Raw genomic sequence first — 57039 nt, forward strand, 5'->3', positions numbered from 1 at the left:
ACCTTCCGACCACCCCCGCCCCCGATGCCTGATTGTGTTTCAGTCGCCGAGCAGGGTTGTCAAGGCGGGAAAGCGTGCCTTGACAACCCTGGTCGGCGACTAACGATCGGCTGTGGATCGGGGGCGGGGGAGGTCTGATTGGGGTAGTCGGCTGCTTTGCGTTGCCGGGCGGCGGTTTGTGTTGTGGGGCCGCGAAAAGAACAACTACCGGCGCGGTAGCTTGTCCAGCAGGCGGAGTCCGATCGTCATGCCCCGAGCCCACACCTTCCCCGGCACCACGCGAGGCGGCCGAAGCCGAACGCCCCTCTGCACGGCGATCGACTGTGCTTCGGTGTACTTCAGCAGTCCCTCGGCGCCGTTCCGCCTTCCGAAGCCGCTGTCCTTCATGCCTCCCATGGGCAGGCCGACGCTGCCGAAGGTCGCCGCGTAGCCTTCGTTCACGTTGACCGTTCCGGCCTTCAACCGGGTGGCCACCGCCCATCCCGCGGCCGCGCTGCCGGACCACACGCTCGCGTTCAAGCCGTATTCGGTGTCGTTCGCGCGCTCGATGGCCTCATCCAGGTCCGTGTAGCCGTAGATCGCGACCACCGGGCCGAACGTCTCCTCCCGGAACAGCGCCACGTCCTCCGTCACGTCCGTGAGCACCGTCGGCTCGTAGAACAACGGGCCCAGGTCGGGACGGGCCCGGCCGCCCGTGAGCACAGTCGCTCCCTTGGCCCGCGCGTCCTCCACGTGGGCGCTCACCGCCGCCAGCTGGTCGGCGCTCGTCAGGGACCCCATGTCCGCGCCGAAGCCGAGTTCGGCGCCCAGCTTCAGCGCCTTGGTCTTCGCCACGAACGCCTTCGTGAACTCGTCCCGGATGTTCTCGTGCACGTAGATCCGCTCGACCGACACGCACAACTGCCCGGCGGAGGAGAAGCACGCCGTCACCGCACCGGCCGTCGCCTTCGCCACGTCGGCATCCGGCAGGACGATCATCGGGTTCTTGCCGCCCAGCTCCAGCGAATAGCCGGTGAGCCGCTTCGCGACCTTCTCCGCCAGCGCCTTCCCGGTCGGCGTCGAACCGGTGAAGCACAGGTAGTCCGACTCCTCGACGATCGCGTCGCCGATGCGCGAACCCCGGCCCAGCACGATCCGCCACACCCCCGCGGGCAGACCGGCCTCCTCGGCCAGCTCGTGCAGCCACAACGCCGACAACGCGGTCTGGTTGTCCGGCTTCTGCACCACCGCGTTGCCCGCCGCGAGCGCCGGCAGCACGTCCATCGCGGTCAGCGCCAGCGGGTAGTTCCACGGCGAGATGACCCCGACGACACCCTTGGGGTGACGCACCTCGCCCGCCTTCGTCGCGACCGGGATGACCCCCGCGGCCCGCCTGGCGCCGAGGATCTTCGCGCTGTGCTTGCCGTAGTAGCCCGCCACCAGGGCTGTCGCGCTGACCTCGTCGAACGCGTCGATCCGCGCCTTGCCAGCCTCCAGCTGCACCAGGTTCAGGATCTCCTCCTGACGGCCCAGGATGAGCTCCCCGAGCCGCTTCAGCACCCGCTGCCGCTCGGCCACCGGACGCGCCGCCCACGCCCGCTGCGAAGAGCGCGCCGCGGCAAACACCGCACGCACGTCTGCGTCGGTGGCCTGCGGCAGCGTCACGGTCGGCAGCCCGGTGAACGGCGCGGTGATCTCCACCGGAGCGGAATCCTGCCCGCCTTCGGCCCGCCGGGCGAGCTGCGCGGCGCGGGCCGCGGTGGGCGCGCCGGGGATCCCGCCGACGGTGTTCGGTCCCGTCGAAGCCTCACCCGTGTTCGCGGCGGTGCTGGTCATCGGCCCTCCTGGCGCTGGTCGGCGGCGTTACCGGCGAGTACAGCATACCGTCGGTATGGCGAGGATCCCTTTTCGTTCGGGAACGTCACAGTCGGAGATCCACACGTCTCAGGAGTGGGCGGCCGGACCGGGCGAGGGCCGGGCCGGCCGCCTGTCACGCCACGTACCGCGCGAGGTGCTCGCCGGTCAGCGTCGAGCGGGCGGCCGCGAGCTCGGCCGGACTGCCCTCGAACACGATGCTCCCGCCGTCGCTGCCCGCGCCCGGCCCGAGGTCGATGACGTGGTCGGCGTGCGCGATGACCGCCAGGTGGTGCTCGACGACCACCACCGAGCGCCCGGAGTCCACCAGCCGGTCGAGCAGCTCCAGCAGCTGGGCGACGTCGGCCAGGTGGAGCCCGGTCGTCGGCTCGTCGAGGACGAGCACCGGGGCGTCGGCGGCCATGTGCACGGCGAGCTTGAGCCGCTGCCGCTCCCCGCCGGACAGGGTGGTCAAGGGCTGGCCGAGCGTGAGGTACCCGAGGCCGACGTCGCGCAGCCGCACCAGGATCCGGTGCGCGGCAGGCAACCCGGTGGCGAAGAACACCGCGGCCTCGGCGACCGTCATCGCCAGCACCTCGGCGATGTTGCGCCCGCCGAGCCGGTGTTTCAGCACGTGGGCCTGGAAGCGGCGGCCCTCGCACTCCTCGCACACGGTGGTCACCCCGGCCATGAGCGCCAGGTCGGTGTAGACGACGCCGGCGCCCTTGCAGGCCGGGCACGCGCCTTCGGAGTTGGAGCTGAACAACGCCGGCTTGACCCCGCCGGCCTTGGCGAACGCGGCGCGCACCGGGTCGAGCAGCCCGGTGTAGGTCGCCGGGTTGGAGCGGCGCGAGCCCCGGATCGCGCTCTGGTCGACGACGACCACGCCCTCGTGCCGGGCCACGGCCCCGTGGACCAGCGAGCTCTTGCCGGACCCGGCCACCCCGGTGACCACCGTGAGCACGCCCAGTGGCACGTCCACGTCGACCTTCCGCAGGTTGTTCTCGGCGGCGCCGCGGACGGGCAGGGCCCCGGTGGGGACGCGCACGCTCTCCTTGACCGCGGCGCGGTAGCCCAGGTGCCGCCCGGTGAGCGTGCCGGAGGCACGCAACCCGTCGACGTCGCCTTCGTAGCAGACCTGCCCGCCCGCGGTGCCCGCACCGGGACCGAGGTCGACGACGTGGTCGGCGATCCGGATCGTCTCCGGCTTGTGCTCGACCACCAGCACCGTGTTGCCCTTGTCCCGCAGGCGCAGCAGCAGCTCGTGCATGCGGTGGATGTCGTGCGGGTGCAGCCCGACGGTCGGCTCGTCGAACACGTAGGTGACGTCCGTCAGGCTGGAGCCGAGGTGGCGGACCATCTTCACGCGCTGCGCCTCGCCGCCCGACAGCGTCCCGGCGGGCCGGTCAAGTGACAGGTAGCCGAGGCCGATCTCGACGAACGAGTCCAGGGTGCGGCCCAGGTTCGCCAGCAGCGGAGCCACCGAGGGGGCGCTCAGCCCGCGCACCCACCGGGCCAGGTCGCTGATCTGCATGGCGCAGGCGTCGGCGATGTTGATCCCGTCGATGCGGGAGGCCAGCGCCGCCGCGTTCAGTCTCGCCCCACCGCACTCCGGGCACGCGGCGAAGGTGACCGCCCGCTCCACGAAGGCGCGCACGTGTGGCTGCAGTGCGTCCTTGTCCTTGGACAGCAACGACTTCCGCACCCGGTGGAGCAGGCCCTCGTAGGAGATGCTCGAGCCGCCGAGCCGGATCTTGGTCTGGTCGCGGTGCAGCAGGTCGTGCAGCTCGGTGTCGCTGTAGTCGCGGATCTTCTTGTCCGGGTCGAGGAACCCGGAGCCGGTGTAGGTGCGCACGAGCCAGCCGTCCGGGGTGAAGCCGGGCACTTGGATGGCGCCCTCGGACAGGCTCCGGTCCCGGTCGACGACGGCGCCGAGGTCGATCTCGGACACCTGGCCGGTGCCCTCGCAGCGCGGACAGGCCCCGGCGGGCAGGTTGAAGCTGTAGTGGAACCCGGGGCCGGCGCTGGGCTCGCCGAGGCGGGAGAACACGATCCGCAGCATGGCGTGCACGTCGGTGGCGGTGCCGACGGTGGAGCGGGAGTTCGGGGTCATCCGCTCCTGGTCGACCACGATCGCCGTGGTCAGGCCCTCCAGGACGTCGACGTCGGGGCGGGCGGCCCGTGGCAGGAAGCCCTGGACGAAGGCGGAGTAGGTCTCGTTGATCAGCCGCTGCGACTCCGCGGCGATCGTGCCGAACACCAGCGAGCTCTTGCCGGAGCCGGAGACTCCGGTGAACACGGTGAGGCGGCGTTTGGGGATGGTGACGTCGACGTCGCGCAGGTTGTTGACGCGAGCGCCCAGGACGCGGATCAGGGCATGGCTGTCGGCGGGGTGTCCCATACCCCTACTCTATACACCGTACGGAGTACCCGTTCGGTCGCCGCGATAGGCGCTCACCGCGAGCCGCTTCCACTCCTCCAGCAGCTGCTTCCGCCGCGCGGGCGCGCCACCCAGCTCGGCGTCCAGCGCCAGACCGCGGGTGAAGTTCACCGTCAGCCAGAACAGCGTCTCCAGGCGCTCGCGGGGCAGGTCGGGCGCGAAGATCCGGATCAGCGTCAGCGTTTCGCGGCCCAGGGCCCGGTCGACCGGCCGGATCGCCGCCCGCAGGGCCGGGTCGGTGCGCGCCGCGATCCACAGTTCGGTCGCGGCGGTGGCGAGTGTGCCGGAATAACCGGCCCACAGCAGGTCGATCGCCGCGGGAATGGCCTCCTCGCCGCTCGGCAGGTCCGTGAACGACTCCGCCAGCGCCGCTGTCCGCCGGCTCGTGAGATGCGCCACAGCGGCTGCCATCAGGTCGGCCTTGTCCGCGAAGTGGTGCTGCGCCGCCCCTTTCGACACCCCCGCCCTGGCGCAGATCTCCTGCATCGACGTGCGGGCGTAGCCGAGCTCGACCAGGCACTCGATGGTCGCGTCGAGCAGGGCGGTCCGGGTCTGCTCCCGGCGCTCGGCCTGTGTGCGGTGCCCCCGCGCGGTCACGTCGCCTCCTTTACCGGCGCTCTCACCGGATGTACATTCCAGTCGGAACTTACATTCCATCCGTAATGTTTTCCACCGCTGGAGGTCACCGATGCCGTTGCCCGCACCGAAGAGTTCCTGGGCGCAGGACCTGGGCGAGTTCCGCGAACTGGCCCGCGCGTTCTGCCAGAAGGAGCTCGTGCCGCACCAGGAGCGGTGGAGCGAGCAGAAGTCCGTCGATCGCGAGCTGTGGACCAAGGCGGGCGAGGTCGGGCTGCTCGCCATCTCGATCCCCGAGGAGTACGGCGGCGGTGGCGGCACCTTCGCGCACGAAGCCGTGCTGTACGAGGAGCAGGCCCGCAGCGGCGACGGCTCCTGGGGCGTGTCCGTGCACAACGGGATCGTGGCGCACTACCTGCTGCACTACGCCACCGAAGAGAAGAAGAAGGAGTGGCTGCCCAAGCTCGCCAGCGGCGAGTGGGTCGGCGCGATCGGCATGACCGAGCCCGGCACCGGCTCCGACCTGCAGGGCATCAAGACCCGCGCGGTGCGCGAGGGCGACGAGTACGTCATCAACGGCGCCAAGACCTTCATCAGCAACGGCGGCATGGCCGACCTGGTGGTGCTGGCCTGCAAGACCGACCCGGACGCCGGCGCGGCCGGGGTGTCGCTGATCGTCGTCGAGACCAACCGCGAGGGCTTCCGCCGTGGCCGCGTGCTCGACAAGGTCGGCCTCAAGGGCCAGGACACCGCCGAGCTGTTCTTCGACGACGTGCGGGTGCCCGCGGCGAACCTGCTCGGCGAGGAGGGCCAGGGCTTCATCCAGATGATGCAGCAGCTCCCGCAGGAGCGGCTGATCATCGCGGTCACCGCGGTGGCGGGCATGGAGGCTGCGATCGACCTCACCATCGAGTACACGAAGGGCCGCACCGCGTTCGGCCGCCCGGTCTACAACTTCCAGAACAGCAAGTTCAAGCTCGCCGACGCCGCCACCGAGGCGGCCGTGGCCCGCGCGTTCCTCGACCAGTGCATCGAGCGGCACCTGAAGGGCGAGCTGGACGTGCAGGGCGCGGCCATGGTCAAGCTGTGGACCACCGAGCGGGCCAACAAGGTCGTCGACGACTGCGTCCAGCTGCACGGCGGGTACGGCTACATGACCGAGTACCCGATCGCGCGCGCGTGGACGGATCTGCGCATCTCCCGCATCTTCGGCGGGACCAGCGAGATCATGCGCGAAGTCATCTCGCGGACGCTCTGATGGCGGGACCACTCGCCGGGCTGAAGGTCGTCGAGCTGGCCGGTCTCGCCCCGGCGCCGTTCGCGGGCACGCTGCTGGCCGACCTCGGCGCCGACGTGGTGCGGGTCGACCGGGCGAAGCCGGGGGCGGACGTCCTCGGCGTGCCCAACGACCCGCTCACCCGCGGCCGCCGGACCATCGGCGTGGACACCAAGAGCGCCGAGGGCGTGGAGGTCGTGCTGCGGCTCGCCGACCGGGCCGACGTGTTCATCGAGGGGTTCCGCCCCGGCGTCGCCGAGCGCATGGGGCTGGGCCCGGAAGACGTGCAGGGGCGAAACCCGCGGATCGTCTACGGCCGGGTCACCGGCTGGGGCCAGGACGGGCCGCTCGCTTCGGCGGCCGGGCACGACATCAACTACCTCAGCGTCGCCGGCGCGCTCGAACCCATCGGGCGCGCCGGGGAACGGCCGGTGCCGCCGCTCAACCTCGTGGGTGACTTCGCCGGCGGCGGGATGCTGCTGGCGTTCGGCATCCTCGCCGCGCTGCACGAGCGGACCTCCTCGGGTCGCGGGCAGGTGGTGGACGCGGCGATGGTCGACGGCGCGGCGCTGCTGATGACGCAGCTGTTCGGGATGCGGTCGGCCGGGATGTGGCCGAACGAGCGGGGCGGCAACGTCCTCGACGGCGGCGCCCCGTTCTACGACACGTACGAGACCGCGGACGGCAAGTACGTCGCGGTCGGGGCCATCGAGATGCGGTTCTGGGGCGACCTGGTGCGGGTGCTCGAACTGGACCCGGCGGAGCTGCCGGTGCACCTGGACTGGAACCAGTGGCCGCGGCTGCGGGAAATCCTGGCGTCGGCGATCGGCAAGTTCACGCGGGACGAGCTGGTCGCACGGGCGGAGGGCACGGACGCGTGCCTGACGCCGGTGCTGAGCCCGTGGGAGGCGGCGGCGCACCCGCACAACGCGGCGCGCGGGACGTTCGTGGAGATCGGCGGCGTGGTCCAGCCCGCCCCGGCGCCGCGGTTCGACCGCACGCCGCCCGCGACGCCCGAGGCGCCCCACGAGAAGGGGGCGGACACCGAGGACGTCCTCGCCGAACTCGGGTACGACGCCGAGCGGGTCGCGGCGCTGCGAGCGGCGGGGGTGGTCGCTTCCTGACGCGGGTTCCACGCGGCCCCACGGCCGCGATTCCTTTCCCCGCAACGGGGTACCGGCAAGGTGGGCGGCGCGCAGGTGATCGCCTCCTGACGCGCGTGCGACAGATCGTTTAGAGTGGTCACAAGTCCCGGCTGGGCACGCAGCGTCACAGCGTCCAGCCATCCGTGTGAAGGGGTGTCGAAAACGTCCCGGTGACGGCAGGATTGCCGTTGATCGGGGGAACCAGGCCCGCGGCGCGCCGCGGGCCCAGTGCAGCGAGGGGAACACGGCCATGTCGGCGAACACCAAGAAGATCGTCATCGTGGCTGTCGTCGCGCTCGTGCTGTTCTTCCTGATCACGCGTCCGACCGAGTCCGCAGAGGTGGTGCGCAGCGCGCTGGGCTGGCTCCGGGACGGCGCCGAAGCCATCGTGACGTTCGTCCGCAGCCTCTTCTCCTGACCCCATTCCGGCCACGGCCGGCACCGCCTCCCGCGGTGCCGGCCGTGGCCGTGCGCGTCTCGCCGTCAGCTACGGAAAGTCACCAATCTCGGCATCTGAGGGGCGCTGTTCGACCATCCGGGTGGATTGGGGTGATTAACGCGCTGGTCGCTGAATTCCTTGCCCGGAACCTCTGGCGCGACGGCCCGAATTCCCCCTACGGTGCTCACATTGCGTGACCAGCCGGTTCTCGCCGGCGAAACGGTCAATCGCTTCGATCATCGCCGTTCGATGGTGGCTTTCAGTGGGGCACGAGGAGGCAGGGATGACCGGAGATCCCGGGGTGGATGCGGTGATTGCCCAGTGGGCGTCCGAGCTCGAGCGCACGCCGGAGGAGATGGAGGCCGACCGGATCGCCTCCGCCTGGCTCGCCGAACTGCCGCAGCAACCACCAGGGATTCCCGGCCAGCGGGCCCGCACCGGCACCCGCACGTGGAAGCCGGTGGAGTCGGCCGACCCGGACTACCTGGACGCGATGCAGGAACGCCTGCCCGAGGTGCCGGTCGACCTGCTGGTCGCCGCGGCCGGCTGGTGGCAGATGGTCGGCGACATCGAAGAGGCCAAGGCCTGGTGGGACGCCGGCATCAGCCCGCTCGACCAGCGCGCGCTGGACTACCGGTCCGCCGGCCTCAGGCCGTCCGACCTGTCCCGCCGTCTCGGCCCGATGACGGTCCTGCAGCACCTGCGCCGCGGCAGCGCCCCGGCCTGGTGCGTCGCCCGCCTCGCCCGCCAGCAGCGCGCCAGCTGACCGTCGAGGTCGCGTAACGTCAGGAAACGCGGCCTCGTTGGTCAGGTGAGGCTTTAGCGCTCGCTTGACACCGGCGCACCTATCGTCGGCGCGCGGGAGCGTGCGGACGTCGGTGGGAGGCAAGGTTCTTGGACACGGAGCAGATCGAGCACGACCCTGCGGACGTGTCCACCGAGGAGGAAGCCGTGGCACAGCCCGCCGGCAGGCGGGCCGCGCCGGCGGTGCTCGGCAGGCTCGCGGTCGTGGTGGTGGTGCTGGCCGCGGCGGTCGGCGGGGTCTGGGCGACCAGCGCGGTCACCCGGCCCGACCGCACCGAGACCACCACCGAGATCCCGGACCTGGACAACGCGGCGGCACAGGTCGCGCCCGGTTCGGCGGCCCCGGTCAACGCGACCGTCGAGGGCACCCCCGCGGCGCAGACCCAGCCGCAGCAGCAACCCCAGCAGCAACAGCAGTCCGGCGGCGGCGACCTGCTTTCCCAGTGGGCGGCCAAGGTCTCCGACGTCACCGGCATCCCGGCCCGCGCGCTCGTCGCCTACGGCAACGCCGAGCTGGAGATGCGGGCCGCGCAGCCGAAGTGCCGGCTGTCCTGGGCCACGCTCGCCGGCATCGGCCGGGTCGAGTCCAACCACGGCCAGTACGGCGGCGCGGTGCTGCAGGCCAACGGGCTGCCGTCGAAGGCGATCATCGGCGTCCCGCTGGACGGGTCGCCCGGCATCAGGGCGATCGGCGACAGCGACGGCGGCCGCTTCGACGGTGACCCGGTGTACGACCGGGCGGTCGGGCCGATGCAGTTCCTGCCCAGCACCTGGGCCCGCTACGGCGGCGGCTACAACCCGCAGCAGATCGACGCCGCCGCGCTCGCCGCGGCCAAGTACCTGTGCGTCGGCGGCCGCGACATGGCCAGCGCGAACGGCTGGTGGGCGGGAATCCTGTCGTACAACAACTCGGTCGACTACGGGCAGAAGGTGTTCGGCCTCGCCGACGCCTACGCCAAGGCCGCCCAGGTCGTCAAGGTCTCCTGACCCGCGGGTGCTAGCGTCGTGGGGTGCCCACGGGTCTGTTCACGCCGCGCCGGATCGCGATCGGCGTCCTGTGCGTCGCCGCGTTCGCGGTCTGCTGCGGGCTGGCCTGGTGGCAGTGGAACCGGTTCGAATCGGCGAGCGGCTCGTTCCAGAACCTCGGTTACGTGCTGCAGTGGCCGCTGTTCGGCGTGTTCCCGGCGTTCATGGTGTGGCGGATCTGGAAGCTGCGCCGCGAGGCGGCCGCGGAGGACGCCGCGCCGGAGGAGTCGCGTGCCGAGTGGGGCCGCAAGCCGGTGAGCGAGGTGCCCGCGCCGCGGGTGCGCCGGGCTCCGGCCGACGACGAGGACCCCGAGCTCGCCGCGTACAACCGCTACCTGGCCGAGCTGCACGCTCGTGACCAGCGCGAGAGCTAGAAAGGCAGACTGCGATGGTGGACACCGACGAACGTGAAGGCGCCCCGGCCGCGAAGGCCGCGCCGGCCCTGCGGGGGCCGCTGCTGCGCTACCGCGTGCTGGCCTACGTCACCGGTGTCGCGCTGCTGCTGCTGACGGCGGCGTTCATCCTGAAGTACGCGTTCGACTCGCCCGGCATGATGAGCTGGGCCGGCGTCAGCCACGGCGTCTTCTACATGGTCTACCTGGTGTTCGCGGTCGACCTGGCGCTCAAGGCGCGGTGGTCGATCAAGGGCACCATCCTGGTGCTGCTCGCGGGCACCATCCCGTTCCTGTCGTTCGTCGCGGAGCGCTCGGTCACGCACCGCGTCCAGGCGGGTCGCAAGCTCTGAGCGAGTAGGGCACGACGGTCGACCCGCGCAGGGTGTCCGCGTCCAGGGTCGCCGGCCGGAAGCCGTCCAGCCGGGCGACCATCTCGCCCACCGGGTCGGCCACCTCGTCGGTCCGGCCGGACAGGAACGCCCACTCGTGCTCGTCCGAGCCGAAGTACACCGGCGTGGCGAAGACCTCCCGGAACCGCGCCCACGCCACCCGCAGCGTGTCGTTGCGCCACAGCGTCGGGCAGCCGCCCTGGCAGCACACCACGCCGCCGGGCGCGAGCAGCTTGGCGCACTGCCGCAGGAAGTCCGCGCCGTAGAGCCGGTTGTGCTGCGCCGCCGGGTCGGTGTTCTCGTCCGGCAGGTCGATCACCACCAGGTCGTACCCGCCCGGCGACGACTCGGCGAACGAGAACCCGTCCTGGTAGTGCACCCGGATCGGTCCGTCGCCACGCTCGGCGGCTGCCAGTTCGTCGAGCGTGTAGCCGTAGGGGAGCAGCTCCGCGCACGTCCGGACCGCGACCCGGTCGATGTCGACGTGGTCGACCTGCTCAGCGCCGAACGCCACCGCCAGCTGGCTCGCCACGCCCTCGCTCGACCCGATGATCAGCACCCGGCGCAGCTCGGCGGCCAGCAGCATCGCGGGCACCATCAGCGCCTCGTGGTAGACGAGCTGGCTCTCCTCGGTGCTCTGCCGCTCGTCGTCGCAGAACAGGGACACGCCCTGCGCGGTGCGGCCGATCAGCAGCCGCTGGAAGCCGGTGTGCTCGTCGAACAGCACCTCGGACACGTCCCACACCCGCGACAACCCGGGGCCGAGGGGCTCAACGATCTGCCGTGACATGCTTCTCCCCGCGCTCGACGACCGACATCTCCACGTCCGCGGCGCCCAGCGCGGCGGACAGCAACCGCACCGCGAGCACCGGGTCCGCCTGGTCCCCGCAGGTGAACACGTCCGCGAACACCGCGCCGATCTCCGGATAGGTGTGCACCGAGGCGTGCGACTCGGCCAGCAGCGCCAGCACCGTCACGCCCTGCGGCTCGAACCGGTGGCCGACCACCTCGCGGACCGTCGCCCCGGCCTCGGTCACCGCGGACCGCAACGCCTCACGCAGGAACGCCGGATCGTCCAGCAGGCCGGGGGCGATGCCCCGCAGCTCGGCGAGGACGTGCCGTCCGGCGAACGCGCCGATCTCACGCGCCATCGGCGAGCACGCCTCCTTCCAGGCAGTAGGTGCGCAGGGGCGGGATCCCGTTGAACGCCACCGACGAGTAGCTCGCCGTGTACGCGCCGGCGTCGAGGATGTCGATCCGGTCACCGGCGCGCAGCGACAGCGGCAGCTCGTACGGGGTCCGTTGGTACAGCACGTCGTCACCGTCGCACGTCGGCCCGGCGAGCACGACGGGACCCCGCTCACCGCCGCGGTCCACCGGTTCCAGCCGGTAGGGGATGGCCTCGTTCTCGGTCTCGGCGAGCCCGTTGTACCGGCCGACGTCGAGGTAGACCCAGCGCCGTCCGAACCGGGTGGCCACCAGCACCACCTCGGTGCGGATCAGCCCGGCCTCGGCGACCACGGCCCGGCCGGGTTCGAGCAGCACCTCCGGCTCGTCCGGGAAGTACGCGGCCACCGCGGACCGGATCGCCCCGGCGTACCCGGCGAGCGACGGCACTGCTTCGCGGTAGGTGATGCCGAACCCGCCGCCGATGTTCAGCCGCCGCGGCCGCACCCCGCGGGCCGCGCAGTCGGCGAAGATCTTCGCGGCCGCGGCGACACCGGCCTCCCACGCACCCGGGTCCGGCTGCTGCGATCCGACGTGGAACGCGATCCCGGCCGCGTCCAGGCCCAGCCGGTCCGCCTCGGCGAGCAGGTCGGCGGCCCGGTCCGGCTCGCAGCCGAACTTCTGCCCGAACGGCGTGGCCGAAGCCGGGCCGTCCACCAGTACCCGCACCGACACCGACGCGCCCGGCGCGTGCTCGGCCAGCGCGGCCAGGTCACCGGGGGCGTCGGTGGTGAAGTCACGCACCCCGCGCGCCCACGCGAACGCGATGTCGGCCGGTTTCTTGATCGTGTTCCCGTAGGACAGCGCCGCCGGCTCCGCGCCGGCCGCCAGGCACGCCTCGATCTCCGCCGGGCTCGCGACGTCGAACCCGCCGCCCGCGCCGAGCACGGCCCGCAGCACCGCGGGCTCGGGGTTGGCCTTGACCGCGTAACGCAGACGCGCGCGCGGGAACTCGCGGACGAACTCCCGCACGCGCTCGGCGACCGTGTCCGTGTCCACGACCAGGCACGGCGTGGCGGGGCCTGCTTCGCTCAGGAACCGCCTGATCCGCTCAACGCTCACCCGTGAAGCGTCTCAGGAGCCGATCCCGGTCAGCGAACGGACCTCCATCTCGGCGTGCTTGCGCGGGTCGGCCTTGTCCTTGGCCAGGATCGTGCCGAGGAAGCCGCACAGGAACGAGAACGGGATCGACACCAGGCCCGGGTTCTTCAGCGGGAACCAGTGGAAGTCCACGCCCTTGATGATCGAGTCCGGCGAACCGGACACCACCGGCGAGAAGATCACCAGCACCAGGCACGCGCCGAGGCCGCCGTAGATGGCCCACAGCGTGCCGGTGGTGTTGAACCGCTTCCAGAACAGGGAGTACAGCAGCGTCGACAGGTTCGCCGAGGCCGCGACCGCGAACGCCAGCGCGACCAGGAACGCGATGTTCTGCCCGTTGGCGAGGATGCCGCCGATGATCGCCAGCACCCCGATCCCGATCGCGGTGAAACGCGCCACCCGCACCTCGTCGACCGGGTCGGCGTGGCCGCGCTTGAAGATGTTGGCGTACACGTCGTGGGCGAAGGACGCCGACGCGGTCAGCGTCAGGCCGGCCACCACCGCCAGGATCGTGGCGAACGCGACCGCCGCGATGATGCCCAGCAGCAGCGTGCCGCCGATGTGCAGCGCCAGCAGCGGCGCCGCGGAGTTCTCGCCACCGGGCGCGGCCTTGATCTGGTCGGTGCCGACCAGCGCGGCCGCGCCGAAGCCGATGACCAGGGTGCACAGGTAGAACACGAACATGCAGGCGGTGGCCCACACGACCGAGCGGCGCGCTTCGTGCGAGTTCGGCACCGTGTAGAAGCGCATCAGCACGTGCGGCAGCGCGGCCGCGCCCAGGATCAGCGCGACGGCCAGCGACACGAAGTCCAGCTTCGTGGTGCCGTTCGCGCCGTACTGGCCGCCCGGCTCGAGCAGCTTCCCGCCCATCGGGCTGTGGTAGGCCGCCTGCGAGAGCAGGTTCGACAGGCTGAAGCCGAACTTGCCGAACAGGAACACGGTCATCAGCACCGCGGACAGGATCAGGATGGTGGCCTTGATGATCTGGACGTACGTCGTGCCCTTCATGCCGCCGACCAGCACGTACAGCACCATGACGATGCCGACCACGGCGATGATCAGGGCCTGGCCGAGCCCGCCGTGGATGTTCAGCAGCAGCGCGATCAGACCGCCGGCGCCCGCCATCTGGGCCAGCATGTAGAACAGCGAGATGACCAGCGTCGACGTCGCGGCGGCGGCGCGCACCGGGCGCTGCTTCATCCGGAAGCTCAGCACGTCGCCCATGGTGAAGCGGCCGGTGTTGCGCAGCAGCTCCGCGATGAGCAGCAGGTCGACCAGCCAGGCGACCAGGAAGCCGATCGAGTAGAGGAACCCGTCGTAGCCGTGCACGGCGATCGCGCCCGCGATGCCGAGGAACGACGCGGCCGACAGGAAGTCACCGGACAACGCGATGCCGTTCTGCCGCCCGGTGAACGCGCTGCCCGCGGCGTAGTAGTCGGAGCGCGAGGAGTTCCGGCTGCTCACGCGGTACACGACGAACAGCGTGATGGCGACGAAGAGCGCGAAGACGGCGATGTTCACGACCGGGTTGCTGGCCGCGGTCGCACCGCCTGCGGCGAGAAGGTGGTTCATCGGGGTCACTGCACTCCTGCCTGGCGGCGGACCTCGTCCACCTCGGGGTCGATCCGGCGCCGCGCGAACCGCAGGTAGGCGGCCGTGATCGCGGCGGTCGAGACGAACTGGAGGATCCCGAGGACGATCCCGACGTTGACCTCGCCGAACACCTTGATGCTCATGAAGTCGTGCGCGTACGCGGCGAGCAGCACGTAGAGGAGGTACCAGAGCACGAACGCCAGGCTCATCGGGAACACGAAGCGGCGGAACCGGCTGCGCAGCGCGGTGAACTCCTCGCTGCGCTGGATCGCGACGAAGTCCGGGCCCGTCCGGCGGCGCGGGCCGGGCGGCTCGGGAGTGGTCGGGCTGCTGCTGCCGAACAGCGGCCGCATCTGTCCCGTGTCCTCCACGGGGTTGCGCGCAGCGGTGCGGGCGACGTTCTGCATCTCTGCCTCCCGGCGAGCGAGCGAAGTCGGCGAAAATCCTTCGGGAGCGCACATGCTAGCCACGGCGACCTGCGCCTCCGACAGCGGAGGACCTCTTCAGAGTGAAGCGGGTCTGCGCCACCCGGACGGGTTAATCCGCTGATCGGGCGAAAGGCGGGCGGGATTCCGCCGAAGCACGTAACCGGCTGTGAAGTGGCGCGGGGTGCCGTCCCTGGAAGGGGTGAGGGGCGTCAAGACGCGCAACACCGCGGCGGTGGTGGGAAAACGCTGGCCAACGGCGGTGACCGGGCAGAAATCCACGTCACAGCGAAAGCCACAAGATCGGGCGGTATTAGGCCGCGCCGCCACAGCGCGTTCGCACGGTCGGTGCGGATTTTCCGATTCATCCCAGTAAACTCTGGGCTAAGTGGGTGACAGGTCCACGGTGTGGGGGTGCCCTGCCGTAACCACGCACCCCGCTTGTGCTGCCCTGACAAGGCATTTCGCGTAAACCCCTTGTCACCAGCGGTATTTCCGCAGGTCAGCACCCCCGGATTCGGCGGGCTTCGGCTGAGCCCGTTTGGTGTACGCTTCCGGGGCCACGCTGACTCGCTGTGACCGAGCGTAAACCGGTGTTGTGCGCGGCATCGTGCACACCGCATGATGCACCGGCAACGGCGCCGGGCCGGTCCGGCGGGACGGCGGGCGGCCGGGACAGCGCCGTCGGCTGGGGCTGCAGGAGAAGCGACGAAGTTCCACCCGTGATGAGGAGAGCCATGCGGTTGAGGCCACGCGGTGCCGTCGCCGTGCGCTCCGGCACGGGTCCGGCCCACCACGCACAGCAGACGCCGGACAGGGAGTCACCTTCGTGACCGTTGCAGGACAGGGCCAAGTGCCTGTGGGACAGCTCCTCGGCCAGCAACCGAAGGAGCCGTCGAAGTGGGCCACGCTCACGCGCTGGCGGGACTGGCGGCTCTCCGCCAAGCTCGCCGCCGTGTCGCTGGTGCCCATCGTGGTCGCCCTGGTGCTGGGCGGGATCACGATCGGCAACCAGGTCGAACGCTCCGGCAACTACGAGCGGATGAACCGGCTGGTCGAGCTCAACGGCACGGTCCGCACGCTCGTCGACGCGCTGCAGCAGGAGCGCACCGAGACCGCGGCGCTGCTCACGCAGGGCACGGTCGGCAGCTCCCCGCAGCTGGACGCCGCCCGCAGGCTGGTGGACGAGGCGACCGGGCCGGTCAGCAGCGCCACCGGGCACGCCGCCGACGCCGACGACGGTGTCCGCGCGCCCGGCGAAGCCGCGCAGGCCGCCGTCGGACGGCTCCCCGAGGTTCGCCGCCAGGTCGCGGAGGGCCGCCTCGACGCGGTGCAGGCGCTGGCCGCCTACAGCGAGATGACCGAGTCGCTGATCGGGCTGGACACCGCGCTGGTCGCCGGCATCGGCGACGACGCCATCGGCGGCACGCCGAGCGCGTTGCACGACGTGCTGGTGGTGAAGGAGGAGGCGTCCACCGCGCAGTCGCTGCTCGGCTACGGCATCGCGCGCGGCAACCTCACCCCGAGCCAGCTCAACGACCTGCGCACGGCGGAGCTGCGGCTGACCGACCGGCTCGCCGACTTCCGGGCCGCGGCCAGCTCCGCCCAGGAGGCCCAGTTCGACCGCTCCGTGATGGGGCAGGACTTCAACACCCGCAGCCGCCTGGTGAACGGCGTGCTCGCGGCGGAGGGCGCGTCGGTGCCCAGCGCGCTGCGCGGCATCTCGGCCCAGCAGTGGACCGCTGTGTCGGCGTCGGTGATCGCCGCGTTGAACACCGTGAGCGACAGCCTGGGCGACGAGCTCACGACCACCTCCGCGGACCTCGCGGACAGCGCGGGCACCGACGCGGGTCTGCTCGCGGTGCTGCTGTTCCTCGCGCTCGTGGTCACCGCCGCGGTCGTCATCCTCATCACCCGCCAGCTGCTGCAGTCGCTGCGGATGCTGCGCGCGGGCGCACTGGACGTCGCCGACCGGCAGCTGCCCGCCGCGGTGCAGAACATCCAGGAAGGCCGCGAGCAGAGCACCGACGTGCAGCCGTTGTCGGTCGGCACCACCGACGAGATCGGCGAGGTGGCCAAGGCCTTCGACGCGGTGCACAGCCAGGCGCTGCGCCTCGCGGTCGAGCAGGCCAACATGCGCACCGGCTACAGCAGCGTGTTCGTCAACCTCTCGCGCCGCAGCCAGAGCCTCGTGCAGCGGCAGCTGCAGCTGATCGAGCGGCTGGAGCGGGACGAGGAGGACGCCGACCAGCTGGCGACCCTGTTCCAGCTCGACCACCTCGCGACCCGCATGCGGCGCAACAACGAGAACCTGATGGTGCTCTCCGGCGCCGAGCCGGGCCGCCGCTCCGGCCAGCCGGTCACCACCTCCGACGTGCTGCGCGCCGCGGTGTCGGAGATCGAGCAGTACCAGCGCGTCGTCGTGCAGACGCCGCCGGAGGCCCGCATCGTGGGCTTCGCGGCGAGCGACCTGATGCGCCTGGTCGCGGAGCTGCTGGACAACGCGACCGCGTTCTCCGCGCCGGAGACCCAGGTGACGGTGACGACCCGCGCCGCCGACCACGGCGGCCTGGTCATCGACATCATCGACCAGGGCATCGGCATGAACGAGGCCGAGGTCGCCGAGGCCAACGCCCGGCTGACCGAGGCCGGCACGGTCGACCTCGCGACCTCGCGCCGCATGGGCCTGTTCGTGGTCGGCCGCCTCGCCGGGCGTCACGACATCGGCGTGGTCCTGCACGGCGGCAAGGACATCGTGGGTGTGCGGGCCACCGTCACGGTGCCCGCGGACCTGGTGATGGACCTGCCCGCGCCTGCCCCGGCCCGGCCGGACCCGTCGACCGCGCTGCCGCGGCGGCGCACGGTCAACGGCGCCGGGCGGCCGGAGGCGCTGGCGAACTTCGGCCAGACGCCGGGTGACGGGGCCAGCAGCCCGTCCTGGACGCAGAACGGGCACTCCGGTGTGCTGCCGCCGCGGCCGCCGTCGGACCTGGAGATCTCGGGTACCGCGTTGTTCACGCCGATTCCGGCGGAGGGGGAGGAGCCTGCGGCGCCGCCCGCACCCGCGCCCGCCCCGGCCGCCGAGGCGCCCGCCGAGCCGGAGCCGGAGCCCGCGCCGGGTGAGCTGCCCAGCGGCAAGGCGTTGTTCACGGCGAACAGCAGCCCGCTGTCGGAGTGGTGGAGCTCGGCGGCGAACGAGCCGAAGCCCGCGACGCCGCCGCCGTCGCGCCGCGAGACGACGCCGATCTTCGACGAGACCCTGTCGGCCTGGTTCCGCAGCGACGACCCGCCCGCCGCCTCCTCGAAGACGGCCGAGTCCACTTCGGACAAGGCGGGCGCTTCGGGCGACAAGGCGGCCAGCGGCTGGGACTTCGCGGTCGACGAGAACTGGCGCGCGGTCCAGGCGGCGTCCCAGGTGGAGCCGAAGACCTTCACCGATGCGGGCCTGCCGAAGCGCCGCCGTGGCGAGCAGTTGCTGCCCGGCAGCGCCGCGGCGGAGACCCCGGCGCCGAACCCGCAGCGCGAGATCCCGGTCCGCGACCCGGCGGACGTGCGGGGCAGGCTGAGCAGCTTCCAGCGCGGCGTGAACAGGGCCCGCCACGCGAAGCGCGACCAGCCCGAAGGCGCTGGGGTGCCGGAAAGCGCTGCCAGCGCGCAGAGCACCGCACCGACTACCGGGAGCGAGGCCTCGTCGGGGGCCGAGGCGTCGCCGGGTGGGCTGCCGCGCCGGCAGCCGCGCCCGGGGGCGGCTGCCCCGGATGCGGCGAAGGACCCGCGCCCCGGCGCTGCTGCTCCGGATTCGGCGGCGGAGCGGAAGCCGCGCCCGTCGGCGGAGGCTCCCCAGCTGGACAGCGGCCTGCCCCAGCGCCGCCCGAAGCCCGGCGCCGCGGACAGCGCCCAGCCCGCGGCCGCCACGCCGGAGACCGGCCTGCCCCGCCGCGAGCCGAAGGCTGCGGAGCCCACGGACGCGGGCCTGCCTCAGCGGGAGTCGAAGGCGGCCGGTTCGACGGAGGCCGGCTTGCCGCGCCGCGAGTCGAAGGCGGCCGGGCCGACGGACGCCGGCCTGCCCCAGCGGGAGCCGAAGGCCGCCGGCGGCTCGGCCACGGAAGGCACGAAGCCCAGCCAGCCCGAAACAGCGGACAACGGCCTGCCGCGCCGCCAGCCGAAGGCCGCGGAGCCGCAGTCGGCCGGCGACTCGCCCCAGCGCGAGCCGAAGCCCGCGGGTTCGACCGAGGCTGGCCTGCCCCAGCGCGAGCCGAAGGCGGCGGGTTCGACGGAGGCTGGCCTGCCCCAGCGCGAGCCGAAGGCGGCGGGAGCGACCGACAGCGGCTTGCCGCGGCGCCAGCCGAAGGAAGCCTCGCAGGCCTCGGAGACCGAGCGCGCTCAGTCGAAGGAGCCCGCAGCCCAGGCCGAGTCCCAGCCGAAGACTGCGGAAGGGACCGAGCCGGGCCTGCCCCAGCGGCAGCCCAAGGACGCCGGCTCCCGCAGCGAGGCGCAGCCGGCAAGCGGCCTGCCGCAGCGGCAGCCCAAGCCGTCCGACAGTGGCCTTCCGCAGCGGCAGCCCAAGGACGAGGCCCCCTCGCGGGGCGAGGCGCAGCCGGGAAGCGGCCTGCCGCAGCGGCAGCCCAAGCCCGCCGAAACCGGCCTCCCGCAGCGGCAGCCGGCTTCGGCTCAAGCGGAAACCGGCACTGGTCTGCCGCAGCGGCAGCCCAAGTCCGCCGACACTGGCCTGCCCCAGCGGCAGCCCCGCACGGACAGTGGCACCGGGCTCTTCCAGAGCGAGGGCACGGGCCTCTTCCAGCGGCCCGGCGGCACCGGCGAGAGCACCGGCCTCTTCCAGCGGCCGGGATCCGCGCCGGACACCCCGGCCGAGCCGCAGCCGCAAAGCCAGCAGCCGCACAGCCGGCAGCCACAGGGCCAGCAGGCGCAGGGCCAGCAGGCGCAAAGCGGCGACGCCGTGGCGGGCGGGGACGGCGCCTGGTCGTTCGCGTCGGACGAGAGCTGGGCCGCGGTGCAGACCGTCTCCTCGTCGCCGCCCTCGAACTTCACCGCGGCCGGGCTGCCCAAGCGGCGCCGCGGTGAGCAGTTGCTGCCCGGCAGCGCACTGGCCCCGGGGGCCCCCGCCCCGGCGCCGCGGACACGTCGTGACCCGCAGGATGTGCGTGGCAGGCTGAGCAGTTTCCAGCAAGGTGTTCAGCGTGGAAGGCACCGGACCGCTCAGTCCGCCGACCCCGATCAAGGAACCATGGAGGGTGAATGACCACGCCGCAGCCACAGAACCAGTTCGGATGGCTGGTCAATGATTTCGCCGAGCGTGTGCCTGGCGTGGCGCACGCGGTGGTCGTTTCGGCCGACGGCCTGCTGCTGACCGCTTCGAACCGGTTGCCGCTCGACCGCGCCGACCAGCTCGCCGCGGTGGCCTCCGGGCTCGTCAGCCTGACCCAGGGCGCGGCGCGGTGCTTCGAAGCCGGTGCGGTCAACGAGACCGTCGTGGAGATGGAGCTCGGGATCATGATCCTGATGTCCATCAGCGACGGCTCCTGCCTGGCGGTCCTGGCCGCCCCGAACTGCGACATCGGCCAGGTCGCCTACGAGATGACCATGCTGGTCGACCGGGTGGGCCAGATCCTCACCCCCGAACTGCGGGCTCAGCTGCAGGGGGCCGCGGGTCCCCTGATCGGTGAACCGGTGGGATGATGCCGACATGACAACGGGATCCGAGAGTGGCTCCCCGACGTCCGGCGGTGAACCGGAGCCGACGTTCGCCGACGTGATGAACAGCTTCAGCCTGGACTCCGGGCGCGGCCGCCGGAAGCGCAAGAAGCAGCGCGACCAGCAGCCCGGGAACGACACGGCCGAAGCCCCCGAAACACCACAGGCCGAGCAGGCGCCCCCCGCGCCACCGCCGACGCCACAGCCGCAGCCGGCACCCGCTCCGCCGCCCCAGCCGGAGCCCCCGGCCCGGCCGGCGAGCCTGTTCGACCCCTCGCCGGGCAGCGGGTTCTTCGAACCCGTGCAGCCCGCCCAGCCGTCGCGGCCCGTGCCGTTCCGGCGCGAGGAGCCCGAGATCCACCCCGCCGAGGAGACCGCCGTGGTGCGCCCGTACGCGCTCACCGGCGGCCGCACCAAGGCCCGGGTCGCCCTGGAACTGGAGACGCTGATCTCCGTCCAGGACGCCGTCCTCGCCCGGCTCGACGCCGGAGCGCTGACGGTGCAGTTCGAGCACCGCTCGATCATGGAAGAATGTCGGACACCGCGGTCGGTTGCGGAGATCGCAGCGCTGCTGCGGGTCCCGATCGGCGTGGCCAGAGTCCTCATCAGCGATGCCGCCGATGCCGGGCTGGTCACCGTGCACCGCACTATGTCGACCAACGACGACGCCGAGGCGCATCTCATGTTGATGGAAAGGGTGTTGAGTGGACTCCGTCGGCTTTAAGGCACCGCGGCAGACCGCGCCGCAGACCATGACCTCGGCCAAGATCGTGGTGGCCGGTGGCTTCGGTGCCGGCAAGACCACCTTCGTCGGCTCGGTCTCGGAGATCGTGCCGCTCACCACCGAGGCCATGATGACCGACGCGAGCCGCGGCATCGACAACCTCGACCAGACACCCAACAAGGCCACCACCACCGTGGCCATGGACTTCGGCCGCGTGTCCCTGGACAGCGACCTGATCCTGTACCTGTTCGGGACGCCGGGTCAGCAGCGGTTCTGGTTCATGTGGGACGACCTGGTGAAGGGCGCGATCGGCGCCGTGGTGCTCGCGGACACGCGGCGGCTGGCGGACTCGTTCGCGCCCGTCGACTTCTTCGAGGACCGCAGGCTGCCCTACATCATCGGCGTCAACACCTTCGACGGTCAGCTCCACCACGAGCTGAGCGACGTGCGCGAGGCCCTGGCGATCGACGAGAGCATCCCGATCGTGCGTTGCGACGCCCGCGACCGCGAGTCGACCAAGCAGACGCTGATCACGCTGGTCGAGTACGCGATGCGGCAGTGGATCGCGATGCGCGCCGCCGGCACGCGCTGACGCCGGCGCGGTAGCCAGGGGAAGTGCCGGGGCGGGGGCCCGGCACCCGTCCGGTCGACGCTGCCTTCGTGCTGCCCGCCTACTGAATCGTTACGGTCCCGCGGTGGATGTCGCCGCGGTCACGCTTGGGTTTGCGATAGTAGGAAGTCCAAGTATTTTTGAGGCATGAACGCCTCCCTTCACCGGCCCGTGCACCCGGTGCGGTTCGTCACCGCCTCGAGTCTGTTCGACGGGCACGACGCTTCGATCAACATCATGCGGCGCATCCTGCAGTCGCAGGGTGCGGAGGTCATCCACCTCGGCCACAACCGGTCGGTGGACGAGGTCGTCACGGCCGCGATCAGCGAGGACGCCCACGGCATCGCGATCAGCGCCTACCAGGGCGGCCACGTGGAGTACTTCAGCTACCTCGTCGAGCTGCTGAACGAGCGCGGCGCCGGGCACATCAAGGTGTACGGCGGCGGTGGCGGCGTCATCGTGCGCGAGGAGATCGAGCTGCTGCACTCCCGCGGGGTCGCGCGCATCTTCTCCCCGGACGACGGCCTCCAGCTGGGCCTGCCGGGCATGGTCAACCTGATGATCAAGGAGTGCGACTACGACCTGGCGGAGGTGCCCGCCGGGTCGGACGACGACCTGCTGGCCGGTGACGTGCCGTCGCTCGCGCGGTTCATCACGCAGCTGCAGGCCGGCAGCGTCGCCGAGGACCGGCTGGTCCGCGTCACGGAGGCGGCGCGCGCCCGGACGGTCCCGGTTCTGGGCATCACCGGCACCGGCGGCTCGGGCAAGTCGTCGCTGACCGACGAGCTGCTCCGGCGCTTCCGGCTGGACCAGGAGGACAAGCTGCGCATCGCGGTGCTGGCGGTCGACCCGACCCGGCGCCGCGGCGGCGGTGCGTTGCTGGGCGACCGGATCCGGATGAACGGCCTGGACGGCTCGCAGGTCTACTTCCGCTCGCTGGCGACCCGTCAGGCAGGTGGGGAGGTGCCGGAGGGCCTGGACGAGGCCGTGCTGGCGTGCAAGGCCGCGGGCTACGACCTGGTGATCGTCGAGACGCCCGGCATCGGGCAGGGTGACGCCGGCATCGTGGACCACGTCGACTACTCGCTGTACGTGATGACGCCGGAGTTCGGCGCCGCGTCGCAGCTGGAGAAGATCGACATGCTCGACTTCGCCGACGTGGTGGCGATCAACAAGTTCGAGCGCCGCGGCGCCGAGGACGCGCGCCGCGACGTGGCGCGTCAGATGGTGCGCAACCGGGAGGCGTTCGGCGTCGCTCCCGAGGACATGCCGGTGTTCGGCACCAGCGCCGCGCGCTTCAACGACGACGGCGTGACCGCGCTGTACCAGTACCTGCGCGACGCGCTGGCCGAGCGTGGCCTGTCGGTGTCGGCCGGTCAGCTGCCGAAGGTGGAGACCAAGGTGTCCACCGGGGCGACGGTGATCATCCCGGCGGCGAAGGAGCGCTACCTCGCCGACATCGCCGCCACCGTGCGCGGCTACCACGAGAAGACCCGGGACCAGGTCGCCGCCGTGCGCAAGGTCGACCAGCTGCGGGCCGCGAAGGAGGCGCTGGCCGCCGACGGCGCGGACACCGGCCCGATCGAGGCGCTGCTGGCCAAGGCGGAGTCCGAAGTGGACCCCTCGGTGGCCGGGCTGCTGGAGCGCTGGGAGGAGCTGTCCGAGTCCTACCGGCAGGAGGAGCTGGTCGTCCGCATCCGGGACAAGGAGCTGCGCACCCAGCTGTGGCGGGAAACCCTGTCCGGCAACCGGATCCCGCGCGTGGCGCTGCCGCGCTACACCGACCGCGGCGAGCTGCTGTCGTTCCTGCGCCGCGAGCACCTGCCCGGGTACTTCCCGTACACCGCGGGTGTCTTCCCGTTCAAGCGGGAGGGCGAGGACCCGGCGCGCATGTTCGCCGGCGAGGGCGACGCGTTCCGCACCAACCGCCGCTTCAAGTACCTCTCGGCCGACTCCGAGGCCAAGCGCCTGTCCACGGCGTTCGACTCGGTGACGCTGTACGGGCACGACCCGGACACGCGACCGGACATCTACGGCAAGATCGGCACCTCCGGCGTGTCCATCGCGACGCTGGACGACATGAAGGCGCTCTACGACGGCTTCGACCTGACCGCGCCGAACACGTCGGTGTCGATGACCATCAACGGTCCCGCGCCGACGATCCTGGCGTTCTTCCTGAACACCGCGATCGACCAGCGGATGGACGCCTTCCGCGCCGAGCACGGGCGCGAGCCGACGCCGTCGGAGGCCGAGGACCTGCGCGAGTGGACGCTGCGCCAGGTGCGCGGCACGGTGCAGGCCGACATCCTCAAGGAGGACCAGGGCCAGAACACCTGCATCTTCTCCACCGAGTTCAGCCTGCGCATGATGGCCGACATCCAGGAGTGGTTCATCGAGCACGGGGTGCGCAACTTCTACTCGGTGTCGATCTCCGGCTACCACATCGCCGAGGCCGGGGCGAACCCGATCTCGCAGCTGGCGTTCACGCTGGCCAACGGGTTCACCTACGTCGAGTCCTACCTTGCCCGCGGAATGCACATCGACGACTTCGCGCCGAACCTGTCGTTCTTCTTCTCCAACGGCATGGACGCCGAGTACTCGGTGCTCGGCCGGGTCGCGCGCCGCATCTGGGCGGTCGCGATGAAGGAGCGCTACGGCGCCAACGAGCGCTCGCAGAAGCTCAAGTACCACGTGCAGACCTCCGGCCGGTCGCTGCACGCGCAGGAGATGAGCTTCAACGACATCCGCACCACCCTGCAGGCGCTGTGCGCGCTGTACGACAACGCGAACTCGTTGCACACCAACGCCTACGACGAGGCGATCACCACCCCGACCGAGAACTCGGTGCGCCGTGCGATGGCCATCCAGATGATCATCAACAAGGAGTGGGGCCTGTCGAAGAACGAGAACCCGTTGCAGGGCTCGTTCATCATCGACGAGCTGACCGACCTGGTCGAGGAGGCCGTGCTCACCGAGTTCGACCGGATTGCCGAGCGCGGCGGCGTGCTGGGCGCGATGGAGACCGGCTACCAGCGCGGCCGCATCCAGGACGAGTCGATGTTGTACGAGCGGCTCAAGCACGAGGGCACGCTGCCGATCGTCGGGGTGAACACGTTCCGCAACCCCCATCCGGAGGAGGACGAGGTCGAGGTCGAGCTGGCGCGCGCGACGGAGGAGGAGAAGCAGTCGCAGCTGACGCGGCTGGCCGACTTCCAGCAGCGGCACAGCCACGACGCCGAGCAGGCCCTCAAGGCGCTCCGCGAAGCCGCCACCCGCGGCGAGAACCTGTTCGGGGTGCTGATGGACGCCGCGCGGGTGTGCTCGCTCGGCCAGATCACGGAGGCGTTCTTCGAGGTCGGCGGCCAGTACCGGCGCAACATCTAGTCAGCTGGGCAGAACTCCCCGCCGCGGTGCCCCCGCGGCGGGGAATTTTTTCATGCCTTGACAACCCCACTCGAAACCACATATAACCAAACAAAGCAACACGGCGACGGCAAGGAAGCCACATGTACGCAGAGGAGCGTCAGCAGCAGATCGTCGAGCGGGCCCGCAGCCTGGGCCGCGTCGACGTGTCGTGGCTCGCCGCGAACTTCGCGGTCACCACGGAGACCGTGCGGCGTGATCTGACGGTGCTGGAGCGCCAGGGGGTGCTGCGCCGGGTGCACGGCGGGGCCATCCCGGTCGAGCGGCTCGGGTTCGAGCCCGGCCTGGCCGACCGCGACGCGGTGATGACGGCCGAGAAGGAGCGCATCGCCAAGGCCGCTCTCGCCGAGGTGCCCGAGGAGGGCGCGATCCTGCTCGACGCGGGCACCACCACGGCCCGGCTCGCCGAGATCCTGCCTGCCGACCGGGAGCTGACGGTGGTGACCAACGCCGTGTCGGTCGTCCCGCAGCTGGCCCTCCGCCCGCAGCTCACCGTGCTGTTGCTGGGCGGCCGGGTCCGCGGCCGCACGCTCGCCGCGGTGGAGGACTGGACGCTGCGCGCGCTCGCCGACACCTTCGTCGACGTCGCGTTCGTCGGCACCAACGGCATCTCCGCCGAGCGCGGGCTCACCACGCCCGACATCGGGGAGGCGGCGGTCAAGCGGGCGATGATCCGCGCCGCCCGCCGCACGGTCGTGCTCGCCGACCACACCAAGGTCGGCAACGACTGCCTCGCCCGCTTCGGCGAGCTGTCCGAAGTGGACAAGTTCGTGACCGACACCGGGCTGGACGACGGCCTTGCGGAGGAGCTGCGCGCGGCGGGGCCGGAGGTGGTGCTGGCGTGATCGTCACCGTGATTCCCAGCCCCGACCTCGAGCACGCAGTCGACGCGGATGCGCTGCGGCGCGGGGAAGTCCTGCGCGCCGCTCCGGCCGGCCTCGGGATGGTGGCGGCGTGATCGTCACCGTCACCCCCAACCCCAGCCTCGACCACACCGTCGAGGTGGATGCCCTGCGGCGCGGGGAAGTCCTGCGCGCCGGACCGTCCAGGTTGGACCCCGGCGGCAAGGGCGTCAACGTCGCGCGGGCGCTGGCCGCGCACGGCCGCAAGACCGCCGTCGGGATGGATTCCCCCTGGCGGGCTGAAGTCCTGCGCGCCGCTCCGTCCCGCCGTCTCGCCGGGTCAGTGGAGGAGTTGCGCCCGGCCGGCCTCGGGATGGTGGCGGCGTGATCGTCACTGTCACCCCCAATCCCAGCCTCGACCACACCGTCGAGGTGGATGCCCTGCGGCGCGGGGAAGTCCTGCGCGCCGGACCGTCCAGGTTGGATCCCGGCGGCAAGGGCGTCAACGTCGCGCGGGCGCTGGCCGCGCACGGGCGCAAGACCGCGGCTGTGCTGTTCGCCGGCGGCGCCGACGGTCGGCGGCTCACCGAACTGCTCGACGAGCAGGGTGTCGCGGTCCGGCAGGTGCCCATCGGCGGCGACACCCGCACGAACATCACCCTCGCCGAGCCGGACGGCGTGGTCACCAAGCTCAACCTGCCCGGCCCGCTGTGCTCCGACGGTGACGCGGAAGCGTTGCTGCACGCGGCCCTCGGCGCGTGCGAGGACGGCACGGTCTGGCTCGCCGGTTGCGGCAGCCTGCCGCCGGGCGCGCCGCGGGACACCTACGCCCGGTTGGTCCGGCGCGGTCACGAGGCCGGGTTGCGCGTCGCGGTCGACTCGTCCGGCTCGGCGCTCGACCGGTCCCTCGCCGAGGGGCCGGACCTGGTCAAACCCAACCGGGAGGAGCTGGCCGCGTGCGCCGGGATGCCGGTGCGCACGCTCGGCGACGCCGTCGTGGCGGCCGGGGTGCTGCGGTCGCGCGGCGCCCGGACCGTCCTGGCCAGCCTCGGGCCCGACGGCGCGGTGCTCGTCGACGACGGTGCCGCCCTGCACGGGGAGGCGCCCGTGCCGGTCGCGCGCAGCACCGTCGGCGCCGGTGACGCGCTGCTCGCGGGGTTCCTCGCCGCGGGCGGCGCCGGCCGGGACGCCCTCGCCAGGGCACTGGCCTGGGGCGCCGCCGCCGCGGCGCTGCCCGGCAGCCGGATGCCCGCACCCGCCGATGTCGCCCGCATCGGCGTCACGATCCACCCTTCGGTCGACGCCGACCGAGAACTCAAGGAGTGATACCGATGGCCGAACTCATCACCGCCGATCTGGTCGACCTCGACGTCCCCGGCGCCGACCGCGCCGAGGTCACCGCCGGGCTCGCGCGACGGCTCGTCGCCGCGGGCCGGGTCACCGACCTGGACGGCTTCCTCGCCGACATCCGCAAGCGCGAGGAGCAGATGCCGACCGGCATCGAAGGCGGCATCGGCATCCCGCACGCCCGCTCGGCGTTCGTCACCGAACCGACGCTGGCCTTCGGCCGGTCCGCCGCCGGCGTCGACTTCGGCGCCTCCGACGGCCCGGCCCGCCTGATCTTCCTCATCGCCGCGCCCGAAGGCGGCGGCGAGGAGCACATGACCATCCTCGCCCAGCTCGCCCGGCGCCTCGTGCACCAGTCGTTCCGCCAGTCGCTGCTCGACGCGCCCGACGCGGACGCCGTCGTCCAGCTCGTCCGCCAGGAGGTGCTCGGACGATGAAGTTCGTGGCAGTCACGTCGTGCCCGACCGGGATCGCGCACACCTACATGGCCGCCGAGGCCCTGGAGCAGGCCGCGAAGGCCGCCGGGCACGAGATGCTCGTCGAAACCCAGGGCGCGGCCGGGTCCGCGCCGCTCGACCCCGCCCGGATCGCCGAGGCCGACGCCGTGGTCTTCGCCGCCGACGTCGACGTCCGGGACCGGGAACGGTTCGCCGGCAAGCCCACGGTCACGGCCGGGGTCAAGGCCGCCATCAACGACGGGGCCGGCTTGATCGCGCAGGCCGTCAAGGCCGCCGAGGAGGGCACGGCCCCAGCCGCGCCGTCCGCGCCCGAGCTGGCGTCCAAGGTGGACGCTTCCGCGGGGTTCGGCACCCGGTTGCGCCAGTGGCTGATGACCGGCGTGTCCTACATGATCCCCTTCGTCGCCGCGGGCGGGATCCTCATCGCACTGTCGTTCCTGATCGGCGGCCCGGAGGTCGCGGCCAAGGTCGGCGGCGGCGACTTCCAGGGCGTCACCTACCCGGGCATCGAGAACGTGTCCGACCTGATGAGCCAGGCCGGGATCGCCGGGGTGCTGTTCAAGATCGGGTCGCTGGCGTTCGAGATGCTCGTGCCGATCCTGTCCGGGTTCATCGCGTTCGGCATGGCCGACCGGCCGGGCATCGCGCCCGGCATCGTGGGCGGCCTGCTCGCCACCGCGACCGGCGCCGGGTTCCTCGGCGGTCTCGTGTCCGGTCTGCTGGCCGGCGCGGTCACGCTGGGCCTGAAGAAGCTGAAGGTGCCGCGCGGGGTGGCCGGGGTGATGCCCGTCGTGGTGATCCCGCTGGTGTCCACGCTGGTCGTCGGGTTCCTCATGGTCGTCGTGGTGGGCGAGCCGATCGCGGCCGCGCAGACCGGCCTGAGCGACTGGCTGTCCGGCCTGTCCGGCGGCAGCGCGTGGGTGCTCGGCGCCCTGCTCGGGCTGATGATGGCCTTCGACATGGGCGGCCCGGTGAACAAGGTGGCCTACACCTTCGGCCTGGCCGCGCTCGCCAGCGGCAACTACGTGATCATGGCCGCGGTGATGGCGGCAGGCATGACGCCGCCGCTGGGGCTGGCGCTGGCCACCCTGGTGCGCCGCAACCGGTTCACCCCGGCGGAGCGGCAGGCGGGCCAGGCCGGCTGGCTGCTCGGGCTGTCGTTCATCACCGAGGGCGCGATCCCGTTCGCCGCGGGCGACCCGTTCCGGATCATCCCGTCGCTGATGCTCGGCAGCGCCACCACCGGCGCGCTGGTCGCGGCCTTCGGCGCCACCTCGCCTGCCCCGCACGGCGGCATCTGGGTGGTCGGGCTCATCGGCAACCCGCTGCTGTTCCTGCTCGCCGTCGCGATCGGCACGCTCGTCACCTGCGGCTGCGTGCTGCTCGCCAAGAGCATCGGCCGCGACCGCGCGCCGGCCGCGGCCACCCCCGAAACGTCCACCCAGGCCGTCGCGGCCTGACGCCCGAGGAGAACTGCCATGCCGGAACGCCGTGTCGTCGTCGGGTCCACCGTTGGCCTGCACGCCCGTCCCGCCGCACTGTTCGTCAAGGCCGCCGCCGCGCAGCCGGTGCCGGTGAGCATCGGCAAGGACGGCGCCGACCCCGTCGACGCCCGCAGCATCCTGTCCGTGCTCGGCCTCGGCGCCCGGGGCGGGGACGAGGTCGTGCTCAGCGCCGACGGTCCGCAGGCCGAGCAGGCGCTCGACGAGCTGGCCGCGATCGTGGCGGCGAACCACGATGGGTGAGGTCGTCCTCCGCCCGGTGACCGGGATCGGCGTCAGCCCGGGCGTCGCGCACGGCCCGGTCGCCCGGCTCGCCGAACCACCGCGGCTGCCGGAGGCGGACGCGCCGGAAGCCGACGTGCCCGCCGCCGTGGAGCGGGCGCGTGCGGCGCTGGCCGAGGTGGCCGCGTTCCTCGACGAACGCTCGGCCCAGGCCGGTGGTGCGGCCGCGGACGTCCTGCTGGCGCAGTCGATGATGGTCGCCGATCCCGCGCTGGTGGACCGGATCCGGGCGCGTCTGGAGGACGGACGCGGCTTGGCGCACGCGGTCGCCGACGCGTTCGCCGGGTTCCGCGACGCGCTCACCGCGGCCGGCGGTTACCTCGCCGAGCGGGCCGCCGACGTCGACGACCTGCGGGACCGCACCGTGGCGCGGATCCTCGGCGTCCCGATGCCCGGCGTGCCCGACCCCGGTCATCCGTTCGTCCTGGTCGCACGGGACCTCGCGCCGGCCGACACCGCGGTGCTCGACGCGGACCAGGTGCGCGCGATCGTCACCGAGCTGGGCGGGCCCACCAGCCACACGGCGATCCTGGCGAAATCGCTGGGCATCCCGGCGGTCGTGGCTTGTGCCGGTGCGGCATCGCTGACCGACGGGACGCCGGTGCTCGTCCGCGGCGCGACGGGGGAGGTGGTCGTCGACCCGCCGGACTCGCTCGTCGAGGCGGCGGAGGCCGAGGCGGCCGAGCACGCTGCCGCGCTGGCGGCCTCCAGCGGCCCGGGCCGGACCGCGGACGGCGTTCCGGTGGCGTTGCTGGTGAACGTCGGGGCGGCCCGTGACCTCGCGGCCGCGGCAGCCGCCGACTCGGAGGGCGTGGGCCTGCTGCGCACCGAGTTCCTGTACCTGGACCGGGCCGACGAGCCGTCGGTCGAGGAGCAGCGCCGGAGCTACGCCGAGGTGTTCCAGGCGTTCGGCGGCCGCAAGGTCGTGGTGCGCACGCTCGACGCGGGGGCGGACAAGCCGCTCGCGTTCGTCGACCACGGCGACGAGCCCAACCCGGCGCTCGGTGTGCGCGGCCTGCGCCTGGCCCGGCGCCACCCGCGGATGCTGGCGGACCAGCTGACCGCGATCGCCGCCGCCCGCGACGCCAGCACGGCCGACGTGTGGGTGATGGCGCCGATGGTGTCCACACAGGCCGAGGCTGCGGAGTTCGCCGCCGCCGCCCGAGCGCACGGGCTCCCGGTCGCCGGGACGATGGTCGAGGTGCCCGCGGCCGCGCTGCGGACAGACGCGATCCTGGGCGCCTGCGACTTCGTCAGCATCGGCACCAACGACCTCGGCCAGCACACGTTCGCCGCCGACCGGATGGCCGGTGAACTGGCCGGCCTGCTCGACCCGTGGCAGCCCGCGCTCCTGGAGCTGGTCCGGCTGACGGGTGCGGCGGGCACCGCGGCGGGCAAACCGGTCGGTGTCTGCGGTGAGGCGGCGAGCGATCCGTTGCTGGCGCTGGTGCTGGTGGGTCTCGGGGTGACGAGCCTGTCGATGGCGCCGTCCGCGCTGCCCGCCGTCCGCCTCGCGCTCGCGGCCCACACCGCCGCCGAATGCGCGGAGCTCGCGCAGCTCGCCCTGTCCGCCCCGGACGCGGCGAGCGCCCGGGAGCGGGTCGCCGCCGCGGCCGGGGCCGGGTGAGGCCCGCGGCACACGACGCGAGCGGGAATAGCGCGCCCCGGTCCGGGAGTTACGTCGGAGCATGAAGTTCGGGATCTCGACGTTCGTCACCGACGAAGGCATCCGGCCGGGCGCGCTCGGCCGCGCGCTGGAGGAGCGCGGGTTCGATTCACTGCTGCTCGCCGAGCATTCGCACATCCCGGTCAGCCGGGAAAGCCCCTATCCGGGCGGCGGTGAGCTGCCCCGCGTCTACTACCGCACGCTGGACCCGTTCGTGGCGCTGACCGCGGCCGCGGCGGAGACCCGCGACCTGCTGCTCTTCACCGGTGTCGCCCTGCTGGTGCAGCGCGACGTCATCCACACCGCCAAGGAGGTCGCGAGCCTCGACCTGCTCTCCGGCGGCCGCGTCGCCTTCGGTGTCGGCGTGGGCTGGAACCGCGAGGAGATGCGCAACCACGGCACCGAGCCGCGCACCCGCGGCGCCCTGATCGACGAGCAGATCCAGGCGCTCAAGGCGATCTGGACGCAGGACGAGGCCGAGTTCCACGGCAAGCACGTCGACTTCGACCCGATCTGGCAGTGGCCCAAGCCGGTGCAGCGCCCGCACCCGCCGATCTACGTGGGCGGTGAGAGCGAGGCCGCGCTCACCCGGCTCCTCAACCACGCCGACGGCTGGATGCCGCGGTCGCACACGCCACCGGAGGAGATCAAGCGCGTCCGCGCCTGGCTGGCCGAGCAGGGCCGCCCCGACGTCCCGTTCACCGTCTTCGGCGCCGGCCGCAGCGAGGAGGCGCTGGCCGGGTACGCCGAGGCCGGGGTGGAGCGCGTGACGTTCATGCTCGGCACCCGCCCCGAATCGGAGACGCTCACCAAGCTGGACGAGCTCGCCGCCCTCGCGGAGGGCTACCGGTGAAACTGGGGATTTCGACGTTCGTCACCGACGAGACCGCCCGGCCGGACGTCCTGGCGAAGGCGGTCGAGGACCGCGGGTTCGACGCCCTGTTCGTCGCGGAGCACTCGCACATCCCGGTCAGCCGGGAGACCGCGTACCCGGCCGGCGGCGAGATGGCGCGGGCCTACTACCGCGCGCTCGACCCGTTCGTCGCGCTGACCGCGGCGGCCGCCGCGACCACGACGCTCAAGCTGGGCACCGGCATCACCCTGCTGATCCAGCGGGACGTCCTGCACACCGCGAAGTCCGTGGCGAGCCTCGACCTGTTGTCCGGCGGGCGTTTCCTGTTCGGCGTGGGCGTCGGCTGGAACCGCGAGGAGATGCGCAACCACGGCACGGACCCGCGCACCCGCGGCGCGCTGCTGGACGAGCAGATCCAGGCACTCCGGACATTGTGGACGAACGACGAGGCCGAGTTCCACGGCGTGCACGTGGATTTCGACCCGGTGTTCCAGTGGCCCAAGCCCGCGCGTGAGGTGCCGGTCTACATCGGCGGCAACAGCACCGCGGCGCTGGACCGCGCGAAGCGGCTGGAAGCGGGCTGGCTGCCCAACGCCCTGCGCGATCCGGAAGCGGCCGCGGCGCAGGTGGCGCAGGCCGGATCGGTTCCGGTGACCGCGACGTCCGCGCCGCCGGACCCGGCGCTGCTCGACGCCTACGCCGAGGCCGGAGCCGAGCGCGTCACGCTGGGCCTGCCCGCCGCGTCGGAGGGCGACACCCTGCGCAGGCTGGACGCGCTGGCCGCGCTCGTGCCGCGCGTCAGCTGACCAGCGGCAGCAGGGCTGCGGTGCCGGCGGTGAGCGCCATCGGCAGGGTGCGGTAGTAGCGGGACGGCGCCGCGATCAGGACGACCACGACGTACCTGGCGTCGGCGCCGAGCAGGCCCGTCGTGTTGTACACCGCCTCCGAACCGCTGGTGCCCCAGCCCTGCTTGATCGCCCACGTCGTGCCGGGAAGCCCGTCCGGGATCCCGAAGTACTGGTCCGTGCCGTCCGAGCCGTGTTCGGAGGCGTGGTACATCGCGTCGTAGAGCAGGTCGCGGCTGGCCTGCGGCAGCTCGTCCTCGATGTAGTTGTAGACCTTGACCACGTCCGCGGCGGTGATCTTCGTCGATCCCCACTGGCCTGCCGACGACGGCGGCTCGGTGCCGGTCAGCCCGATCAGCTTGGCCATGCGGGTCACGATGCCGGTGCCGCCGTGGGCGACCCACAGGCTGCTGGCGATGCCGTCGTCGCTGGCGGTGATCATCCTGGTCAGCTGGGTCTGCGTGCTGCCCGACGGCAGGGCCCAGCCGCTCGCCCGCAGCACGTCCAGCGCGATCAACAGCTTGACCACGGACATCGAGTAGAACTGCCGGTCGGCGTTGAGCTGCGTCAGGACGACGCCGGTCTGCCGGTCGTACACCTCGACCCCGACCTCGGCGCTCGCCACTCTCGCCTGCGCGAGGTCCTGGACCCGCCTGGCGACGGTGTCGTCCTCCGCCGGCTCCGACTCCGGCGGGATGTCCCCGGCGGGCGCCGGGTCGGCCTGGGTGGCCGGCGGCGTCGACGGCTCCGGGGTGGTCGTCGACGTCACCGGGGCGCTCACCTGCACGACCGGGCTCGCCGAGGACGCCCGCGGCTGGTGCTGGACCGTGAAGATCAGCATGGTCACGGCGCCGAACACCGCGGCCGGGAGCACGACCTTGCCGGCCGTCCTGCTTCTCATGACCACACAAACGCGGCCATGATCGCGACTTGTTGCAGCCGGATCCCGGATTCCGGTGTTCTACAGGGAATTCACAGCGGGCTGCCAGGGAGTTCCCAACTACCGCGACGGATCGCGACCGATCGGTGTCAGCGCGTGTTGTTGTCCAGCAGCAGGTGCACCGACAGCTCCAGCCGGTTGGCGACGTCGGCGGCGGACGCGCGGCGGGTGACCCACGCGACCAGGTTCGCCATCCACACGTCGGCGATGAGGTGGAAGACCGCGCGGTCGTGCTCGGTCGGCTCCTCGATGCCCATGGCGCGCGCGAACATGCTCTCCAGCAGCCTGCCGACCTGCTCGACCTCGGCGGCGGCCGTGGTGTCGGCGAACATGAACGCCCGGACCATCGCCTCGGTCAGGTGCGGGTCGCGCTGCATCAGCCGGGTGTTGCGGCTGAGCACGAAGATGAGCCGCTCGCTCGGCGTGTCGCCCGGGATGCTCGTCCGCTGCAGCTTCTCGTGCGCGCGCTCGAACTCCCTGGCCAGGCCGGAGACCAGCAGGTGGATCTTCGACGGGAAGTAGCGGTAGAGGGTGCCCAGCGCGACGTCGGCCTTCTCGGCCACGGCCCGCATCTGGACGGCGTCGTACCCGCCCTTGGACGCCAGCGCCAGGGTCGCGTCGATGATGCGCCGTCGCCGGTCCCGCTGCGCGGCGGAACCGAGCTCGTCGCTGGACAACGCGCTCATCCCGTTCTTCGGTTGGGTGGACGTCTTCGCTTTGGCGGCCATCGGCACCTGCTCCGGAACTTGTTTCAGTTTCACCTCACAGCTTACCGGCCCGCCTCCTGATCTCGCGCATCGAGTGGATCTCGCCACAAAACTGAAACACGTTCTATAGTGAGCCGCATGTCAGTCCTCACCGCGGAGCAGCGCGAGCTCGCCGGGACGATCCGCTCCGGCGCCAGGAGCCGGGACGACCTGACCGCCATCGGCGTGTTCGGCATCGGGGTGCCGGAGGACCTGGGCGGCGCGGGCGGGACGGTCGCCGACGCCGCCGTGGCCGTCGAGGAGGCCGCGGCCGCGCTCGTGCCGGGGCCGGTGCTCGGGACCGTGCTGGCGGCGCTGGTGCTGGGGCGACGCGGCGGGTCTCCGGCGGCGAAGGAGCTGCTCCCGGCGTTCGCGGACGGCTCCGCGAGCGCGGGCGTGGCGTTGTCGCCGGACGGGCCGGTGCTCGACGCGGACGCCACCCACCTGCTGGTGGCCGACGGCGACACGTGGAGCGTGCGGGAGCGGGGCGCGGAAGCCGTCGAGTCGTTCGACCTGTCCCGCTCGTTCGGGCGGGTGCCAGACGGTGACGGCACCGTGTTCGAGGGCGCCGAGCTGGGGGTTTTCGCGGCGACGCTGGCCGCGGCGGAGGCGGCCGGGATCGCGCGCTGGTGCGTGGCGACGGCGTCGGAGCACGCGAAGGTGCGGGAGCAGTTCGGCCGGCCGATCGGGTCGTTCCAGGCGGTCAAGCACCTGTGCGCGGAGATGCTGTGCCGGGCCGAGCTGGCCGGGGCGCTGGCGTGGGACGCGGCCCGGGCTGCCGGCGAGTCGCCGGAGCAGCACGAGTTCGCCGCGTCGGTGGCGGCCGCCGGGGCGCTGGACGCGGCGGTGGACACCGCGAAGGACTGCATCCAGGTCCTCGGCGGGATCGGGTTCACCTGGGAGCACGACGCGCACCGGTACCTGCGCCGCGCGGTGGCGTTGCGGCAGTGGCTGGGCGGTTCGGCCGCGTGGCGCCGTTCGGCGGCTTCGCTCGCCCTGGCCGGGGTGCGGCGGGAGCTGGGGGTCGACCTGTCGGAGCACTTCGACCCGACCGTGCGTGCGACGGTGGCGGAGATCGCCGCGCTGCCCGAGGGGGAACGTCGCGAGCGGCTGGCGACGAGTGGCTACCTGATGCCGCACTGGCCCGCGCCCTACGGGCTGGACGCGACGCCGGCGCGGCAACTGGTCATCGATGCCGAACTGGCGCGCGCGGGGGTGACGCGGCCCGATCTGGTGATCGGCGCCTGGGCGGTGCCGACCATCCTGGAGCACGGCACGGACGAGCAGCGGCAGCGGTTCGTGATGCCGACACTGCGTGGTGAGCTGACCTGGTGCCAGTTGTTCAGCGAGCCAGGGGCCGGCTCCGACCTGGCTTCGCTGCGGACGCGGGCGACCGAAGTGGACGGTGGGTTCGTGTTGTCCGGGCAGAAGGTCTGGACGTCGCTCGCGCAGGAGGCGGACTGGGCCATCTGCCTCGCGCGCACCGATCCGGACGCGCCCAAGCACCAGGGCATCACGTACTTCCTGGTCGACATGTCGTCACCCGGGATCGACGTCCGCCCGCTGCGCGAGATCACCGGGGTGGAGCGGTTCAACGAGGTCTTCCTCGACGACGTGTTCGTGCCGTCGGCGAACGTGGTCGGCGAGGTGAACGGCGGCTGGCGCCTGGCACGGACGACGCTGGCGAACGAACGCGTGGCGATGAGCGGCGGCTCGTCGGTGGGGGAGGCGGTGGAGTCGCTGCTGGCGGCGGTGCGTGAGCCGGATCCGGCGGTGCTGGAACGGCTCGGTGCGCTGGTGGCCGAGGGTTCGGCGTGCGCTCTGCTCGACCTGCGGTCGACGCTGCGGCGCCTGGCCGGGCAGGACCCGGGGGCGGAGGCGAGCGTGCGGAAGCTGATCGGCGTGCGGCACCGGCAGGCCGCGGCGGAGGCGGCGCTGGAGCTGCTCGGGCCGCCGGGTGTCCTGGTGACCGACGAGACGGCGGCGGCGCAACACGAGTTCCTGCTGACGCGCTGCCTGAGCATCGCCGGCGGCACGACGCAGATCCTGCTGTCGGTGGCGGCGGAACGCCTGCTGGGGCTGCCGCGCTCCTGAAACTGTCGGTGGTCCCGCCTAGGGTGATCACCGTGGAGTGGACCGAGACGACCAGGGCGATCTTCGTGCCCTCGGACCCGCCCCGGGACGGCGTGCTCGCCGTCTGGGGCGACGAGCCGGGGCCGACGCCGGTCGAGCTCGTGCTGCCCGCCGGTGCCGGGAAGTCCTTCCGCCGCGCCAAGGTGGACGCGCACGTCCTCCCGCTGGCCGACGCCATCCCGCGCCTGCTCGCCGTCACCGATGCCGGCCCGTCGCTGGCCGCCTGGTCCGCCGCCGTCTCCGCGGGGGTGGACCTCGTCGAGCGCGGCCGGTTCCGATCCGCCGGGGCACCGTCCGAAGTGGACTCCTGGCGCGCCGGGCCGCTCGACGCCGCCGACGAGGACCTCCTGCGCGACCTGGCCGCCGCGCTGCCGCCTGAGGCGCACGCCCTCCCGCTGTCCGGCCTCAAACGCATCCGGCTGCACTCGCCGGAAACGCTCGTCCGCGCGCTGTGGGACGCCACCGCCGACGTGCTCGTCCGCGGTCCCGCCGACGGGCTCGGCGCGCAGCTCCAGCTCCGCGTCGAGGTGCGCGAGACCGACGACGGCTTCGCGTTCGCCGGAGTCGTCGCCCTGCGCAGTTCCGCCGACCCCAGCCTGGTCGTCGACGTGGCGTCGTTGTGGAACGCGCCGAGCGCTGTCCGGTCCCGTTTCGGCGAGCAGGTCGAGGCCCAGCTGCTCGTCGGTCTCCGGCGCGGCGCCCGCGCCTGGGCCCCGCTCGGCCGCGTGCTCGGGGCCTCCGGCGAGCTGCTCCTGGACGATGACGAAGTCGTCGAACTGCTCGACGGCGGGTCCGCGGCGCTCGCCGCCGCCGGGGTCGAGGTGCTGTGGCCGCGCGGCATGGCAGGCGAACCGGTGCGGGCCAAGGCGAGCGTCACGCCGTCCCCGGGTAGCGAGGGCGGCGGCGTGTTCCGGCTGACCGACCTGCTGCGGTTCCGCTGGCAGCTCAGCCTGGGCGGCGAAACCCTCACCGAGGCCGAGGTCGCCGCGCTGGCCGAGGCCAAGCGGCCGCTGGTGCGGCTGCGCGGGCAGTGGGTGCGCGCCGACCCGTTCCTGTCCGCCCGCCTGCGCCGGGCGGGCCGCAGCGTGACGGGCGCGCAGGCACTGGCCGCGGCCCTCACCGGCGAGCTGGAGGTCGACGACGAGCAGCTGGCCTTCGCCGCCCCGCCCGCGCTCGACGGTCTCGTGGAGCGGCTGCGTGCCCCCGCCGGTCCGGTCGATCCGGCCACCGACCTGCAGGCCACGCTGCGGCCCTACCAGCGCGCGGGGTTGTCCTGGCTGGCCCGGATGACCGAGCTGGGGCTCGGCGGGATCCTCGCCGACGACATGGGCCTCGGCAAGACGATCCAGCTCATCGCGTTGCACCTGCACCGCCGGACGCTGCAGGCCGGGCCGACACTGGTGCTGTGCCCGACCTCGCTGCTGGGCAACTGGGAGCGCGAGTTCGCCCGGTTCGCGCCGAAGGTGCCGGTGCGGCGCTTCCACGGCGGGCGTCGGCACCTGGACGACCTGGAGCCGGACGAGGTCGTGCTCGCCACGTACGGGGTGCTGCGCCGCGACCGGGCCACGCTGTCCGAAGTGGACTGGGGGCTGGTCGCGGCGGACGAGGCGCAGCACGTCAAGAACCCGCTGTCGGTCACGGCCAGGGAACTGCGCCGGATCCCGGCCGCGGCGCGGGTCGCGCTGACCGGGACGCCGGTGGAGAACCGGCTCACCGAGCTGTGGTCGATCCTGGACTGGACGACGCCCGGCCTGCTCGGCACGCTCGACCACTTCCGACGCACGATCGCGCGCCCGGTCGAACGTGACCGCGACGCCGGCAGCGTCGAGCGCCTCGCGGCGACGGTGCGGCCGTTCCTGTTGCGGCGGCGCAAGACCGACCCGGACATCGCGCCGGAACTGCCCAGCAAGACCGAGACCGACCGGTACGTGCCGCTGACCGCCGAGCAGGCCACCCTGTACGAGGCGGTGGTGCGGGAGAACCTGGCGAAGATCCGCGAGTCGCGGGGCGTGCAGCGGCGCGGGCAGGTGCTCAAGCTGCTCACCGAGCTGAAGCAGATCTGCAACCACCCGGCGCAGTACCTCAAGGAGAGCGGGCCGGTCGCCGGGCGGTCGGGCAAGCTCGCCGCGTTCGAGGAGCTGCTGGACGTGATCCTGGACGAGGGCGAGAGCGTGCTGGTGTTCAGCCAGTACGTGCAGCTGTGCCGGCTGCTGGAAACGCGGCTGACCGAGCGGGGGCTGCCGGTGCAGCTGCTGTCCGGCGCCGACCCGGCGCGGCAGCGGGACGAGATGGTGACGCGGTTCCAGCGCGGTGACGCGCCGGTGTTCCTGCTGTCGCTCAAGGCCGGGGGCGTGGGGCTGAACCTCACCCGCGCCACCCACGTCATCCACTACGACCGGTGGTGGAACCCGGCGGTCGAGGACCAGGCGACCGACCGCGCGCACCGGATCGGGCAGGACCGGCCGGTGCAGGTCCACCGGCTCATCGCGGAGGGCACGCTGGAGGAACGGATCGCCACGGTGCTCGCCGAGAAGCGCGGCCTGGCCGAAGCCGTGGTCGGCGCGGGGGAGGACTGGATCACCGACCTGACCGACGACGAACTGACGGCGCTCGTGCAACTGGGACAGCCAGGATGACGGGCGAGCGCGGGGGAGGGGAGCACACCGGAGGGAGCCCGGGGAGCAGGTGAGCGAGGGCATGGGCTCGGTCACCTGGGGCCCGTGCGAGGCGGTGGGCCGGCCACTCGCGCCGATTCGCCGTTGGCCGACGCCGGGCGAGATTTCCGCGGGGCCGGGGCCTCACCCGCGCTGGTCGCGCAGCCAGCGGAGGTACGTCCAGTCCAGGAAGCGCTCCACGCCGCGCACCACGTGCGCCGACCGGATCGACGGGAACACGTCGAACGCGTGCTGCGCGCCCGGCAGCTCGGCGTACGCCACCGGCTGCTCGGACGTCTCCCGCAGGCGGCGGACGAACTCCCGCGCCTCGCGGACCGGCACCAGCGAGTCGTGCGCCCCGTGGATCACGAAGAACGGCGGCGCCTTCTCGGTGATCCGGTCCAGCGGCGACGCGGCGATGTAGTCGTCCAGGAACCGCACCGGGTCCTTGCCCACCACGTACCGCGCCAGCAGCCCGTGCAGCCGCTGCTTGCTCGCCGTCGAACCGCTCGTCGCGGCGAAGTCGTACACGCCGTAGTGCGGGGCGCACGCCTGCACGGACGTGTCGGCGTCGGCGAAACCCGGCTGCAGGCCGGCGTCGTTCGGGGTCAGCGCCAGCAGCGCCGCCAGGTGACCGCCCGCCGAACCACCCGTCGCGGCCAGGAACGACGAGTCACCCCCGTACTCATGGATGTGCTCGCGAATCCACGCCACCGCCCGCTTCACGCCGACGATGTGGTCCGGCCAGTGCGCCTTGGGCGACAGCGGGTAGTTCACCGCAACGCACACCCACCCGCGCTGCGCCATGTGCAGCATCAGCGGGATGCCCTGGTGGTCCTTGCTGTCGATCATCCACGCGCCACCGTGGATCTGCAGCAGCACCGGCCGCCCCTCGACCGGCTCCCGCGGCCGGTAGATGTCCATCAGGAACCGCTTGCCGCCCGGCGCGTACGCCAGGTTGCGGTCCCGTCGCACGTCCGGGTTGCGCATCCGGAACGGCAGCACCAGCTGACCCCACGGCGTCGCCAGGTCCTTCGCGTCCGGCGGCCGCGACAGGTCCGCCACGTACTTCGGCCCGAGCGCCTCGGCCAGCGCGTCCTCGACCGCGCCCCGCGCCCGCTGCGACGTGACGATCAGCGACCCCAGCCCGGCGGCCGACGCCGCGGCCAGGCCGAGGCCGACCCGGTCTTGCACGGACCGCGCCCCGTGCCGCGCCAGGTGCGCCGCCGTGTCGGCCGCGGTCAGGGCGAGCAGGTGCGGCGCCAGCTCACTGGTCAGCCACCCCGCGAAGAACGCGGGCACCGAGGCGCGCACCCCCGGCACCGGGCGAAGGGCGTTCGCGGTCAGGGCGAGCTGGACCGCCCGGCGGGTGAGGAATCGGGGTCGCATACCCCGTGATCGTAGTCAGTTTCGCCTACCCTGGGAGGGTGCGACCGCTGTCTGGACTCGACGCCAGTTTCCTGTACCTGGAAACGTCTTCGCAGGTGCTGCACGTGTGCGGGCTGCTCACCCTGGACGGATCGACCATACCGGGCGGATATCGCTTCCCCGAGTTCAAGCGGCGGCTCGCCGAGCGCATCGCCGCGATCCCGGAGTTCCGCCGGAAACTGCACAATTCGCCGCTGAACTTCCTGCACCCGGTGTGGGTGGAGGACGAGGCGTTCGACATCGACCACCACCTGCACCGCGTCGCCGTGCCCGCGCCGGGCGACCGCGAGACGCTGGCCGAGCTGTGCGCCCACTTCGCCGGCCAGCCGCTCAACCGCGGCCGCCCGCTGTGGGAGCTGTACGTGATCGAGGGGCTGCCCGGCGACGGTGTCGCGGTGATGTTCAAGATGCACCACGCGACCGTCGACGGCGTCGGCGGCGCGAACCTGATCGCCTACCTGGCAGGCACCGAACCGGGTGAACTTCCGCCGCTGCCCGAGCCCGAACCCAACCTCGCGCCGCCCTCGCACCTCGAACTGCTCAAGACCAGCGTCGGCGAGCTGGCGCGGCGGCCGGTGGAGCTGGCGAAGCTGCTGCCCGGCCTGGCGAGCATGGCGCCCCGCTGGGTCGGCCGCGCCCTGCGCCGCCAGGGCATGCCGGTGCCGTTCACCGCGCCGCGCACCTCGTTCAACTCCACCATCTCCAGCGTCCGCGCCATCGCCTACAGCACGGTCGAGCTGGACGACGTCAAGACCGTGAAGAACGCCTTCGGGGTGAAGGTGAACGACGTCGTCCTGGCGTTGTGCGCGGGCGCGCTGCGCCGCTACCTGGACGCGCGCGGCGAGCTGCCGAAGGACCCGCTGGTGGCGACCGTCCCGGTGTCGACGCTGGACCGCACCAGCCAGGAGGGCGACAGCAACAACAAGGTGTCCGCGTTCTTCGCGACCCTGCCCACCCACCTGCCGGAGGCCGCCGCCCGGGTCTACGCGGTCGCGGAGAGCAACCGGCAGGCCAAGGAGCACCACCACGAGATCGACGCGGACATGCTGCAGGACTGGGCCCAGTTCGCCGCGCCCGGCCTGTTCGGGCTCGCGGTGCGCGCCTACGCGGCGCTGCGGCTGGCCGACAAACACCCGGTGGTGCACAACCTGGTCGTCTCCAACGTGCCCGGCCCGCCGGTGCCGCTGTACTTCGTCGGCGCGCGGGTGACGGCCTTCTACCCGCTCGGCCCGGTGTTCCACGGCGCCGGGCTGAACGTGACCGTGCTGTCCTACGCCGGCAAGGTCGACATCGGGCTCCTCGCAGCGCGAGAACTCGTTCCAGATCTTTGGGCGCTGGCCGACGCGATGCGGGACGAGATGAAGGAACTGCTGGACGCGGCCTCGGCCCTTGCCTGAACGCGACTCCTCGGCTAAGACTAGAACAGGTTTCAGTCTTGTAGCCGAGGAGCCGGTGTGGACTTCACCCTGGACGCGACCCGGGCCGAGATCGCCGCGCTGACCGCGGACGTCCTCGCGAGGGACCCCGAGCACGCCTGGCAGGCGCTGGCGAAGGCCGGGCTGCTCGCGCTCGCCCTGCCCGAGGACCTGGGCGGGGACGGGCTCGGCCCGGCCGAGGTCGCGGTGGTGCTGACCGAGGTCGGCCGGGCGGGCGTCCAGGTGCCCGCGCTCGCCGCACTCGCGCTGGGGGTGCTGCCGCTGAACCGGATGGGCAGCCCGGAGCAGCGCGCGCGGTGGCTGCCGGAGATCGCGTCGGGCGAGGTCGTCGTCACCGCCGCGCCGCACGAGCCGTCCAGGCCGTTCGCCGCGGAGCCCTCGACCGAGGCCGTCGCCGTGGACGGCGGCTGGGCGCTGACCGGCACGAAGACCCTGGTGCCGTCGCTGGCGCAGGCCGGGTGCGTGCTCGTGCCCGCGACGCTGCCGTGGGGACCGGGGGTGTTCCTCGTCGATCCGCGGGCCGAGGGCGCGGAGGTGCACGGCACGTCGTTGCGGCTGTCCGGCGTCCGGGTGGGCGAGGCGGACCTGCTGCGCGACGGCTCGCTCGCCGACCTGCGCCGGTTCGCGCTCGCCGGCGCGGTGTCACTCGGCGACGGCGCGGTGGCCGGAGCGCTGGCGCTGACCACCGGGCACGTGCGGCAGCGCGAGCAGTTCGGCCGTCCACTTGCGACGTTCCAGGCGGTGGCGCAGCAGATCGCGGACGTCTACATCGCCTCCCGCACGCTGCACCTGGCCGCGTTGTCCGCGGTGTGGCGGCTCGCCGAGGGGCTCGACGCGGACGAGGACCTGGCGGTCGCCGCGTACTGGCTCGCCGAGGAGGCGCCCAAGGCGCTCGCGGTGTGCCACCACCTGCACGGCGGTCTCGGCGTCGACATCACCTACCCGCTGCACCGCCACTACGGGCTGGTCAAGGAGCTCGCCGCGCTGACCGGCGGCGCGAGCGAGCGGCTGGACCGGCTCGGCGACCTGGTGGAGGCCTGATGCACATCGAACTGACCGCGTCGCAACGGAAACTGCGCGACGAGCTGCGCGAGTACTTCGCCGGGCTGATCACGCCGGAGGAGCGGCAGGCGCTGCTGCGCGAGCGGCACGGCGAGGTCTACCGCCGCATCGTGCGCCGCATGGGCAGCGACGGGCGGCTCGGCGTCGGCTGGCCCGAGGAGTACGGCGGCGGCGGGTTCGGCGACCTGGAGCAGCACATCTTCGCCGACGAGGCCGCGCGCGCCGACGTGCAGCTGCCGTCGGTGACGCTGCAGACCGTCGGGCCCACCCTGCAGGAGTACGGCACGCCCGAGCAGAAGGCGTTCTTCCTGCCGAAGATCCTCGCCGGGGAGGTGCACTTCGCGATCGGCTACACCGAGCCCGACGCGGGCACCGACCTCGCGTCCCTGCGCACCACCGCGGTCCGCGACGGCGATTCCTACCTGGTCAACGGGCAGAAGATCTTCACGACCGGCGGGCACGACGCCGACTACGTCTGGCTTGCGGTGCGCACCGACCCGGACGCGCCCAAGCACAAGGGCATCTCGATCCTGATCGTCGACACCGGCGACCCCGGCTACTCGTGGACGCCGATCATCACCTGCGACGGCGCGCACCACGTCAACGCCACGTACTACTCCGATGTCCGGGTCCCGGTGTCGATGCGGGTGGGCGAGGAGAACCAGGGCTGGAAGCTGATCACCACGCAGCTCAACCACGAGCGCGTCATGCTCGGCCCGGCCGGGCGGATCGGCGGGCTCTACGACCGGGTGCGGGCCTGGGCCGCGGAGCGCGATCTGCTCGGCGAGCCCGACGTGCGCCGGGCGCTGGGCGAGACGCTCGCCGTGGTGCGGATCAACGAGCTGCTCAACTGGCAGGTCGCGGCCGCGGAGCTGGACGTCGCGGACGCCTCGGCGACCAAGGTGTTCGGCTCGGACCGCATCCAGCGGGTGGCGCGGCTGGTGGAGGAGATCGTGGCCCGGCACGGGGATCTGTCCGATCCGGGCACCGCCGCGCTCGCCGAGTGGCTGGACGTGCTGGCGCGGCGCAACATCGTGCTCACTTTCGGGGGTGGCGTGAACGAGATCCAGCGCGAGCTGATCGCGACGGCCGGACTGGGATTGCCGAGGGTGCCGCGATGAGCGTCGAGGAGGTGGCCGCCCGGATCCGCGCGCAGGGCGAGTCGTCGCGCCGCCCGGCCCGTGATCCGGTGAACCAGGCGATGATCAACAACTGGGTCGAGGCGATCGGCGACGCCAACCCGCGGTACGCCGAGGGCGTCGCGCCGCCGGCCATGGTGCAGGTGTGGACGATGAACGGCCTGCACGGGCAGCGCGCGGCGGACGACCCGCTGGGCGCGATGATGGCCGTGCTCGACGAGGCCGGCTACACGTCGGTGGTCGCGACGAACTCCGAGCAGACCTACCACCGCTACCTGCGCGTCGGCGAGCACGTGTCGGCGTCGACGGCGCTGGAGTCGGTCGTGGGGCCGAAGCGGACCGCGCTGGGCGAGGGCTGGTTCGTCACCACCCGCACGTCCTGGTACGTCGGCGACGAACTGGTCGCCGACATGCTGTTCCGGGTGCTGAAGTTCGCCCCGCCGCCCTCCGCGCGGGGCGCGCTGCGGCCGGTGATCAGCCGGGACACCGAGTTCTTCTGGGAGGGCACGAAGGCCGGCGAGCTGCGGATCCAGCGCTGGGGCGACGTGCTGCGGCACCCGCCGGGGCCGATGCCGCCGGACGGCGACCTGGACGCGAAGCCGGACTGGGTGGTGGCGAGCGGGCGCGGCACGGTCTACAGCTACGTGGTGCACCACCGGCCCGCGGTGCCGGGCAAGCAGCTGCCGTTCGTGATCGCGCTGGTCGAGCTGGAGGAGGGGGTGCGGATGCTGGGCGAACTGGTCGGGGCCGATCCCGCGGAGGTCCACATCGGACTGCCGGTGACCGCGACGTTCCTGAAGGTGGACGACGATCTGACGTTGCCGGCCTGGCGGGTGGCGCGATGACCGCCGCCGGAACCGAGCTGCCCGAGCTGGTCTTCGACGTCACGCCGACGTTCGTGATCAGCACCGCCCTGGCGACGCGGGACTTCCAGGACGTGCACCACGACCGGGACGCCGCGGTCGCGCGCGGGTCGAAGGACATCTTCCTCAACATCCTCACCGACACCGGGCTGGTGCAGCGGTTCGTGACGGACTGGGCGGGGCCGGACGCGCTGGTCCGGTCGATCAAGATCAAGCTGGGCGTGCCGTGCTACGCCGGAGACCGGTTGGTGTTCACCGGGCGTGTGGCGTCGGTGGACGGGCGCGTCGCGGTCGTCGAGGTGACCGGGACCGGGCAGCTGGGGACGCACGTGAGCGGGACGGTGACCGTGGAGCTGGCGGCATGACACTGTCGGGCAAGGCGGCGATCGCCGGGATCGGCGCGACGGAGTTCTCGAAGGACTCGGGACGCAGCGAGCTGCGGCTGGCGGCCGAGGCGGTGCGCGCGGCACTGGACGACGCCGGGTTGCGGCCGTCCGATGTGGACGGACTGGTGTCGTTCACGATGGACGGCAACGCCGAGATCGCGGTGGCGCGGGAGCTGGGCATCCCGGAGCTGACGTTCTTCAGCCGGGTGCACTACGGCGGCGGCGCGGCGGCGGCGACGGTCCAGCAGGCGGCGATGGCGGTCGCGACCGGGGTGGCCGAGGTGGTGGTGGCGTACCGGGCGTTCAACGAGCGGTCCGGGCACCGGTTCGGGCAGGTGTCGTCCGCGGCGGCGGGGCAGGTGAACTCGTCCGGGGTGGACAACGCGTTCCACTATCCGATGGGGCTGGCCACGCCGGCGGCCACGGTGGCGATGGTGGCGCAGCGTTACTTGCACGAGTACGGCGCGTCGACCGAGGACTTCGGCCGGGTGGCGGTGCTGGACCGCAAGCACGCGGCGACGAACCCGGCGGCGTGGTTCCACGGCAAGCCGATCACGCTGGCGGAGCACCGGGCGTCACGGTGGATCGCCGAACCGCTGCGGTTGCTGGACTGCTGCCAGGAGTCCGACGGCGGGGTCGCGCTGGTGATCACGAGTGCCGCGCGGGCCCGCGACCTGCGCCACCCGCCGGCGGTGATCGCCGCGGCGGCGCAGGGGAGCGGGCCGGACCAGTACATCATGACCAGCTACTACCGGGACGAGCTCGCGGGCCTGCCGGAGATGGGCGTGGTCGCGCGGCAGCTGTGGGCGCAGGCCGGGGCGGGCCCGTCCGACATGGAGGTCGCGGTGCTCTACGACCACTTCACGCCGTACGTGCTGATGCAGTTGGAGGAGCTGGGGTTCTGCGGCCGCGGCGAGGCGCCCGGTTTCGTGGCGTCCGGAGCGCTCGAACTGGACGGCTCGCTGCCGCTGAACCCGCACGGCGGGCAGCTCGGCGAGGCGTACATCCACGGGATGAACGGCATCGCCGAGGGGGTCCGCCAGATCCGCGGCACGTCGTGCAACCAGGTGCCGACGGTGTCGCACGTGCTGGTGACGGCCGGTACCGGCGTGCCGACCAGCGGGCTGGTGCTGGCTCAGTCGTAGCCGCGGATGAGGTGGCTCTCGTCGTCCACCAAGTCGGTGGTGTCGAGGGTGTCTTCGATGACGGATTGGTCGGTGATCGGTTCGGTGGCCGGCATCGTCCTTCGTCCTTTCCTGACGTCGCCTACTCTGTGTGGTTCCCGTCACAGAGGGGCCGAAACACCGGCGATTTTCAGTACCCGGGGACCGGAACCCAGGCGGGCAGGCGTGGCCACAACCGCCGGTGCAGGCGGTGCACCCCGTAAGCGGCCAGCACCATGGCCGGCCAGTCGGCGAGCAGCATTGCCAAGATGCGGAGGTCCGGCCGGGCCGTTGGGGATGTGGCACGCTCGCGAGTACCACCACACGGCGTTCTGCGCCGCGAAGAACCACGCGAACCCGGTGAGGGCATAGAGCACCGTGCGAAGGCGCCCTCCTGCGCTTCCGGTTCCACCTGGTCTCCCCCTTGCGCGTCGCCCAGCAGTGGCGCCGTCTCGTTTCAGTGGAAGGGAACCGGGACCCAGGCCGGCCAGCCGTCGGGATGCTCGGACCAACAGGACATCTCGGGGCTGTAGGGGTTGATGAACACGGGGATGTTGACCACCCAGTAGAGCCAGGTGGTCAGCAGGACCACCCCACCAGCAGCACGGGCGTCCACCAGCGCAGGCGGGGCCAGAGGCGGCGGTGCAGCCGGTGCACCAAGCGCGCGGCCAAGGCCAAGGCCACCAAGTCGATGATCAACGCCAGCAGGATGCCCGGATTGGGGAGCGGGCCGTTGGGGATGTCGCACGCTCGCGAGTACCACCACACGGCCTGGTGGGCCGCGAAGAACCAGGCGAACCCAACCAACGCGTACAGGAAGGCGCGAAGGCAGCCCCGGGCGAAGTCGGCTTCGAGATCGTCCTCCACTGGCCTCCCGTCCGGCCGGGCCGTCACCGGTTGCGCCGTCTCGCGGTGTGGAATTCACCTCGATGACCTCTAGCGCACCTGGCGTTCATGGGCGAACTTGAGGACGTGCAGATACCGGTCCTGGTTGCGTGGAGCCTGACGGTGGCGTTCGCGCTGCTCGCCGTGCCCAGCGTGGTCCGGCTGGTGCGCCTGGACGCCCTCACGACCACCCCGGACACCCGCCAGCAGGACGTCGCCGAGTTGATGATGGTCCTGGCGATGCTCGCGATGGTCTCACCCCTCGGAGGGCCCATCCCGGCGGCCGGGTGGCAGGCCATCCTGGTCCTCACGGCCGGGTGGTTCCTCGTCGCCGCGTTGCGGGGGCGGCGGTGCTGCGCCGTGCACCACCTGGTGTCCGCCGCGGCGATGCTGTACATGATCACCGCGATGCCAGGCCACGGTGACGGCCCCTGGATGGCGATGACACCCGGCCAGCTCGCCTGGCCCGTGCTGGCGCTGGCCGCCATCGGCTACTTCGCGGTCGACAGCGTCCGCTCCGGGATACTCGGCGCGCGCTGGGCCCGCACCGAGAGCCTGCGCGACCACCGCGCGGTCCGCCAGGTCTGCCGCGCGCTGATGGGCGTCGGCATGGCCTACATGCTGGTCAGCGGCTTGTGAGCAGCGCGTCCGCCAGTACCGGCGCGTCCCGCTCCACGGCCGTCGTCGTCAGCGCCAGGCCCTCGTCCGTACGCCACACGCGCGTCCGCAGCGTCTCCCCGGGCAGCACGATCCCCGCGAACCGCGCGGAGAACGAACCGACCCGCGTGACGTCGGCGTCCAGCATGGCGTCCGTGACGGCCTTGGCGACCATCCCGTACGTGCACAGCCCGTGCAGGATCGGCGCCTCGAACCCCGCCGACCGGGCGAACTCCGGGTCGATGTGCAGCGGGTTCCGGTCGCCGCACAGGCGGTAGATCAGCGCCTGCTGCGGCAAGGTCGGCGTGTCGATCACCGCGTCCGGCTCGCGCTCCGGCGGTTCCACCCGCGCAGAAGAACCCCGCGAACCGCCGAACCCGCCCTCGCCGCGGGCGAAGATGCTCGACCGCGCCGTCCACAACGGCGCCCCGTCCGTCGACACCACCGACGTCTCGTTGACGATCACCGCCGCCGTGCCCTTGTCCAGCACGTCCACGATCCGCGTGCGCGCGACCGCCTTGCCCTCGACCGGGATCGGCCGGTGCACGGTCACCGCCTGCGTCCCGTGCACCACCTTCGCCAGGTCGACCTCGATGCCCGGGAACGAGACCGCGGGCGGCTCGTAGATGCGCAGGTTCGCCGCCACCGTCGCGAACGTCGGCAGCACCCGCAGGTCCCGCTCGTAGGTGTAGCGCAGCTCCCGCGGGTCGGCCGGCCGGGCGCCCGCGCCCAGCGCCAAGTGGTAGAGCAGCACGTCGGAAGGCGTCCAGGCGAACGTCAGCTCGTCGAGCTCGGCACCGATGGCGACGTCGGGATCGATGGGCAACGCGGCAACTCCTACTCGTAGGTGACCGACACCTCGTCGGTCAACGGTACCGACTGGCACGCCAGCACGATGCCGTCGGCGATGTCCTCGGAATCCAGGACCTCGTTGTTCAGCATCTTCACCTCGCCGGAGACGATCCGGCACGCGCACGCGCTGCACTGCCCCTCGCGGCACGAGTACGGCGCGTCCAGCCCGCGGGCCAGCAGGAAGTCCAGCAGCTTCTCCTGCCGCGGCCAGGTGAACGAGTGCTGCGACCCGTCCAGATCCACGGACAACGCGGTCGTCCCAGCCTCCTGAGAAGGCACTGCGGCGGCCTCCGCGCGATCCTCGAACGGATTGCCGCCCAGCGACACGAACCGCTCCAGGTGGATCCGCTTGCGCGGCACCCCGAGGTCCTTCAAGGCCTGCTTGCCGGCCGTCATGAACGCCTCGGGCCCGCACAGGAACGCCTCGAACTCCGCATACGGCCGGACCAGCTCACGCAGCTGCGTCACCGACGGCAAACCCTGCACGCTTTCCAGCCAGTGCACCAGCACCAGCCGCTCCGGGTGCTCCCGCGCCAGCGCGGCCAGCTCGGACGCGAAGATCACCGACGAGGAGTCCCGGTTGGCGTACACCAGCACGATCCGCCCGCCGCCGGAGGCCAGCGCGGACTTCAGGATCGACATCACCGGCGTGATGCCGCTGCCGCCGGCCATCAACAGCAGGTCGGCGTCCAGCGATTCGGGCGTGAACACCCCCGCCGGGGCCAGGACGTCCACAGTGGAACCAGCAGAGACGTTGTCACACAACCAGTTCGACCCGTACCCGCCTTCGGTGCGCTTCACCGTCACCTTGAGCCGCGAGCCCTCGTGCGGTGCGCTGGACAACGAGTAGCACCGCGCCGCCTCACCAGCGCGCAACGTCAGGAACTGCCCCGGCCGGTACGCGAACGTCGAAGCGTGCTCGGCGGGCACGTCGAACACGATCGACGACGCCTCGGCCGTTTCCGCGATCACCTCGGCGACGGTCAGGGTGTAGCTATCCGGCATCGAGAACCCCGAACTCCCCGTCCCGCACCGCCGCGTCGATGCTGTCCACCAGCTTCGGGCAGGTGTCCAGCAGCGCGGTGTTGCGCCCCTCGGCCACCTCCTGCGCGAACACCGGGCAGCTGCCCGCGTCGGTCGTCCACTGGATGCTGGTGTGCTTCACGCTGTTCTTCTTCACCAGCACCCGCGTGCCGCACGACGCGCACGCGTGCGGCCGCAGGCCGCCGGCCAGGAACTCGGTGCGCTCGGCGGTGGTCATCCCGCGACCCCCGCCTCCTGCTGCCGGGCCAGGTTCTCGGCCACCTCCCGCGCCCACACCTCGTTGGCCTTGGTGGTGTCCACCTCGAACTCGAAGCGCCGCGTCATGTCCTCGGTGACGTCCTCGACGTCCACGTAGAACTGCTCGTACCAGCGGCGCAGCTGGTAGACCGGGCCGTCCTCCTCGCACAGCAGCGGGTTGTCGATGCGGGTCTTGTTCTTCCAGATCTCCACGTCCTGCAGGAAACCCACGCCGATGCTCTTGGCGAACTTGCCGGCGATCTTGTCCGCCTGCTCGTCCGACACGCCCGGCAGCTTCTTCACGCTGACCCCCCACTGCAGCACGAACGAGGTCGGCGTCACCGGGTAGTGGCAGTTGATCAGCACGTTCTCGATCTCGAAGCCCTTGTACGTGTTCAGCAGCGTGTTGATCATGTACGACGGCCCGAAGTACGAGGCCTCCGAGCGCAGCAGGTTGTCCTCGCCGCCGTAGTTGGACGCCATCCCGACGTCCGGCCGGCCCTTGGTGTTGAGGTACTGCGTGGCGATGTGGCCCTCGAACACGTTCTTGAAGTAGGTCGGGAACGCGAAGTGGATGTAGAAGAAGTGGGCCATGTCGACCATGTTGTCGATGATCTCGCGGCAGTTGGACCCCTCGATCAGCACCGAGTCCCAGGTCCAGTTGCTCCACTCGCCGCTGAAGATGCCGTCGATGCGCGGGATCACGACGTCCGGCGGCGGCGGGTTGCCCTGCGGGTCGTGCCACACGAACAGCTGCTTGTTCTCCTCCAGCGTGATCCACGACCGGGTGCGGGCACGCAGCGGAACCCGTTTGGCGTACGGGATCGACACGCACTTGCCGTTGCCGCCCCAGCGCCAGTCGTGGAACGGGCAGGCCACCTCGTTGCCCTTGACGCTGCCCTGACTCAGGTCGCCGCCCATGTGGCGGCAGTAGGCGTCCAGGACGTTGAGCTTGCCGTCCTCGCCCGCGAACACCACGAGCTTGGTGCCGAACGCGTTGACGGCGTGCGGTTTCCCGTCGCGGAACGTCTCGGCCAGCCCCAGGCAGTGCCAGCCGCGCGCGAACCGCGCCGGCGGCGCACCCGCGTCGATCGTGCGGACTTCAGTCATCATCGACCTCCAGTGCGATTCTGGGTGGCCAGGTGGCGTGAGGCAAGGAACCCGAAGACCATCGCCGGCCCGATCGTGGCGCCCGGCCCGGCGTAGGTGTGTCCCATGACCGCGGCGCTGGTGTTCCCGGCCGCGTACAACCCGGGGATCACCGACCCGTCCTCGCGCAGCACGCGGGCGTGGGTGTCGGTGCGCAGCCCGCCCTTCGTGCCCAGGTCACCGGGCACGATCTTGACCGCGTAGAACGGGGCCTTGTCGAGCGGGCCGAGGCTCGGGTTCGGCTTGTGGCGGGGGTCGCCGTAGTAGTGGTCGTAGGCGCTGCGCCCGCGCTGGAAGTCCTCGTCGACACCGCGCCGGGCGAAGCCGTTGAACCGCTCGACGGTGGCTTCCAGCGCCGCGGTCGGCACCTCGATGCGGGCGGCCAGTTCCCCCAGCGTGGCCGCCTTGGCCACGATCCCGGCCTTGAACCAGCGGCCGGGCAGCTTCTGCCGCGGCCCGACGCCGGTGAACATGTACCGGTCGCGGTAGCGCTGGTCGAACACCAGCCAGGTGGGGATGTTCTCGCCGGGCCCGTCGCCCGGCCCGTACATCGCGTGCACGGCCTCGACGTAGGGCGCGGACTCGTTGACGAACCGCTCGCCGCGCGCGTTGACCAGGATGCAGCCCGGCCGGGACCGCTCGGCTAGCGCGAACCACGGCCCGCCGGTCAGCGGGATCGTCGGGCCCCACCAGGCGTCGTCCATCAGGGCCACCGACGCGCCGAGCTTGAGCCCGGCCAGGATCGCGTCGCCGGTGTTGGCCTTCGCGCCCACGGTCCACTCGGTGCCGATGGGACTGCGCTGGTACTTCGCGCGCATCTCCTCGTTGTGCTCGAACCCGCCCGCGGCGAGCACGACCCCCAGGCGCGCCCGCACGGTCTCCTCCCGCCCGTCCCGCCGGATCACCACCCCGGTGACCCGCTCGTCCTCGGTGACCAGGTCGGCCAGCGGCGTGTCCAGCCACACCGGCACGCCCGCGCGGAGCAGCCCGGCGCGCAGCCCGGCGGCCAGGGCCTGGCCCATCGACAGCAGCCGCCTGCCGCGCGCCAGCCCGGTGAGCCACCGCCCGCCGATGCGCAGGACCCGCAGCGCGCCCTTGGGGTGGCGGGCGAGCAGGCTCAGCCAGCGGTAGTCCGCCTGGGTGATCGGCACACCGAGCGGCGCGCCGCTGTAGGGCGGTTCCAGGTTGTGGAGTTCGTCGCCGAGCCGCTTGCCGTCGAACGGCTTCGGCTCGACCGACCGGCCGCCGGCCCGCCCGCCGGGGGCTTCGGGGTGGTAGTCGGAGTAGCCGGGCACCCACTGCAGCCGCAGCGGCGTGACCCGGTGCACGAACGACACCACCTCGGGGCCGTGGTCGAGGAAGGCCTGGCGCAGCTCGGCCGGCACGACGTCGCCGACGATGGCGTCGAGGTAGGCCCGCGCCGCCTCCGGCGTGTCCTCGACACCGGCCGCGCGCAACGCCTCGTTGCCCGGGATCCACACCCCGCCACCCGATCGGGCCGTGGACCCGCCGAACCTGGCGGCCTTCTCGATCACCACGACGGAGAGGCCGGCGTCGGCGGCCGCGAGGGCGGCGGTCATGCCGGCGGCGCCGCTGCCCACCACCACGACGTCGAACTCGTCGGTCATGCCACCTCCGCTGGAACGTGTTCCACTTCGCTGAGCGCCTGTTCGCCGCCTCGTCCGTCACGATAGACGAGAACGTGTTTCAGTTCTAGGGTAGCGGGTGTGAACCAGACGGCGGATGTGATCGTGATCGGGTTCGGGGCGGCGGGCGCCTGCGCGGCGATCGAGGCCGCCGACGCGGGCGCGGACGTGCTCGTGCTGGACCGCTTCGGCGGTGGCGGGGCGACCGCGCTGAGCGGCGGCATCGTCTACGCGGGCGGGGGCACCGCCCAGCAGCGGGAGGCCGGGGTCGACGACTCGGCCGACGCGATGTACGACTACCTGCGGCTCGAGGTCGGCGAGGCGGTGTCGGAGGAGACGCTGCGGCGCTTCTGCGACTCCAGCCCGGCGATGATCGAGTGGCTGGAGCGCAACGGCGTGCCGTTCGAGGGCAGCCTGTGCCCGTACAAGACGTCCTACCCCAACGACGACTACTACCTGTACTACTCGGGCAGCGAGTCCGCCGGCGGGTTCCGCGAGCTGGCCAAACCGGCCGCGCGCGGCCACCGCACGAAGGGGCCGGGCACGTCGGGCAAGCTGCTGTTCGCCCGGCTGGCGCAGGCGGCGCGTCAGCGTGGCGTGCGGGTCCTGCCCGGCACCCGTGCCGAGTCGCTGATCGTCGAGAACGGCGTCGTGACCGGCGTCCGGGTCCGCACGCTGCGCGACGCGCCCGCCCGGGTCCGCGCCGCGCACGCCCGCATGGCGCGGTACGCCGCGAAGCCCGGGATCTACGTGCCGAGCGTGCGCAAAGCGCTGCAGCACCGGATCGAGCGGCTGGAGCGGCGGTACGCGCGCGATGTGGAACTCACCGCTCGGCGCGGGGTCGTGATCGCGGCGGGCGGGTTCATCTTCAACCGCGCGCTGGTGCGTGAGCACGCCCCGGCCTACCGCGGCGGGCTGGCGCTGGGCACGATCGCCGACGACGGGTCCGGCATAGGGCTCGGCACCGCGGTGGGCGCGGTGACCGGCGAGATGCACCGGATCTCGGCGTGGCGGTTCGTCACGCCGCCCAGCGCGATGCTCAAGGGTGTCCTGGTCGACCAGGCCGGGCGGCGGATCATCGACGAGTCCCGCTACGGCGCCGCGATCGGCGAGGTGATGATCGGCAAGCACGACGGCAAGGGCTGGCTGCTCGCCGACGCCGAGACGATCGCCGAGGCACGCCGCACCGCGCGGCGGGAGAGCCAGTGGTTCCAGTGGCTGCAGGCCCGCTACCTGCTGCAACGCGGCCGGGTGTCCGCGGCGACCCTGGAGGAGGTGGCGTGCAAGGCCGGGGTCGACCCGGCCGGGCTGGCCGCCACCGTCGAGGCCTACAACGCGGCCGCGGACGCAGGCGCCGCGGACCCGGCGGGCAAGCCGGCCGAGTACGTGCGGCCGGTGCGGACGGCGCCGTTCTCGCTGATCGACGTCTCCATCAAGCCCAGCCTGGGTTTCCCGTGCCCGATGCTCACGCTCGGCGGGCTCGTGGTGGACGAGTCGACCGGCCAGGTGCGGGGCGCCGACGGCGCCGGCATCGCCGGGCTGTACGCGGCGGGCCGGTCCGCGGTGGGAATCTGTTCCAGGTCCTACGTGAGCGGGCTCTCGCTCGCCGACTGCGTGTTTTCCGGTCGCAGAGCGGGAATTTCCGCAGCTCGACGGGTGGACTGATGACAAAAACGAGAACGTGTTCTAGTCTTTCTGGTGACCGAGAAAAGACATGACGGACGGGGCGTGCAGATGACCGATCAGGATGGTCGCGGGGTGCTGGCCGGGGTCCGGGAACTGCTTCCCGTCCTGCGGGAGCGGGCCCAGGAGACCGAGGACGCGCGGCGCATTCCGGACGAGTCGATCAAATCGCTGCAGGAGACCGGGTTCTTCAAGCTGCTGCAGCCGAAGACCTTCGGTGGCTACGAGGCCGACCCGGTGACCTTCTACACCGCGGTGAAGCTGCTGGCGAGCGCGTGCGGGTCCACCGGCTGGGTCGCCTCGATCCTCGGGGTGCACCCGTGGCACCTCGGGCTGTTCGAGCCGCAGGCGCAGCAGGACGTGTGGGGCGAGGACGTCGACGTGCGCATCTCGTCGTCCTACGCGCCGATGGGCAAGGCCACCGTCGTCGACGGCGGGTACCGGCTGACCGGCCGGTGGAGCTTCTCCTCCGGCTGCGACCATGCGACCTGGGTGTTCCTCGGCGCGCCCGCCTTCGACGCCGAGGGCAAGCCGGTCGACTTCTGCACCTACCTGCTGCCGATCAGCGACTACCGGATCGAGGACGTCTGGGACACCGTCGGCCTGAGCGGCACCGGCAGCAACGACATCATCGTCGAGGACGCGTTCGTCCCGGCGCACCGCGCGCTGAGCTTCCAGGCCACCTCGAAGTGCCGCACCCCGGGGCAGCAGATCAACCCGGGGCCGTTGTTCAAGCTGCCGTACGGATCCGTGCACCCGTCGACGATCACCGCGCCGATCATCGGCATGGCGCAGGGCGCGTACGAGGCGCACGTGGAGCACCAGCGCAACCGGGTGCGCGCCGCCTACATGGGCGAGCAGTCCAAAGAGGACCCGTTCGCCAAGGTGCGGGTCGCCGAGGCGGCCAGCGAGATCGACGCCGCGTGGCTGCAGCTGACCCGCAACATCGACGAGCTGTACCAGCTGGCGTGCCGCGGCGAGAAGCTGCCGTTCGCCACGCGGCTGCGGGTGCGGCGCGACCAGGTGCGCGGCACCGAACGCGCGATCGCCGCCGTCGACCGGCTCTTCGAGAACTCCGGCGGCCGGGCGCTCAAGCGGGGCACGCCGATCCAGCGGTTCTGGCGCGACGCGCACGCCGGCCGCGTGCACGCGGCGAACGACCCGGAACGCGCCTACATCATGTACGGCAACGGCGAATTCGGCGTGCCCGTCGAGAATGCGATGGTGTGACGTGACCGAGGGCAAGTACGCCGAGGTCGGCGGGGGCTTGCGGCTGCACTACCACGAAGCCGGCGCCGAGCACGCGGAAACCGTGGTGATGCTGCACGGCGGCGGGCCGGGCGCCTCGGCGTGGAGCAACTTCTCCCGCAACATCGAGGTGTTCGCCAAGTCCTACCGGGTCCTCGCGGTCGACCAGCCCGGGTTCGGCAAGTCGGACAAACCGACCGAGCACCCGCAGTACTTCACCCACAGCTCGACCGCGGTCGTCGGCCTGCTCGACGCGCTGGGGGTCGGCAAGGCGCACCTGGTCGGCAACTCGCTCGGCGGCGGCACCGCGGTCCGGCTCGCGCTGGACCACCCGGACCGCGCCGGGCGGCTCGTGCTGATGGGGCCGGGCGGGCTGAGCACCAACCTGTTCGCGCCGGACCCCACCGAGGGGGTCAAGGCGCTCGGCCGGTTCGCCGCGCCGCCGGGGCCCAGCAAGGAGAAGCTCGCGGCGTTCCTGCGGCTCATGGTGTTCGACCCGGCGCTGATCACCGACGAGCTGGTCGAGGAACGCTACGCCAACGCGAGCACGCCCGAGTCGCTCGCGGCGATGCGCGCGATGGGCGCGTCCTTCGCCGGGGCCGACTACGAGCAGGGCATGCTCTGGCGCGACGCCTACAAGCTGCGGCAACGCGTGTTGCTGATCTGGGGCCGCGAGGACCGCGTCAACCCGCTCGACGGCGCGCTGCTCGCGCTCAAGACGATCCCGCGCGCGCAGCTGCACGTGTTCGGCCGGT

General features: G+C 72.2%; 48 protein-coding genes and 2 pseudogenes (1 of these 50 only partly in view). 33 read left to right on the forward strand and 17 right to left on the reverse strand.

The annotated features are described in order from the left end of the window. Window positions 1-204 precede the first annotated feature (204 nt). From L2C96_RS25730 to L2C96_RS25740, 3 genes are all read right to left on the reverse strand, one after another. The gene (locus L2C96_RS25730; RefSeq protein ID WP_237338090.1) at window positions 205-1815 is read right to left on the reverse strand and encodes a succinic semialdehyde dehydrogenase; all 1611 of its coding nucleotides are present in this window, start codon (window positions 1813-1815) and stop codon (window positions 205-207) included. Between the two features lie 154 nt (window positions 1816-1969). Further along, the gene (locus L2C96_RS25735) at window positions 1970-4234 is read right to left on the reverse strand and encodes an ATP-binding cassette domain-containing protein (RefSeq protein ID WP_237338091.1); all 2265 of its coding nucleotides are present in this window, start codon (window positions 4232-4234) and stop codon (window positions 1970-1972) included. Between the two features lie 9 nt (window positions 4235-4243). Beyond that, window positions 4244-4870 carry a TetR/AcrR family transcriptional regulator gene (locus tag L2C96_RS25740; RefSeq protein WP_237338092.1) on the reverse strand — a complete coding sequence of 209 codons (627 nt, stop codon included), beginning with the start codon at window positions 4868-4870 and terminating at the stop codon, window positions 4244-4246. Between the two features lie 91 nt (window positions 4871-4961). On the opposite strand from L2C96_RS25740, the gene L2C96_RS25745 reads away from it, so the two are divergent. The 7 genes from L2C96_RS25745 (at window position 4962) to L2C96_RS25775 (ending at window position 10284) form a co-directional block, all read left to right on the forward strand. After that, window positions 4962-6107: an acyl-CoA dehydrogenase family protein gene (locus L2C96_RS25745; protein WP_020418822.1), complete on the forward strand. Its 1146-nt coding sequence runs from the start codon at window positions 4962-4964 to the stop codon at window positions 6105-6107. Then, window positions 6107-7249, forward strand: a complete 1143-nt coding sequence (locus L2C96_RS25750) for a CaiB/BaiF CoA transferase family protein (RefSeq protein ID WP_237338093.1) — start codon at window positions 6107-6109, stop codon at window positions 7247-7249. Before L2C96_RS25745 ends, L2C96_RS25750 begins: the two co-directional genes overlap by 1 nt. A 271-nt stretch (window positions 7250-7520) precedes the next feature. Then, window positions 7521-7688 (forward strand): hypothetical protein, encoded by a 168-nt coding sequence (locus tag L2C96_RS25755; protein ID WP_020418820.1) that lies wholly within the window; start codon window positions 7521-7523, stop codon window positions 7686-7688. Between the two features lie 304 nt (window positions 7689-7992). Then, entirely contained in the window at window positions 7993-8475 is a 483-nt protein-coding gene (locus L2C96_RS25760; protein WP_020418819.1) for a hypothetical protein, read from the forward strand. A 128-nt stretch (window positions 8476-8603) separates the two neighbouring features. Next, entirely contained in the window at window positions 8604-9500 is an 897-nt protein-coding gene (locus tag L2C96_RS25765) for a lysozyme family protein (RefSeq protein WP_020418818.1), read from the forward strand. A gap of 23 nt (window positions 9501-9523) precedes the next feature. After that, window positions 9524-9913 carry a hypothetical protein gene (locus tag L2C96_RS25770; RefSeq protein WP_237338094.1) on the forward strand — a complete coding sequence of 130 codons (390 nt, stop codon included), beginning with the start codon at window positions 9524-9526 and terminating at the stop codon, window positions 9911-9913. A gap of 14 nt (window positions 9914-9927) precedes the next feature. Further along, the gene (locus L2C96_RS25775) at window positions 9928-10284 is read left to right on the forward strand and encodes a DUF3817 domain-containing protein (RefSeq protein ID WP_020418816.1); all 357 of its coding nucleotides are present in this window, start codon (window positions 9928-9930) and stop codon (window positions 10282-10284) included. Here L2C96_RS25775 and L2C96_RS25780 read toward each other — a convergent pair. The 5 genes from L2C96_RS25780 to L2C96_RS25800 are packed head-to-tail and all read right to left on the reverse strand — an operon-like array spanning window position 10250 to window position 14651. Next, window positions 10250-11113 carry a spermidine synthase gene (locus L2C96_RS25780; protein WP_237338095.1) on the reverse strand — a complete coding sequence of 288 codons (864 nt, stop codon included), beginning with the start codon at window positions 11111-11113 and terminating at the stop codon, window positions 10250-10252. The two genes, L2C96_RS25775 and L2C96_RS25780, sit on opposite strands and share 35 nt — an antisense overlap. After that, window positions 11094-11474 (reverse strand): adenosylmethionine decarboxylase, encoded by a 381-nt coding sequence (speD, locus tag L2C96_RS25785; protein WP_020418814.1) that lies wholly within the window; start codon window positions 11472-11474, stop codon window positions 11094-11096. The genes L2C96_RS25780 and speD overlap by 20 nt, the downstream gene beginning before the upstream one ends. Then, window positions 11464-12612: a type III PLP-dependent enzyme gene (locus L2C96_RS25790; RefSeq protein WP_237338096.1), complete on the reverse strand. Its 1149-nt coding sequence runs from the start codon at window positions 12610-12612 to the stop codon at window positions 11464-11466. Before L2C96_RS25790 ends, speD begins: the two co-directional genes overlap by 11 nt. 12 nt (window positions 12613-12624) lie before the next feature. Next, a complete protein-coding gene (locus L2C96_RS25795) occupies window positions 12625-14223 on the reverse strand; it encodes a monocarboxylic acid transporter (RefSeq protein WP_027935990.1) in 1599 nt (532 codons plus the stop codon). A 5-nt stretch (window positions 14224-14228) separates the two neighbouring features. Continuing rightward, window positions 14229-14651, reverse strand: a complete 423-nt coding sequence (locus L2C96_RS25800) for a DUF485 domain-containing protein (RefSeq protein WP_020418811.1) — start codon at window positions 14649-14651, stop codon at window positions 14229-14231. Between the two features lie 877 nt (window positions 14652-15528). Between L2C96_RS25800 and L2C96_RS25805 the strand changes: the two genes are divergently transcribed. From L2C96_RS25805 to L2C96_RS25870, 14 genes and pseudogenes are all read left to right on the forward strand, one after another. After that, the gene (locus L2C96_RS25805; RefSeq protein ID WP_372491269.1) at window positions 15529-19929 is read left to right on the forward strand and encodes a sensor histidine kinase; all 4401 of its coding nucleotides are present in this window, start codon (window positions 15529-15531) and stop codon (window positions 19927-19929) included. Further along, complete coding sequence (locus tag L2C96_RS25810) at window positions 19926-20366, forward strand: roadblock/LC7 domain-containing protein (protein ID WP_017983799.1); 441 nt, start codon at window positions 19926-19928, stop codon at window positions 20364-20366. Before L2C96_RS25805 ends, L2C96_RS25810 begins: the two co-directional genes overlap by 4 nt. Before the next feature lie 7 nt (window positions 20367-20373). After that, window positions 20374-21105: a DUF742 domain-containing protein gene (locus tag L2C96_RS25815; protein ID WP_237338098.1), complete on the forward strand. Its 732-nt coding sequence runs from the start codon at window positions 20374-20376 to the stop codon at window positions 21103-21105. Then, a complete protein-coding gene (locus L2C96_RS25820) occupies window positions 21086-21697 on the forward strand; it encodes a GTP-binding protein (protein ID WP_017983797.1) in 612 nt (203 codons plus the stop codon). Before L2C96_RS25815 ends, L2C96_RS25820 begins: the two co-directional genes overlap by 20 nt. A 165-nt stretch (window positions 21698-21862) precedes the next feature. Beyond that, complete coding sequence (icmF, locus tag L2C96_RS25825; protein WP_237338099.1) at window positions 21863-25099, forward strand: fused isobutyryl-CoA mutase/GTPase IcmF; 3237 nt, start codon at window positions 21863-21865, stop codon at window positions 25097-25099. A gap of 122 nt (window positions 25100-25221) precedes the next feature. After that, window positions 25222-25983: a DeoR/GlpR family DNA-binding transcription regulator gene (locus L2C96_RS25830; RefSeq protein ID WP_237338100.1), complete on the forward strand. Its 762-nt coding sequence runs from the start codon at window positions 25222-25224 to the stop codon at window positions 25981-25983. 109 nt (window positions 25984-26092) lie between these two features. After that, window positions 26093-26251: pseudogene (locus L2C96_RS25835) on the forward strand (1-phosphofructokinase); the annotation flags it as partial. 113 nt (window positions 26252-26364) lie between these two features. Then, the gene (pfkB, locus tag L2C96_RS25840) at window positions 26365-27306 is read left to right on the forward strand and encodes a 1-phosphofructokinase (RefSeq protein WP_237338101.1); all 942 of its coding nucleotides are present in this window, start codon (window positions 26365-26367) and stop codon (window positions 27304-27306) included. A gap of 5 nt (window positions 27307-27311) precedes the next feature. Then, complete coding sequence (locus tag L2C96_RS25845; RefSeq protein ID WP_020418803.1) at window positions 27312-27764, forward strand: PTS sugar transporter subunit IIA; 453 nt, start codon at window positions 27312-27314, stop codon at window positions 27762-27764. Further along, window positions 27761-29245: a PTS fructose transporter subunit IIC gene (locus tag L2C96_RS25850; protein ID WP_237338102.1), complete on the forward strand. Its 1485-nt coding sequence runs from the start codon at window positions 27761-27763 to the stop codon at window positions 29243-29245. Before L2C96_RS25845 ends, L2C96_RS25850 begins: the two co-directional genes overlap by 4 nt. A gap of 18 nt (window positions 29246-29263) precedes the next feature. Then, on the forward strand, window positions 29264-29530 hold the full coding sequence (locus L2C96_RS25855; protein ID WP_017983790.1) for an HPr family phosphocarrier protein: 267 nt from the start codon (window positions 29264-29266) through the stop codon (window positions 29528-29530). Continuing rightward, window positions 29523-31196 carry a phosphoenolpyruvate--protein phosphotransferase gene (gene ptsP, locus L2C96_RS25860; protein ID WP_237338103.1) on the forward strand — a complete coding sequence of 558 codons (1674 nt, stop codon included), beginning with the start codon at window positions 29523-29525 and terminating at the stop codon, window positions 31194-31196. The genes L2C96_RS25855 and ptsP overlap by 8 nt, the downstream gene beginning before the upstream one ends. Window positions 31197-31257: 61 nt before the next feature. Then, on the forward strand, window positions 31258-32088 hold the full coding sequence (locus L2C96_RS25865; RefSeq protein ID WP_020418800.1) for an LLM class F420-dependent oxidoreductase: 831 nt from the start codon (window positions 31258-31260) through the stop codon (window positions 32086-32088). Then, window positions 32085-32894, forward strand: a complete 810-nt coding sequence (locus L2C96_RS25870; protein ID WP_237338104.1) for an LLM class F420-dependent oxidoreductase — start codon at window positions 32085-32087, stop codon at window positions 32892-32894. Before L2C96_RS25865 ends, L2C96_RS25870 begins: the two co-directional genes overlap by 4 nt. Here the strand turns inward: L2C96_RS25870 and L2C96_RS25875 are convergent. Together L2C96_RS25875 and kstR are read right to left on the reverse strand one after the other, a co-directional pair. After that, window positions 32887-33834, reverse strand: a complete 948-nt coding sequence (locus L2C96_RS25875; RefSeq protein ID WP_237338105.1) for a serine hydrolase — start codon at window positions 33832-33834, stop codon at window positions 32887-32889. The genes L2C96_RS25870 and L2C96_RS25875 overlap by 8 nt on opposite strands. Before the next feature lie 128 nt (window positions 33835-33962). Next, a complete protein-coding gene (gene kstR / locus L2C96_RS25880; RefSeq protein WP_020418797.1) occupies window positions 33963-34601 on the reverse strand; it encodes a cholesterol catabolism transcriptional regulator KstR in 639 nt (212 codons plus the stop codon). 117 nt (window positions 34602-34718) lie between these two features. On the opposite strand from kstR, the gene L2C96_RS25885 reads away from it, so the two are divergent. Further along, window positions 34719-36713 (forward strand): acyl-CoA dehydrogenase family protein, encoded by a 1995-nt coding sequence (locus L2C96_RS25885; RefSeq protein ID WP_237338106.1) that lies wholly within the window; start codon window positions 34719-34721, stop codon window positions 36711-36713. A gap of 23 nt (window positions 36714-36736) precedes the next feature. Next, window positions 36737-39388: a DEAD/DEAH box helicase gene (locus L2C96_RS25890; protein WP_237338107.1), complete on the forward strand. Its 2652-nt coding sequence runs from the start codon at window positions 36737-36739 to the stop codon at window positions 39386-39388. Between the two features lie 162 nt (window positions 39389-39550). On the opposite strand, the gene L2C96_RS25895 is transcribed toward L2C96_RS25890, so the two are convergent. Then, complete coding sequence (locus L2C96_RS25895; RefSeq protein WP_237338108.1) at window positions 39551-40795, reverse strand: alpha/beta hydrolase; 1245 nt, start codon at window positions 40793-40795, stop codon at window positions 39551-39553. A 38-nt stretch (window positions 40796-40833) separates the two neighbouring features. On the opposite strand from L2C96_RS25895, the gene L2C96_RS25900 reads away from it, so the two are divergent. Genes L2C96_RS25900 through L2C96_RS25925 form a run of 6 tightly spaced genes read left to right on the forward strand, consistent with a single transcriptional unit; the run spans window position 40834 to window position 46865 of the window. Beyond that, window positions 40834-42231 carry a WS/DGAT/MGAT family O-acyltransferase gene (locus tag L2C96_RS25900; RefSeq protein WP_027935986.1) on the forward strand — a complete coding sequence of 466 codons (1398 nt, stop codon included), beginning with the start codon at window positions 40834-40836 and terminating at the stop codon, window positions 42229-42231. A 57-nt stretch (window positions 42232-42288) separates the two neighbouring features. Continuing rightward, window positions 42289-43311: an acyl-CoA dehydrogenase family protein gene (locus L2C96_RS25905; RefSeq protein WP_237338109.1), complete on the forward strand. Its 1023-nt coding sequence runs from the start codon at window positions 42289-42291 to the stop codon at window positions 43309-43311. Beyond that, a complete protein-coding gene (locus L2C96_RS25910; RefSeq protein WP_237338110.1) occupies window positions 43311-44453 on the forward strand; it encodes an acyl-CoA dehydrogenase family protein in 1143 nt (380 codons plus the stop codon). Before L2C96_RS25905 ends, L2C96_RS25910 begins: the two co-directional genes overlap by 1 nt. Then, window positions 44450-45316 carry a bifunctional MaoC family dehydratase N-terminal/OB-fold nucleic acid binding domain-containing protein gene (locus L2C96_RS25915; protein WP_237338111.1) on the forward strand — a complete coding sequence of 289 codons (867 nt, stop codon included), beginning with the start codon at window positions 44450-44452 and terminating at the stop codon, window positions 45314-45316. Before L2C96_RS25910 ends, L2C96_RS25915 begins: the two co-directional genes overlap by 4 nt. Next, window positions 45313-45699 (forward strand): MaoC family dehydratase, encoded by a 387-nt coding sequence (locus L2C96_RS25920; protein ID WP_237338112.1) that lies wholly within the window; start codon window positions 45313-45315, stop codon window positions 45697-45699. Before L2C96_RS25915 ends, L2C96_RS25920 begins: the two co-directional genes overlap by 4 nt. Then, window positions 45696-46865, forward strand: a complete 1170-nt coding sequence (locus tag L2C96_RS25925; RefSeq protein ID WP_237338113.1) for a lipid-transfer protein — start codon at window positions 45696-45698, stop codon at window positions 46863-46865. The genes L2C96_RS25920 and L2C96_RS25925 overlap by 4 nt, the downstream gene beginning before the upstream one ends. Before the next feature lie 597 nt (window positions 46866-47462). Here the strand turns inward: L2C96_RS25925 and L2C96_RS25930 are convergent. Beyond that, entirely contained in the window at window positions 47463-47750 is a 288-nt protein-coding gene (locus tag L2C96_RS25930) for a hypothetical protein (RefSeq protein WP_237338114.1), read from the reverse strand. Between the two features lie 87 nt (window positions 47751-47837). On the opposite strand from L2C96_RS25930, the gene L2C96_RS25935 reads away from it, so the two are divergent. Next, window positions 47838-48407: a DUF5134 domain-containing protein gene (locus L2C96_RS25935; protein ID WP_237338115.1), complete on the forward strand. Its 570-nt coding sequence runs from the start codon at window positions 47838-47840 to the stop codon at window positions 48405-48407. Here L2C96_RS25935 and chsH3 read toward each other — a convergent pair. From chsH3 to kstD, 5 genes are read right to left on the reverse strand one after another with little or no spacing between them, the layout of a single operon-like run. Continuing rightward, window positions 48394-49251 (reverse strand): enoyl-CoA hydratase ChsH3, encoded by an 858-nt coding sequence (gene chsH3, locus L2C96_RS25940; RefSeq protein ID WP_237338116.1) that lies wholly within the window; start codon window positions 49249-49251, stop codon window positions 48394-48396. The two genes, L2C96_RS25935 and chsH3, sit on opposite strands and share 14 nt — an antisense overlap. 11 nt (window positions 49252-49262) lie before the next feature. Further along, window positions 49263-50282, reverse strand: a complete 1020-nt coding sequence (locus L2C96_RS25945) for a ferredoxin--NADP reductase (RefSeq protein WP_237338117.1) — start codon at window positions 50280-50282, stop codon at window positions 49263-49265. Next, window positions 50272-50538 (reverse strand): hypothetical protein, encoded by a 267-nt coding sequence (locus L2C96_RS25950; RefSeq protein WP_020418782.1) that lies wholly within the window; start codon window positions 50536-50538, stop codon window positions 50272-50274. The genes L2C96_RS25945 and L2C96_RS25950 overlap by 11 nt, the downstream gene beginning before the upstream one ends. Further along, entirely contained in the window at window positions 50535-51671 is a 1137-nt protein-coding gene (locus tag L2C96_RS25955; protein ID WP_372491267.1) for a 3-ketosteroid-9-alpha-monooxygenase, oxygenase component, read from the reverse strand. Before L2C96_RS25955 ends, L2C96_RS25950 begins: the two co-directional genes overlap by 4 nt. Next, on the reverse strand, window positions 51668-53335 hold the full coding sequence (gene kstD, locus L2C96_RS25960; RefSeq protein ID WP_020418780.1) for a 3-oxosteroid 1-dehydrogenase: 1668 nt from the start codon (window positions 53333-53335) through the stop codon (window positions 51668-51670). Before kstD ends, L2C96_RS25955 begins: the two co-directional genes overlap by 4 nt. A 99-nt stretch (window positions 53336-53434) precedes the next feature. On the opposite strand from kstD, the pseudogene L2C96_RS25965 reads away from it, so the two are divergent. The 3 genes and pseudogenes from L2C96_RS25965 to hsaD all read left to right on the forward strand — a co-directional run. Then, a pseudogene (locus L2C96_RS25965) lies at window positions 53435-55043 on the forward strand (FAD-binding protein). A 44-nt stretch (window positions 55044-55087) separates the two neighbouring features. Beyond that, window positions 55088-56266, forward strand: a complete 1179-nt coding sequence (gene hsaA / locus L2C96_RS25970) for a 3-hydroxy-9,10-secoandrosta-1,3,5(10)-triene-9,17-dione monooxygenase oxygenase subunit (protein ID WP_237338118.1) — start codon at window positions 55088-55090, stop codon at window positions 56264-56266. A gap of 1 nt (window position 56267) precedes the next feature. Further along, a protein-coding gene (gene hsaD, locus L2C96_RS25975; RefSeq protein ID WP_237338119.1) for a 4,5:9,10-diseco-3-hydroxy-5,9,17-trioxoandrosta-1(10),2-diene-4-oate hydrolase crosses the window boundary here: on the forward strand, window positions 56268-57039 show its 5' portion. Its footprint extends 74 nt past the window's final position; only the first 772 of its 846 coding nucleotides appear in the window; its start codon is at window positions 56268-56270; its stop codon lies off the right edge, out of view.

The sequence above is a fragment of the Amycolatopsis tucumanensis genome, assembly GCF_021654135.1.
GTDB classification, from domain to species: domain Bacteria; phylum Actinomycetota; class Actinomycetes; order Mycobacteriales; family Pseudonocardiaceae; genus Amycolatopsis_E; species Amycolatopsis_E tucumanensis.

Excerpts from the sequence above, each read along its gene's own strand:
- L2C96_RS25730 (WP_237338090.1), bottom strand. The coding sequence starts at position 1,815 with ATGACCAGCACCGCCGCGAACACGGGTGAGGCTTCGACGGGACCGAAC.
- L2C96_RS25735 (WP_237338091.1), bottom strand. The coding sequence starts at position 4,234 with ATGGGACACCCCGCCGACAGCCATGCCCTGATCCGCGTCCTGGGCGCT.
- L2C96_RS25745 (WP_020418822.1), top strand. The coding sequence starts at position 4,962 with ATGCCGTTGCCCGCACCGAAGAGTTCCTGGGCGCAGGACCTGGGCGAG.
- L2C96_RS25750 (WP_237338093.1), top strand. The coding sequence starts at position 6,107 with ATGGCGGGACCACTCGCCGGGCTGAAGGTCGTCGAGCTGGCCGGTCTC.
- L2C96_RS25755 (WP_020418820.1), top strand. The coding sequence starts at position 7,521 with ATGTCGGCGAACACCAAGAAGATCGTCATCGTGGCTGTCGTCGCGCTC.
- L2C96_RS25760 (WP_020418819.1), top strand. The coding sequence starts at position 7,993 with ATGACCGGAGATCCCGGGGTGGATGCGGTGATTGCCCAGTGGGCGTCC.
- L2C96_RS25775 (WP_020418816.1), top strand. The coding sequence starts at position 9,928 with ATGGTGGACACCGACGAACGTGAAGGCGCCCCGGCCGCGAAGGCCGCG.
- L2C96_RS25780 (WP_237338095.1), bottom strand. The coding sequence starts at position 11,113 with ATGTCACGGCAGATCGTTGAGCCCCTCGGCCCCGGGTTGTCGCGGGTG.
- speD (WP_020418814.1), bottom strand. The coding sequence starts at position 11,474 with ATGGCGCGTGAGATCGGCGCGTTCGCCGGACGGCACGTCCTCGCCGAG.
- L2C96_RS25795 (WP_027935990.1), bottom strand. The coding sequence starts at position 14,223 with ATGAACCACCTTCTCGCCGCAGGCGGTGCGACCGCGGCCAGCAACCCG.
- L2C96_RS25800 (WP_020418811.1), bottom strand. The coding sequence starts at position 14,651 with ATGCAGAACGTCGCCCGCACCGCTGCGCGCAACCCCGTGGAGGACACG.
- L2C96_RS25810 (WP_017983799.1), top strand. The coding sequence starts at position 19,926 with ATGACCACGCCGCAGCCACAGAACCAGTTCGGATGGCTGGTCAATGAT.
- L2C96_RS25815 (WP_237338098.1), top strand. The coding sequence starts at position 20,374 with ATGACAACGGGATCCGAGAGTGGCTCCCCGACGTCCGGCGGTGAACCG.
- icmF (WP_237338099.1), top strand. The coding sequence starts at position 21,863 with ATGAACGCCTCCCTTCACCGGCCCGTGCACCCGGTGCGGTTCGTCACC.
- L2C96_RS25830 (WP_237338100.1), top strand. The coding sequence starts at position 25,222 with ATGTACGCAGAGGAGCGTCAGCAGCAGATCGTCGAGCGGGCCCGCAGC.
- L2C96_RS25845 (WP_020418803.1), top strand. The coding sequence starts at position 27,312 with ATGGCCGAACTCATCACCGCCGATCTGGTCGACCTCGACGTCCCCGGC.
- L2C96_RS25850 (WP_237338102.1), top strand. The coding sequence starts at position 27,761 with ATGAAGTTCGTGGCAGTCACGTCGTGCCCGACCGGGATCGCGCACACC.
- L2C96_RS25855 (WP_017983790.1), top strand. The coding sequence starts at position 29,264 with ATGCCGGAACGCCGTGTCGTCGTCGGGTCCACCGTTGGCCTGCACGCC.
- ptsP (WP_237338103.1), top strand. The coding sequence starts at position 29,523 with ATGGGTGAGGTCGTCCTCCGCCCGGTGACCGGGATCGGCGTCAGCCCG.
- L2C96_RS25865 (WP_020418800.1), top strand. The coding sequence starts at position 31,258 with ATGAAGTTCGGGATCTCGACGTTCGTCACCGACGAAGGCATCCGGCCG.
- L2C96_RS25875 (WP_237338105.1), bottom strand. The coding sequence starts at position 33,834 with ATGAGAAGCAGGACGGCCGGCAAGGTCGTGCTCCCGGCCGCGGTGTTC.
- kstR (WP_020418797.1), bottom strand. The coding sequence starts at position 34,601 with ATGGCCGCCAAAGCGAAGACGTCCACCCAACCGAAGAACGGGATGAGC.
- L2C96_RS25885 (WP_237338106.1), top strand. The coding sequence starts at position 34,719 with ATGTCAGTCCTCACCGCGGAGCAGCGCGAGCTCGCCGGGACGATCCGC.
- L2C96_RS25895 (WP_237338108.1), bottom strand. The coding sequence starts at position 40,795 with ATGCGACCCCGATTCCTCACCCGCCGGGCGGTCCAGCTCGCCCTGACC.
- L2C96_RS25910 (WP_237338110.1), top strand. The coding sequence starts at position 43,311 with ATGCACATCGAACTGACCGCGTCGCAACGGAAACTGCGCGACGAGCTG.
- L2C96_RS25915 (WP_237338111.1), top strand. The coding sequence starts at position 44,450 with ATGAGCGTCGAGGAGGTGGCCGCCCGGATCCGCGCGCAGGGCGAGTCG.
- L2C96_RS25920 (WP_237338112.1), top strand. The coding sequence starts at position 45,313 with ATGACCGCCGCCGGAACCGAGCTGCCCGAGCTGGTCTTCGACGTCACG.
- L2C96_RS25925 (WP_237338113.1), top strand. The coding sequence starts at position 45,696 with ATGACACTGTCGGGCAAGGCGGCGATCGCCGGGATCGGCGCGACGGAG.
- L2C96_RS25935 (WP_237338115.1), top strand. The coding sequence starts at position 47,838 with ATGGGCGAACTTGAGGACGTGCAGATACCGGTCCTGGTTGCGTGGAGC.
- L2C96_RS25945 (WP_237338117.1), bottom strand. The coding sequence starts at position 50,282 with ATGCCGGATAGCTACACCCTGACCGTCGCCGAGGTGATCGCGGAAACG.
- L2C96_RS25950 (WP_020418782.1), bottom strand. The coding sequence starts at position 50,538 with ATGACCACCGCCGAGCGCACCGAGTTCCTGGCCGGCGGCCTGCGGCCG.
- L2C96_RS25955 (WP_372491267.1), bottom strand. The coding sequence starts at position 51,671 with ATGATGACTGAAGTCCGCACGATCGACGCGGGTGCGCCGCCGGCGCGG.
- kstD (WP_020418780.1), bottom strand. The coding sequence starts at position 53,335 with ATGACCGACGAGTTCGACGTCGTGGTGGTGGGCAGCGGCGCCGCCGGC.
- hsaA (WP_237338118.1), top strand. The coding sequence starts at position 55,088 with ATGACCGATCAGGATGGTCGCGGGGTGCTGGCCGGGGTCCGGGAACTG.